Annotated in this window: 35 protein-coding genes and 3 pseudogenes (1 of these 38 running past the window's edge); 14 read left to right on the plus strand and 24 right to left on the minus strand. The window is 71.1% G+C overall.

The genetic code is table 11. The features are described 5' to 3' along the window. From ACIP5W_RS07265 to ACIP5W_RS07280, 4 genes and pseudogenes are all read left to right on the plus strand, one after another. Nucleotides 1-873: pseudogene (locus tag ACIP5W_RS07265) on the plus strand (glucose-6-phosphate isomerase); the annotation flags it as partial. A 1-nt stretch (nucleotide 874) separates the two neighbouring features. Next, nucleotides 875-1,756, plus strand: coding sequence for a phosphogluconate dehydrogenase (NAD(+)-dependent, decarboxylating) (gene gnd / locus ACIP5W_RS07270; RefSeq protein ID WP_401468035.1), 882 nt, complete (start codon nucleotides 875-877; stop codon nucleotides 1,754-1,756). A 90-nt stretch (nucleotides 1,757-1,846) separates the two neighbouring features. After that, nucleotides 1,847-2,104: a hypothetical protein gene (locus tag ACIP5W_RS07275; RefSeq protein WP_401468037.1), complete on the plus strand. Its 258-nt coding sequence runs from the start codon at nucleotides 1,847-1,849 to the stop codon at nucleotides 2,102-2,104. 58 nt (nucleotides 2,105-2,162) lie between these two features. Then, nucleotides 2,163-3,392 (plus strand): serine hydrolase domain-containing protein, encoded by a 1,230-nt coding sequence (locus tag ACIP5W_RS07280; RefSeq protein ID WP_401468040.1) that lies wholly within the window; start codon nucleotides 2,163-2,165, stop codon nucleotides 3,390-3,392. Nucleotides 3,393-3,587: 195 nt separating this feature from the next. On the opposite strand, the gene ribA is transcribed toward ACIP5W_RS07280, so the two are convergent. Next, nucleotides 3,588-4,247 (minus strand): GTP cyclohydrolase II, encoded by a 660-nt coding sequence (gene ribA, locus ACIP5W_RS07285; RefSeq protein ID WP_401468043.1) that lies wholly within the window; start codon nucleotides 4,245-4,247, stop codon nucleotides 3,588-3,590. Between the two features lie 38 nt (nucleotides 4,248-4,285). Here ribA and ACIP5W_RS07290 point away from each other — a divergent pair, with 38 nt between their 5' ends. Further along, entirely contained in the window at nucleotides 4,286-5,074 is a 789-nt protein-coding gene (locus ACIP5W_RS07290; protein WP_401468046.1) for a creatininase family protein, read from the plus strand. Between the two features lie 149 nt (nucleotides 5,075-5,223). On the opposite strand, the pseudogene ACIP5W_RS07295 reads toward ACIP5W_RS07290, so the two are convergent. The 5 genes and pseudogenes from ACIP5W_RS07295 to ACIP5W_RS07315 form a co-directional block, all read right to left on the minus strand. After that, nucleotides 5,224-6,393 (minus strand): annotated as a pseudogene (locus tag ACIP5W_RS07295) (lysylphosphatidylglycerol synthase domain-containing protein); the annotation flags it as partial. Continuing rightward, entirely contained in the window at nucleotides 6,393-7,337 is a 945-nt protein-coding gene (locus ACIP5W_RS07300) for a class I SAM-dependent methyltransferase (protein ID WP_401468955.1), read from the minus strand. The pseudogene ACIP5W_RS07295 and the gene ACIP5W_RS07300, both read right to left, overlap by 1 nt. A gap of 86 nt (nucleotides 7,338-7,423) precedes the next feature. Further along, the gene (locus tag ACIP5W_RS07305) at nucleotides 7,424-8,653 is read right to left on the minus strand and encodes a glycosyltransferase family 4 protein (protein WP_401468049.1); all 1,230 of its coding nucleotides are present in this window, start codon (nucleotides 8,651-8,653) and stop codon (nucleotides 7,424-7,426) included. Next, nucleotides 8,650-9,048, minus strand: a complete 399-nt coding sequence (locus ACIP5W_RS07310; RefSeq protein ID WP_401468051.1) for a 6-pyruvoyl trahydropterin synthase family protein — start codon at nucleotides 9,046-9,048, stop codon at nucleotides 8,650-8,652. Before ACIP5W_RS07310 ends, ACIP5W_RS07305 begins: the two co-directional genes overlap by 4 nt. A 114-nt stretch (nucleotides 9,049-9,162) precedes the next feature. Beyond that, on the minus strand, nucleotides 9,163-10,143 hold the full coding sequence (locus ACIP5W_RS07315) for a zinc-binding alcohol dehydrogenase (protein WP_401468054.1): 981 nt from the start codon (nucleotides 10,141-10,143) through the stop codon (nucleotides 9,163-9,165). A 107-nt stretch (nucleotides 10,144-10,250) separates the two neighbouring features. Between ACIP5W_RS07315 and ACIP5W_RS07320 the strand changes: the two genes are divergently transcribed. Both ACIP5W_RS07320 and ACIP5W_RS07325 read left to right on the plus strand, forming a co-directional pair. Next, complete coding sequence (locus tag ACIP5W_RS07320; RefSeq protein WP_401468057.1) at nucleotides 10,251-11,087, plus strand: CDP-alcohol phosphatidyltransferase family protein; 837 nt, start codon at nucleotides 10,251-10,253, stop codon at nucleotides 11,085-11,087. A gap of 520 nt (nucleotides 11,088-11,607) precedes the next feature. Further along, nucleotides 11,608-18,285: a DUF3320 domain-containing protein gene (locus ACIP5W_RS07325; protein ID WP_401468060.1), complete on the plus strand. Its 6,678-nt coding sequence runs from the start codon at nucleotides 11,608-11,610 to the stop codon at nucleotides 18,283-18,285. Between the two features lie 106 nt (nucleotides 18,286-18,391). On the opposite strand, the gene ACIP5W_RS07330 is transcribed toward ACIP5W_RS07325, so the two are convergent. The 3 genes from ACIP5W_RS07330 to ACIP5W_RS07340 form a co-directional block, all read right to left on the minus strand. Next, on the minus strand, nucleotides 18,392-20,596 hold the full coding sequence (locus ACIP5W_RS07330) for a DEAD/DEAH box helicase (RefSeq protein WP_401468063.1): 2,205 nt from the start codon (nucleotides 20,594-20,596) through the stop codon (nucleotides 18,392-18,394). Beyond that, complete coding sequence (gene brxD, locus ACIP5W_RS07335; RefSeq protein ID WP_401468066.1) at nucleotides 20,596-21,945, minus strand: BREX system ATP-binding protein BrxD; 1,350 nt, start codon at nucleotides 21,943-21,945, stop codon at nucleotides 20,596-20,598. Before brxD ends, ACIP5W_RS07330 begins: the two co-directional genes overlap by 1 nt. Before the next feature lie 77 nt (nucleotides 21,946-22,022). Next, the gene (locus ACIP5W_RS07340; RefSeq protein WP_401468069.1) at nucleotides 22,023-23,036 is read right to left on the minus strand and encodes an EcsC family protein; all 1,014 of its coding nucleotides are present in this window, start codon (nucleotides 23,034-23,036) and stop codon (nucleotides 22,023-22,025) included. 371 nt (nucleotides 23,037-23,407) lie between these two features. Between ACIP5W_RS07340 and ACIP5W_RS07345 the strand changes: the two genes are divergently transcribed. Together ACIP5W_RS07345 and ACIP5W_RS07350 are read left to right on the plus strand one after the other, a co-directional pair. Beyond that, entirely contained in the window at nucleotides 23,408-25,225 is a 1,818-nt protein-coding gene (locus ACIP5W_RS07345; RefSeq protein ID WP_401468072.1) for a DUF262 domain-containing protein, read from the plus strand. Next, nucleotides 25,222-26,265, plus strand: a complete 1,044-nt coding sequence (locus tag ACIP5W_RS07350; RefSeq protein ID WP_401468075.1) for a CBS domain-containing protein — start codon at nucleotides 25,222-25,224, stop codon at nucleotides 26,263-26,265. Before ACIP5W_RS07345 ends, ACIP5W_RS07350 begins: the two co-directional genes overlap by 4 nt. 27 nt (nucleotides 26,266-26,292) lie before the next feature. Here the strand turns inward: ACIP5W_RS07350 and ACIP5W_RS07355 are convergent, their stop codons facing one another. Beyond that, nucleotides 26,293-26,745 (minus strand): ATP-binding protein, encoded by a 453-nt coding sequence (locus tag ACIP5W_RS07355; protein WP_401468078.1) that lies wholly within the window; start codon nucleotides 26,743-26,745, stop codon nucleotides 26,293-26,295. A 176-nt stretch (nucleotides 26,746-26,921) separates the two neighbouring features. Here ACIP5W_RS07355 and ACIP5W_RS07360 point away from each other — a divergent pair. Together ACIP5W_RS07360 and ACIP5W_RS07365 are read left to right on the plus strand one after the other, a co-directional pair. After that, nucleotides 26,922-27,779: pseudogene (locus tag ACIP5W_RS07360) on the plus strand (helix-turn-helix domain-containing protein). After that, complete coding sequence (locus tag ACIP5W_RS07365; RefSeq protein ID WP_401468081.1) at nucleotides 27,776-27,982, plus strand: DUF397 domain-containing protein; 207 nt, start codon at nucleotides 27,776-27,778, stop codon at nucleotides 27,980-27,982. Before ACIP5W_RS07360 ends, ACIP5W_RS07365 begins: the two are co-directional and overlap by 4 nt. 19 nt (nucleotides 27,983-28,001) lie before the next feature. On the opposite strand, the gene pglZ is transcribed toward ACIP5W_RS07365, so the two are convergent. Continuing rightward, nucleotides 28,002-30,935: a BREX-2 system phosphatase PglZ gene (pglZ, locus tag ACIP5W_RS07370; RefSeq protein WP_401468084.1), complete on the minus strand. Its 2,934-nt coding sequence runs from the start codon at nucleotides 30,933-30,935 to the stop codon at nucleotides 28,002-28,004. Further along, nucleotides 30,932-34,828 carry a phage resistance protein gene (locus ACIP5W_RS07375; protein ID WP_401468087.1) on the minus strand — a complete coding sequence of 1,299 codons (3,897 nt, stop codon included), beginning with the start codon at nucleotides 34,826-34,828 and terminating at the stop codon, nucleotides 30,932-30,934. Before ACIP5W_RS07375 ends, pglZ begins: the two co-directional genes overlap by 4 nt. A 97-nt stretch (nucleotides 34,829-34,925) precedes the next feature. Between ACIP5W_RS07375 and ACIP5W_RS07380 the strand changes: the two genes are divergently transcribed. After that, nucleotides 34,926-35,243, plus strand: a complete 318-nt coding sequence (locus ACIP5W_RS07380; protein ID WP_401468090.1) for a hypothetical protein — start codon at nucleotides 34,926-34,928, stop codon at nucleotides 35,241-35,243. Continuing rightward, on the plus strand, nucleotides 35,240-35,638 hold the full coding sequence (locus ACIP5W_RS07385) for a hypothetical protein (protein WP_401468093.1): 399 nt from the start codon (nucleotides 35,240-35,242) through the stop codon (nucleotides 35,636-35,638). Before ACIP5W_RS07380 ends, ACIP5W_RS07385 begins: the two co-directional genes overlap by 4 nt. 96 nt (nucleotides 35,639-35,734) lie before the next feature. On the opposite strand, the gene pglX is transcribed toward ACIP5W_RS07385, so the two are convergent. The 3 genes from pglX to ACIP5W_RS07400 form a co-directional block, all read right to left on the minus strand. After that, a complete protein-coding gene (pglX, locus tag ACIP5W_RS07390; protein WP_401468096.1) occupies nucleotides 35,735-39,325 on the minus strand; it encodes a BREX-2 system adenine-specific DNA-methyltransferase PglX in 3,591 nt (1,196 codons plus the stop codon). Further along, nucleotides 39,322-43,995: a BREX system serine/threonine kinase PglW gene (pglW, locus tag ACIP5W_RS07395; RefSeq protein WP_401468958.1), complete on the minus strand. Its 4,674-nt coding sequence runs from the start codon at nucleotides 43,993-43,995 to the stop codon at nucleotides 39,322-39,324. The genes pglX and pglW overlap by 4 nt, the downstream gene beginning before the upstream one ends. Before the next feature lie 214 nt (nucleotides 43,996-44,209). Next, complete coding sequence (locus ACIP5W_RS07400; protein WP_401468099.1) at nucleotides 44,210-44,797, minus strand: hypothetical protein; 588 nt, start codon at nucleotides 44,795-44,797, stop codon at nucleotides 44,210-44,212. Between the two features lie 552 nt (nucleotides 44,798-45,349). On the opposite strand from ACIP5W_RS07400, the gene ACIP5W_RS07405 reads away from it, so the two are divergent. Beyond that, entirely contained in the window at nucleotides 45,350-45,478 is a 129-nt protein-coding gene (locus ACIP5W_RS07405) for a DUF6408 family protein (RefSeq protein ID WP_401468102.1), read from the plus strand. Nucleotides 45,479-45,531: 53 nt separating this feature from the next. Here the strand turns inward: ACIP5W_RS07405 and ACIP5W_RS07410 are convergent, their stop codons facing one another. The 9 genes from ACIP5W_RS07410 to ACIP5W_RS07450 all read right to left on the minus strand — a co-directional run. Continuing rightward, entirely contained in the window at nucleotides 45,532-47,643 is a 2,112-nt protein-coding gene (locus ACIP5W_RS07410; protein WP_401468961.1) for a DUF2075 domain-containing protein, read from the minus strand. 211 nt (nucleotides 47,644-47,854) lie between these two features. Continuing rightward, nucleotides 47,855-49,741, minus strand: a complete 1,887-nt coding sequence (locus ACIP5W_RS07415) for a DUF2075 domain-containing protein (protein WP_401468104.1) — start codon at nucleotides 49,739-49,741, stop codon at nucleotides 47,855-47,857. Between the two features lie 271 nt (nucleotides 49,742-50,012). Next, entirely contained in the window at nucleotides 50,013-51,236 is a 1,224-nt protein-coding gene (locus tag ACIP5W_RS07420) for an MDR family MFS transporter (protein ID WP_401468107.1), read from the minus strand. Further along, nucleotides 51,233-53,077 carry an ABC transporter permease subunit gene (locus ACIP5W_RS07425; RefSeq protein ID WP_401468110.1) on the minus strand — a complete coding sequence of 615 codons (1,845 nt, stop codon included), beginning with the start codon at nucleotides 53,075-53,077 and terminating at the stop codon, nucleotides 51,233-51,235. Before ACIP5W_RS07425 ends, ACIP5W_RS07420 begins: the two co-directional genes overlap by 4 nt. A gap of 3 nt (nucleotides 53,078-53,080) precedes the next feature. Beyond that, nucleotides 53,081-54,607, minus strand: coding sequence for an ABC transporter substrate-binding protein (locus ACIP5W_RS07430; RefSeq protein ID WP_401468113.1), 1,527 nt, complete (start codon nucleotides 54,605-54,607; stop codon nucleotides 53,081-53,083). 3 nt (nucleotides 54,608-54,610) lie between these two features. Further along, nucleotides 54,611-55,174 carry a GNAT family N-acetyltransferase gene (locus ACIP5W_RS07435; RefSeq protein ID WP_401468116.1) on the minus strand — a complete coding sequence of 188 codons (564 nt, stop codon included), beginning with the start codon at nucleotides 55,172-55,174 and terminating at the stop codon, nucleotides 54,611-54,613. Between the two features lie 121 nt (nucleotides 55,175-55,295). After that, nucleotides 55,296-55,835: a hypothetical protein gene (locus ACIP5W_RS07440; RefSeq protein WP_401468119.1), complete on the minus strand. Its 540-nt coding sequence runs from the start codon at nucleotides 55,833-55,835 to the stop codon at nucleotides 55,296-55,298. Between the two features lie 374 nt (nucleotides 55,836-56,209). Beyond that, entirely contained in the window at nucleotides 56,210-57,127 is a 918-nt protein-coding gene (locus ACIP5W_RS07445; protein ID WP_401468122.1) for a carbohydrate ABC transporter permease, read from the minus strand. Continuing rightward, nucleotides 57,124-57,671: the 3' portion of a carbohydrate ABC transporter permease gene (locus tag ACIP5W_RS07450; RefSeq protein WP_401468964.1), read on the minus strand. Its footprint extends 343 nt past the window's final position; 548 of the gene's 891 nt are visible here — the last part of the coding sequence; the start codon falls outside the window, past its right edge; the stop codon is at nucleotides 57,124-57,126. Before ACIP5W_RS07450 ends, ACIP5W_RS07445 begins: the two co-directional genes overlap by 4 nt.

Consider the following 57,671-nt stretch of genomic DNA (forward strand, 5'->3'; position numbering starts at 1 on the left):
GCGAACATGTTCGCGTTCTGGGACTGGGTGGGGGGCCGTTACTCGTTCGACTCGGCGATCGGCCTGTCGCTGATGATCGCCATCGGTGCGGACCGTTTCCGCGAGATGCTGGACGGTTTCCGTCTGGTCGACGAGCACTTCCGCACCGCTCCGGCCGAGGCCAACGCCCCGCTGCTGCTGGGCCTGCTGGGCATCTGGTACGGCAACTTCCACGATGCGCAGTCGCACGCGGTGCTGCCCTACAGCCACTACCTGTCGAGGTTCACCGCCTATCTGCAGCAGCTCGACATGGAGTCCAACGGCAAGTCGGTGGACCGTGCGGGCCGGCCGGTCGGGTGGCAGACGGGGCCGGTGGTGTGGGGCACGCCGGGCACCAACGGGCAGCACGCCTACTATCAGCTGATCCACCAGGGCACGAAGCTGATCCCGGCGGACTTCATCGGCTTCGCCCGTCCCGTCGGTGAGCTGAGCGGGCACCTCGCGGCGCAGCACGACCTGCTGATGGCGAACTTCTTCGCGCAGACGCAGGCGCTGGCCTTCGGCAGGACCCCCGACGAGGTGCGTGCCGAGGGGGTGCCCGAGCACCTGGTGGCCCACAAGACCTTCGCGGGCAACCATCCCACCACCACCATCCTGGCCCGCGAGCTGACGCCCTCGGTGCTCGGCCAGCTCATCGCCCTGTACGAGCACAAGGTGTTCGTCCAGGGCGCGGTCTGGGACATCGACTCCTTCGACCAGTGGGGCGTGGAACTGGGCAAGGTCCTCGCCAAGCGCGTCGAACCCGCCCTGACCGAGGGCGCCGACGTCCCCGGCCTCGACCCCTCCACGAAGGCCCTCGTGGCCGCCTACCGCGAACTGAAGGAAGTGCACTGACATGCAGCTGGGTCTGATCGGTCTCGGCAAGATGGGCGGCAACATGCGCGAGCGCATCCGCCGCGCCGGCCACACCGTCGTCGGCTACGACCGCAACCCCGACCTGTCCGACGTGAGCGGCCTCGCCGAACTCGTGGAGAGCCTCGAAGCGCCGCGCACGGTCTGGGTGATGGTCCCGGCCGGCGCCCCCACGCAGTCCGTCGTCGACGAGCTGGGCGGCCTCCTGGAGGCCGGCGACACCGTCGTGGACGGCGGCAACTCCCGCTGGACGGACGACGAGAAGCACGCCGCGGAACTGGGCGCCAAGGGCATCGGCTTCGTCGACGCCGGCGTCTCCGGCGGTGTGTGGGGCCTGGAGAACGGCTACGCCCTGATGGTCGGCGGCGAGAAGGAGCACGTCGACCGGCTCCGGCCGGTCTTCGACGCGCTCAAGCCGGAGGGCCCGTACGGCTATGTCCACGCGGGCAAGGTCGGCTCCGGGCACTTCTCGAAGATGGTCCACAACGGCATCGAGTACGCCATGATGCAGGCCTACGCCGAGGGCTGGGAACTGCTGGAGAAGGTCGACTCGGTCACCGACGTCCGCGAGGTGTTCCGCTCCTGGCAGGAGGGCACGGTCATCCGCTCCTGGCTGCTCGACCTGGCGGTCGACGCCCTCGACGAGGACGAGCACCTGGACAAGCTGCGCGGCTACGCACAGGACTCCGGCGAGGGCCGCTGGACCGTGGAGGCCGCCATCGACAACGCGGTGCCGCTCCCGGCCATCACGGCCTCGCTGTTCGCGCGGTTCGCCTCCCGCCAGGAGGACTCGCCGCAGATGAAGATGATCGCCGCCCTGCGCAACCAGTTCGGCGGCCACGCCGTCGAGTCGGCGAAGCAGTAGGCCCGGCCGGGCGGCACTCCCGGAAGAAGGCGGGCCCGGCCGGCGATCCCGGCCGGGCCCGCTCCCCGTGGTGCACCGCTGCCCGACCAGGTGCGGCCGCTCGGCCTCACCCGCGCCTTCCTCACCCCGCACGAGCCCGCCGAACGCCGGCTGCCCGTGCCGGAGCGCGACGACGGCGCGTTCGGCCCGCACGCCCACGAGCAGCCCACCGCCGCCTGCCGCCACGCCGGTGACGACCGGGCAGCCCGGCCGGTGCCTCCCGCCGCCGGTCCGGGCGACGCGGAACAGCCCGTTCACGCCGTCGAAAGGGGTCCCTTCCCGCCGTCCCTGGGCGACGATGAGGTCTGAGGCCGTTCCGTCGGGGTATGCCGGACCGGGCCTTGATCGAACGCACCGGAGGAGAGCGATGGCACAGCTGCGGCAACAGGTCGATCCGAGCGAGGTGGGGCTGGACGGGAAGGCGCTGGACCGCCTCGACCAGCACGTCGCCCACTACGTGGACGAGGGGCGCCTGCCCGGTTTCCTCGTGGCCGTCGCCCGCGGCGGCCGGGTCGCGCACCTCACCACCCGCGGCCACCGCGACATCGCCGCCGGACTCCCCGTCGAGTCCGACACCCTGTGGCGGATCTACTCCATGACCAAGCCGGTCACCTCGGTCGCCGCGCTGATGCTGGTGGAGGAGGGCCGGCTCTCGCTCGACGACCCGGTCGCCGCGCACCTGCCGGCCTTCGCCGACCAGCGCGTGTACGTCCGGGGCTCCGGCGCGGACCTCGAGACCCGCCCGGCCGAGCAGCCGATGCTCGTACGGCACCTGATGACCCACACCGCGGGCCTGACCTTCGCCTTCTACCACTGCCACCCGGTCGACGCCCGGTACCGCGAGGCCGGGCTGGAGTCGGCGGTGCTGCCGGGCTCGGACCTGGCCGGGACCGTCGAGGCGTACGCGCGTCTGCCGCTCCAGTTCGAGCCCGGCACGCAGTGGAACTACTCGGTGGCCACCAACGTCCTGGGCCGGATCGTCGAGGTCGTCTCCGGCCGGCCGCTCGACGAGTTCCTCGCCGAACGGATCTTCCGTCCGCTCGGCATGCCCGACGCCGGTTTCCAGGTCGGCGGCGAACAGGCCGGCCGGCTGGCGGAGTTGTACGGCGACACCGAGGACGGCGGGATCGAGCCGATCCCCGGACTGCCCCTGTCCGGACGGCCCCGGTTCCTGTCCGGGAGCGGCGGCATGGTGGCGACCGCGTACGACCTCCACCGCTTCATGGAGTTGCTGCGCCGCGGCGGCGAACTCGACGGCACACGCCTGCTGGAGCCCGCGACGGTGGACCTGATGACCCGCAACCACCTGCCGGGCGGCGCCGACCTGCGCACGGTCGGCAGCCGCCCCGCCCACGACGAGCCCGGCAACGACGGCGTCGGCTTCGGCCTCGGCGTCTCCGTGGTGATCGACCCGGAGCGCACCCAGGCCCCCTCCGGACTCGGCACCTACGGCTGGAGCGGGGTGGCCACGACGACGTTCTGGGTCGACCCGAGCCGCGACCTCACCGTCCAGTTCCTCACACAGGTACGGCCGAGGAGGTCGCTGAAGCTGTACCCCGACCTCAAGCGGCTGGTCCACGAAGCGGTCAGGGACTGACCGTCGGGCGGTCGTGGCCCCGGTCCCCCGCCCCGCACGCCCCGGTCCCCCGCCTCGCACGCCCCGGCCGGCCCGTCGTGCGGCCGGCCCGTCATGCGCGCCGGCCGTCGCGACCCCTGTCCGTCGCGACGGCCCGCAGCACGTGCTCGTCCGGGAGCGGTGTGCCCACGGTCCGTGCGTTCAGGACCCGTGCGCTCAGGACCAGTGCGCGACCGCGTCCAGGTGGGGCAGGCGGTGGTCCAGCCGCTCGCGCTTGGTGCGCAGGTACGTGATGTTGTTCTCGCACGGCTCGATCAGCAGCGGCACCTCCTCGGCGACCTGGATGCCGTTGCCGACCAGCGCCTCCCGCTTGCGCGGGTTGTTCGACATCAGGCGGACGGAGCGCACGCCCAGGTCGCGCAGGATGTCGGCGGCCACCTTGTAGTCCCGCGCGTCCACCGGGAAGCCCAGCGCCACGTTCGCCTCGACGGTGTCCAGGCCCTCCGCCTGGAGCGCCATCGCCCGCAGCTTGCCCAGCAGTCCGATGCCCCGGCCCTCGTGCCCGCGCAGGTAGACGACGATGCCCCGGCCCTCGGCGACGACGGCCCGCAGCGCCGACTCGAGCTGGTCGCCGCACTCGCAGTGCTGGGAGCCGAACGCGTCACCGGTGAGGCATTCCGAGTGCAGCCGGGTCAGCACGTTCTCGGTGCCGGGATCGCCGTACACCAGGGCCACCTGCTCGTCGCCGCGGTCGTGGTCGAGGTAACCGATCGCCTGGAATTTGCCGTACACGGTGGGCAGCGGTGCATTCACCACGCGTTCCACACCGGTGCGCTGGGGGGACTTCTTGCCGAGCACGCCAAATTTGTCTGTCATGATCTGGTTCCTAAGCAGAGACGAAAGGCCGGGAAAAGATGAGTGGTTCGGGAATGCGGACGGCGGAGGCGTACGGACTCGTGCCGGCGGACACCACCGAGGACGTGCGGTCGCGCGGCGCGGACGTACCGGTCCAGGTGGCGGTGCTGCCCGTCGGAAGCTTCGAACAGCACGGACCGTACCTGCCGTTGGCCACCGACACGCTCGTCGCGTGCGCGATAGCCGGGGAGGTGGCCGCCGCGTATCCGGTGCACCTCCTCCCTCCGGTGACCATCGCCTGCTCGCACGAGCACGCGGACTGGCCGGGAACCGTCAGCATCTCCGCCGTCACCCTTCACGCGGTGGTACAGGACATCGCGGCCTCACTGCGCCGCTCGGGCGTCGAGGCCCTGGTGCTCGTCAACGGACACGGCGGGAACTACGTCCTGGGCAACGTCGTCCAGGAGTCCTCCGCCCGCGGCGAGCGGATGGCGCTCTTCCCGGCCCCGGAGGACTGGGAGGCGGCCCGGACGGCGGCCGGGGTGTCGACGTCGCTGCTCACCGACATGCACGCCGGGGAGATCGAGACCTCGATCCTGCTGCACACCCGTCCCGAACTCGTCCGGCCCGGTTACGAGTCCGCCGATTTCACCGCGGACGACCGCCGCCATCTGCTCACGCTGGGAATGTCCGCCTATACCGATTCGGGCGTCATCGGCCGTCCCTCCCTGGGGTCCGCGGAAAAGGGGAAGGAACTCCTGTCGAGCCTGACGGATTCCTTCGGAACGTATTTCTCGATACTGACGTCCGGGACCACCGCGGAGGTTTCCGGGGACGGTCCCGCGTAACGCGCGGCGCCGGGCTCCGCCTCCGGTACGACGGCGCCGGACACCGGACGCCGGTCCTCGCCCCGCAGGTCCTCGCCCCGCCGGGCCTCGTCCCGCGGCCCCCTGCACCAGCGGGCGACGAGGACGGCGAGGCCCGGCAGCGCGGCCGCGAAGCTGAGCACCCCGTACACGACGGCGACGGCCAGCCCGGTGCCCGCGCCGAGTCCGGCGGCGCCGAACGCCCAGGCGGTGACGCCCTCGCGGGGGCCCCAGCCGCCGACGTTGAGCGGCACGCCCATCGCGAGCAGCGCGAGGACCGCCAGCGGCAGCAGTGTGAGGACCGGGGCGGCGGAGCCGGCCGCGCGGGCGGCCACGACGAAGGTCGCCAGGTGCCCGGCCAGGACGACCGCCGACGACAGGGCGACGCCCGGTCCGTTGCGCCGGGACAGCAGTCCCTCGCGCGCCTCGGCGAGCGCCCTGTGCATCCGTCCGCCCCGGCGGGCCGCGGAGGAGTTCATCCGCACGGCGAGGACGACGGCGAGCGCGCCGACCGCGCCGAGGCCGGCCAGCGGCGCGAAGTGCCGTACGTCCGCCGTGACGGGGGACGGCAGGATCAGCAGGATCGTCACTCCGGCGAGGGCCAGCACGAGTTGGCCCGCCGTGCGCTCCAGGACGACGGCCCGCACGCCGCGTCCGACGTCGCCGGTGCTCTGCCCGTGGCGCACGGCACGGTGCACGTCGCCGAGGATGCCGCCGGGCAGGGCCGCGTTGAGGAACAGCGAGCGGTAGTAGTCGGCGACGGCGGGCCCGAGCGGAAGCCGGATCCGCAGGCCGCGGGCCACCAGCGCCCAACGCCAGGCGCTGAACACGGTGGTGACGGCGCCGATGCCGAGCCCGAGGAGCAGGGTGGCGGCGTCGATGCGCCGCAGCCCGTCCACGACGGGGCCGGTGCCCATCCGCCACAGCAGGACGCCGAGGATCAGGACCCCGGCGAGGGTGCCGCCGTGGGTGCGCAGCGCCGCGAACCGGGAACGCGCGCCCGGCCGCGGGGCCGGCTCGGTCACGACCGCGCCGGTACGGTCCTCGGAGACGGCGGGGCCGGCCGGTGCCGGGGACGTCACCGTCGCCGTACCGGCCGCGGGAACGTGCACGGCCGCCGTACGGGACGGGGGCACGTGCACGGCCGCCGTACCGGCCGGGGGCACGTCCGCGGTGGCCGTGCGGGACGCGAGCAGGTGCACGGCCGCCCGCGCGACGTCGTCGCGGCGGGGCCGTCGTACGGTCGTCCGCTCGCACCGCGCCGGCACCGGGACGCGCGCGCCCGCCGTCTCCGCGCTCATCAGACGCCGCCCGTGGGCCGGGCCAGGGCGAGGAGGTCGCTGTGGTGGACGGTGACGTGGAGCTCACCGGCCGCGCAGGCCGCCAGCCGGGCCGCGAGGTAGGTCTCGGCGCGGGCCGCGAGGCCGGGGCGCTCCTCGACGGCGGCGCCGACCCAGCCGCGCAGCCACTGGGCGGTGAGCGCGGCCTCGTCGGGGCCGAGCCGCCAGGCGCTGGGATGCACCTTCACGGTCGCGCCGTGGTCGGCGAACGCCTCGCAGGCCGCGGTGACCGCGTCGGGGCCGAGGAGGCCGCCGCGCCGCTGGTGGTCGTTGAACGCGACGGTGATCTCCTCGTCCATCGGGTCGGGGGCGGTCAGTTCGACGCGGCCGGCCACGGAGAGGGTCAGCAGGGCGGGGCAGCCGGCGCCCGCGCAGGCCGCGGCGAGGGTGTCGATCTCCTCACGGGTGAGGACGTCCAGCAGGGCCGACGCGGTCACCAGCGAGGCGCCGACCAGGGCGTCCGGGGTCAGCCGGGCGACGTCGCCGCGACGGGTCTCGACGGTGACCCGGCTGCCGTCGGCGGCGGCCCGCGGGGAGCCGACGGCCGCGAAGTGCAGCAGGTAGGGGTCGCGGTCGTGCAGGATCCAGTGCTGGGGGCCGTCCAGTCGGGGGGCGAGCCAGCGGCCCATCGAGCCGGTGCCGCAGCCCAGGTCGTGCACGACGAGTCCGCCGGTGCGGCCGGGCAGGTTGGCCAGCCGGATCCGCAGCGGGTCCAGCAGGTCGGCCGCCCGCGCGGCGGCGTCGGCGGGCTCGCGCAGCCGCAGCCACTCGGGGGCGTAGCGGGGCGGCTCCTGCACCGTGCCGTCCTCGATACCGTCCCCTTCCCGCAGCCGCACGGTCGGCCGTTCGCCGGGGCGGGTCACCGGGCCGGCGCCCGCGATGACGCCGGATATCTGCGTTTCCATGTCCGAGGACACCTCCCGAGGTGCGGGCCGGGCCGGGGTCCGCTCGCTCCGCCGTGCCGGGTCGGCCGGGGTCGCCGTGGTCTTGCTCATGCCGCCCTCCGGGGTTCGCCGGGCAGCCGGCCGAGGACGCCGGCGAGGCGCTGGGCGGTGCTCGCCCAGCCGCCCAGAGCCGCCCGCCGGCCCCGTGCCGCCGCCTTCAGCCGGCGCCGCACGTCCGCCTCGCCGAACCAGCCGCGCAGTTCGGCGGCGAGGGCGGCCGGGTCCTCCGGCGGCACGAGGATGCCGGGGACGCCGCCGTCGGGGGCGCGGCCGACCGCCTCGGGCACACCGCCCACGTCGGTGGCGAGGACGGGGATGCCGCGGGCGAGGGCCTCGGTGACCGCCATGCCGTAGGTCTCGGCGTAGGAGGTGAGGACCATCAGGTCGGCGGTGGCGTACGCGGCGTCGAGCTGGGCGCCCGCCTTGGGGCCCGCCAGCTCCAGCCGGTCCTGGAGGCCGTACCTGCGGATGAGACCGCGCAGGTGGGCGACGTACTCCGGGTCCTGGCCCAGGCCGCCCACGCAGGAGCAGGTCCACGGCAGGTCGGTCACCGAGGCCAGCGCCTCGATCAGCCGGTGCTGGCCCTTGCGGGGGGTCACCGCGGCCACGCACAGCAGGCGGGAGACGCCGTCGGTGCCGGAGGCAAGGGGGGCGATGTCGGCGCCCGGTGCGGCGTCGTGCACCTTGTCCGGGGCGAGGCCGTGGTGCGAGACGAGACGGCGGACCGCCCAGTCGCTGGTGGCGATCACCGCGGGGACGGCGCGCAGCACCGCCCTTTCCCTGGCGTCGAGTTCGGCGGCGAGCACCGGGTCGAGACCGGTCTCGTCACCGAGCGGCAGGTGCACCAGGACGGCGAGCCGCAGCCGTTCCGCCTCCGGTACGACGATCTCCGGGACGCCGCAGGCCACCAGCCCGTCCAGCAGGACGACCGTGCCGTCGGGCAACGCCCTCAGGGTGCGGGCCAGTTCGGCGCGGGCGGCGGCACCCGGGCGGGGCCACTCACCGGCGACCCGGTGCTGGTGGACCTGCCAGCCGAAGCCGGGGAGGTCCAGGCAGACGCGGCGGTCGTAGGCGTTGCCGCCGCTGGGGTTCGCCGGGTCGTCGACACCGCCCGGCATGACGAAGTGCACGGAGCGCAGGGACATGGGGATGATCCCCCCGGTCTTCGGGGCCGCGGGGGCCTCGGTCTTCGGGGCTCCGGGGAGCCCCGTCTTCGGGGCCGCCGGCTGCGCGGGCAGATAGGCGAGCGGGGCCTTCTCCATCGTCACGTCGGTCACAGCGCACGCTCGTAACTCGCCCAGGCGACGTGCGACTCGTGCAGGGTGACGGAGAGGCCGGCGATGCCCCGGGCGCCCTCGCCGAGCGCGCCCTTGTGGATCCGCTCGGCGAGCCGGTCGGCGATGACCTTGGCGAGGAACTCGGTGGAGGTGTTGACTCCGGCGAAGTCGGGCTCGTTGTCGAGGTTCCTGTAGTTCAGCTCGCTGACGACGGCGCCCAGTTCCTGGGTCGCCAGGCCGATGTCGACGACGATGTTGTCGTCGTCCAGCTGCTCGCGGCGGAAGGTGGCGTCCACGAGGAACGTCGCTCCGTGCAGGCGCTGAGCGGGTCCGAAGACCTCGCCGCGGAAGCTGTGGGCGATCATGATGTGATCGCGGACCGTGACACTGAACAACGGACGACCCTCCAGGTGCGGCGCGTCTGATCCCCCGGCCATCGACCGCCGGGGTGCCGTGTAGTACGGCTCCCGGCTTCCCCTTGTTCAGCCGGTTCCGACTCTTTTCTCAGGTCAGGCGCTCTTGTCGTAGCGGACGCGGTGACACAGGGCCGCGATCGCCCCGCTCGTGAGCCGGGGCATCACCTCCGGCAACTCGTCGAAGGCGCTCTCCCCGGTGACGAGGGCGTCGAGCGCGGGATCGGCGAGGAGTTCCAGGGCGAGGGCCAGCCGGTCGGCGTAGCTACGGTTCGCGCGGCGGGGGGAGACGGTGCCGACCTGGCTGCTGCGGATCACCAGCCGCCGGGAGTGGAAGGCCTCGCCCAGCGGCAGGGACACCTTGCGGTCGCCGTACCAGCTCAGTTCGAGGACGGTGCCCTCGGCCCTCAGCAGTTCCAGGGACCGGGCGAGCCCCTGCTCGGTGGCGCTGGCGTGGACGACCAGGTCGCAGCCGTCCAGCGCCTCCTCGGGCGAGGCGAAGCCGACGCCCAGTGCCTCGGCGGTCCGCGCCCGTGCCGGATCGGCGTCCACCAACTGCACGCGCACGCCCGGGAAGCGGCTGAGCAACGCGGCCACCGAGCAGCCGACCATGCCCCCGCCGACCACCGCGATCCGGTCGCCGACCAGCGGCGCCGCGTCCCACAGCGCGTTCACGGCCGTCTCGACCGTGCCGGCCAGGACGGCCCGTCCGGCGGGCACCGAGTCCGGTACGACGGTGACCGCGCTCGCCGGGACGACGAAGCGGGTCTGGTGCGGGAAGAGGGAGAAGACGGTACGCCCGGCCAGTTCCCGGGGCCCCTCCTCCACCACCCCCACGTTGAGGTAGCCGTACTTCACGGGCGCCGGGAAGTCGCCCTCCTGGAACGGGGCCCGCATCACCGCGTGCTGGCTCTCGGGGACCCCGCCGCGGAAGACGAGGGTCTCCGTGCCGCGGCTGATCCCGGAGTACAGCGAACGGACGACGACCTCGTCCTGCGCCGGGTCCGGCAGGGTCACGTCACGGATCTCGCCATGGCCCGGCGAACCGGTCCAGAACGCGCGTGCGGTGCGGTTCATCGGCGTCCTCCTGAACGTTCGGGAACTTGTTCACGTACCGAGGTGTGCACAGGCCGCGCACAGTACGCGGCCTTGATCGACTCTGTCACCTGGCCGGAGGATGTGCGGTGGCCCTGAACAACACTTACGACGCAAGGCTGGTCCAGCAGGAGACCGCTGTGGGAGCGGGCGTACAGATCCTGGTACTGGCCCTGCTCGGCGCGGCGATCGGCATGGGCCCTGCGGGCTGGGTGACCGGCCTCGTCTTCGCCGTGGCCACCTGGGCGGTGCTCTCACGGGCGCTGCACCGGTCGGGTCTGCGCACGTTCGGCCCGGCGAACCGGGTCACCCTCGGCCGGGCCACCCTGGTCGGCGGGGTGACGGCCCTGGTGGCGGACTCCTTCGTGAGCGCGCCGCCGGTGTCCCTGCTGGTCGGCCTGACGGCCGTGGCCCTGCTGCTGGACGGCGTGGACGGCAAGGTGGCCCGGCGCACGGGCACCTCGACGGCCCTGGGCGCACGCTTCGACATGGAGGTCGACGCGTTCCTGATCCTGGTGCTCAGCGTGTACGTCTCCATGGAGCTGGGCCCCTGGGTCCTCCTGATCGGCGGCATGCGCTACGCCTTCGTCGCCGCGGCCCGCGTGGCCCCCTGGCTCAACGCCGCGCTGCCCCCGTCCTTCGCCCGCAAGACGGTCGCCGCGCTGCAGGGCATCTGCCTGCTGGTCGCCGGCGCGGACCTGCTCCCGTACGCCGGCAACTTCGCGGTGGCGGCGCTGGCCCTGGCCCTGCTGGTGTGGTCCTTCGGGCGGGACGTGCTGTGGCTGTGGCGGGAGTCGCGGGTGGGCGTGGCGAGGGCGGCGGCAGCCAAGACGGTGACGCGGACGGTCGCGGAGGCGACGGGGACGAGGCTGGAGCTGGGACCGGACCTGGAACTGGCCCTGGAACTGGGGCTGGCCGGACGGTAGTCCCGGGGTACGACGTCGAGGGGCCCGGTCCGCTGAGCGGATACGGGCCCTCGGCGCGTGCGGGGGCATTCGGCAGGGGTGGAGGGAGGGGAGGGCGGCGGGCGCCAGGCAACTCATTGCTCAACCACACCGTCGGCCGCGAGTTCGACGTCCCCTCGTCCATCGCCCGCTGTCCGGCGGTCAGGGCGCCTCCGCAGCGCGGGTGCCGGCCCGGCAGGTCGGTGATGCCCGTACGGGCCGCCCCGACGCAGCCGAAGCGGAAGTGGAAGACACACAGGCAGCCGGTCTCAGGTGGATGACGGGCACCTGGGGAGGCGCGAACACCGGGTGCACTTCTGATTTCCGTGGCGTGACCATAGAATCCGTCCGTCCGTGGGGGGCGAGTGCGACAAGGCGAACATGTCGCACGGAGGGGATCATTCGGAGAACGCCGGGCCTGCCCGCGTCACCGTGCCCCGGGAAGACGTCTGTCCTTCTCCCCTGTCGGGTTCGAGTTGTGCGACGTGAGAGCAGGGACAGTGTGACGATCATTCCGGGTGCATTCGGGGGCGGCAGCGACCTGGAACGTCTCAAGACGATCCTGGCAGGCTGGCGAACGTCGCTCGTGGACCTCAGCGGCCGCAACCGGCTGCTGAACTTCAGGCACCGCGCCTCGACGCTGGAACTGTCGGCGCCCTCGCCGCCGGAGCTGGTCAAACTGCTGGAGAAGCGCGCGCTGCGCTTCGCGCCGCTCCCGGACGAAGTGTCCCCGGAGGGCGAGGAGCAGGAGTGCCCTCCTCCCGACGAGGACGACGTCGTCACGCAGAAGACCACGGCCCCCGCCCTGCAGAAGGCGCTTCGGTCCCTCCGCTCCAAGGCGTCCCAGGTGTTCAACGACTACGGCCTGTGGACCCTCCACCTGGGTGTCGGCATGTTGCACTGGCGTGAGGACGGAGCCACCACCAGCAGCCAGGCTCCTCTGATCCTCTTCCCGGTGGAAATCGTACGGACGCCCACCGGGCAGGTGCTCCTCCAGGCCAACGAGGACGAGGATCCGCGACTGAATCCCGCGCTGCCCATCAAGCTGGAGCAGTTCGGCATCGACTGGGCGTCCGTCGCGGAGACCGATTGCCGTGACGTGACCGCGGTGATTGAGGCCGTACGTAACGCCGTGTCCGGCAAGTCGCTGTGGGAGGTGGAGGAGCGGGCCGTCATGGCGCTCTTCGCCTCCCACAAGGAGGCCATGTACCGGGACCTGCTCGAGAACGAGGACCGGCTCCTCGCGAGCGACCTCGTGCGTGCGGTGGCGATCGGACCCGGAAGCGCCCTCGCCTCCGACCGTTTCGACTTCGAGGAGGTGCCGGCAGAGCGAGTCGACGAGCTGGCCCCTCCGGAGGACACTCCGCTGGTCCTGGACGCGGACACCTCGCAGCGGCAGGCCGTCGCGGCTGCCGTGGCGGGACGGTCGTTCGTGCTCGACGGCCCTCCGGGTACCGGCAAGAGCCAGACCATCACCAACATCATCGCAGGGCTGATGCACGCCGGCCGCAGTGTGCTGTTCGTCAGTGAGAAGGCTGCGGCGCTGGACGTCGTGCTGCAGCGGCTCAAGTCGGTGGGCCTGGATTCCTACGCCTTCGCCCTGCACAGCCGCAACACCAGCCGCAAGGCCGTGGCGCAGGAGTTGGGCCGCGCGCTCTCCGAACAGCCCCAGGCGACCGGGCTCCCCGACCAGGAAAAGGCCCAGGCACGCCTCGACCGCGTGGCGCTGTCCGCTTACGCCGACGCCATGAACGAGGTACGCCAGCCCTTGGGCCGCACCCTGCACGATGTCATCGGCCAGGTGGGTCGTCTCGACGATGCCCCGGTCGCCTATCTCTCCGCTCCCAGTGACGGTTCGCCCCGGCGGTTCGACGCCTCCTCCTTGTCCGCAGCCGACCTGGCCGACGTGCTCAAGGCCGCCGACGCCGTCGGTGACTCCTGGCAGGCGGTGGCCGACCCGGGCTTTCCGTGGCGGGGACTGCGCACGGACCGGCCCCACCCCGGCCCCGCGCTGGAAGAGGCGCGCACGGCCCTGAACGGGCTCTTGTCCGCTCTCGACGGCTATGGAGCGCTCGCCCCGGAGGACGCGCAGTTCACGACGTCGGAACAGATCGACCGTCTTGTCCAGCTGCTCCGCCTCCTGGACGAACGACTGCCCGTGCCCGAATGGTGGCTCACCGAAGCCGACATGGCGCACGTCGTGACCGATCCGGTCGAGTCCTTCCTCGACGCGCTGCGCCACGTGCGGCGTGCCCAGCAGACCGCACAGGATCTGGTGGGTGACCGCTGGCAGGAGATGTCCCCGCGTCTTCGCCCCGAGCCGCCGACGGCAGAGCAGGCTCTGGTCTCCCTCGAGCCGCGGGGTCTGGATCTGACCGGACTGACCGAGCGGCAGGCGGAAGACCTCAGCAGGGACCTCGGGAAGGCCGCCGACCTGCTGGGAAGCGCCACCTCCTCGGCACGCGAACTCGCCCGGTCCCTGGGCGTCGACGAACCGCGCTCGCTGGCCGAGGCGACGAGCCTGTGTGATCTGGCGGACCTGTCCGGCGTCCCGCACCGCCCGCTGGAGGCGTGGCTCACTCCGGAGGGTTTCGCCGCCGCCCAGCAGGCGGCCCTCGATCTTGTGGCGACCGCGTTGAGGGAGTTCGAGGCCCGCCGTGACCACACGATCGCGGCACGGACCACGGCACGGGAGCAAGCGGGTCCGGGCTGGGCGGACATGCCCTCCCACCTGCCCCGAGAACCGGAGGCGGCGGAGGCCGCGCTCGGTTTTCTGGAGCCGTCCGGCGCCGATCTCACGGTCATCGGCCGGGACGAGGCCGACTCGCTCGCCTCCCACTGGGGCGCCCTCGCCGACATGCTGGAGGGAACCGCGAAGTGCGCGGTGAGCGTGGCGGATCTGCTGGGTTGCGAACCATCCGACACTGCTTCCTCGACGCGGTCCGTGACCGATCTGGCCGCACTGGCCGACCACGTCCACCGGGCTCCGGCCGCCTGGTTCGATCCGGCCGTGCTGCCCAAGGTGCGCCGGACCGTGGACGCGCTGCACCGCCTCATGGACGTCCTCGACCTGGCCCGTCGGGAAGCGCAGGGGGTGTTCGGTTCCGACACGCCCTGCACCGAGGGGCTGACCGACGCGGTGCGCCGCCTCTCGGAGAACGGCCGACGCTTCGGGGCGGGTTTGTCCTCCCAGGTTCGGGCCGACCGGAGACTTGTCGGCGGAGTCAGCACCGAGGGGTCCTGGAACAGCAGGCTGCAGGCGGAAATGGGCAAGGCAGCGGCCTGGCAGCAGGCGCACGGGGCTGTACGTGCCGCGGTGGCCGAACACGCTGAGCTGCTCGCCGCATACGCAGGTGACGAGCTGCCCGATCTGGACGCGCTGGACGGCGCGCTGCGCCAGGCCGAGGACGCCCACCGGCTCGCCTCCGACGTGGTGGCCGACCCTGTCCGCCGCACCCGTCTGGTCACGCAGCTGGCCCACGGGTCCACTCCCGACCCCGCCCTGTCCGAGTGGGGCAAGCGACTGAAGGACGACCTGAGCACGTGGAGCTCGGCGCTACGGGAACCGCGGCTGCGTGAGCACGGCACGGACCTGGCCCCTTTCGGACCGGCGGCGGCCGCCGAGTGGCTGCGCGCCCATGTGCCGGCGCTGGAGGACGCCGTACGGCTCATCGACACGGTCCAGTCCGTCGGCCGCCGGGAGTTCCCCGGGGCAACGGGCCATACCCTCGCCTCGGCGCGCGCGGCGGTCACCGCGGCGCACACGGCGCAGCGGGAGGATGCGGTGTTCACCGCCCGGGAGGCCCACGACCGGGAACTGCTGTGCACCTGGTACGCGAGTCTGGACACCCGTCTCGACGACCGCCCGGACACCGAGGGCGACACGGCGGTGGAGGACGACCTGCTGCACAGGGCAGTGCGGCTGTCGTCCAGCGGCAATGGATCCGGGGCGGAGTCCTCCGCTTTCGGGACTGCTGAACTCCTGGGCAAGTACGCGCCGGACGGCCGTCCCCGCACCGCCCCGCTGGCCGCGGCGCTCGCCGCCGCCGCCGACGCCCACCGGCTGGCCGGGTCGGTCCTGGCGGATCCTGTCCGGCGCAGCGCTCCCGTCCGTGCCCTCTGCGCCGAGCGACCCGCCCTTCCTGGACTGCTGGAGACGGCCGCCCGCCTGCGGGCGGAGTGCACCGAATGGAAGGCCTTCACGCACTCCCCCGCCCTGACCACAGCCGCCCCCGGTCTGCGGGCCCGTTCCCTCCCCGAGGGAACGGCCTGGCTACGCGCCCACCTCGATCCCCTCGACGAAGCCGCTTCCCTGATCCACTCGGTGGCGCGTGCCACGGGTTCCCAGGACGGGGGTGCGGACTGGCTGTCCCTCGGCGGTGCCCGCTCCTCCGTGGCGGCCGTGGTGGCGGCCCGTGCGGCCGAGGAGGACTTCCTGAGCGCCGAGGCGGAGCACCGTCGTCTGCTCGGTGATCTGTACGAGGGGGTGCGTACCTCCCGGGAGACCGTCCACCGTGCCCTGGACTGGGCCCTCGGCGTCAGACGCACCGCTTCCGTCACCGGATCGGCTGCCTCTCTGGGACCCGAGGCCGCACGCCTGCTGCTGCACACGGCGCCCGACTCGTCGGTGGAGCGCCGCAACCGCGACTGGCTGGAGCGGGCGGAGGTCCTCATCGACCACTTCACACCGGTCCGGGCCGCGGAGATCCGTACCGAGCTGGAGGCGGGGTTCCCGTCGGCACGGACGCTCCTCGGCCGCATGTCTGACGATCCTTACGGCCCCGATGCCTGGCTCCGCTCCGCCGAGGCCCACGAGGTGCTGAGCCGTTACGGCCTGGAGGACCTGCCGGCACAGCTCGCGGACCGTGAGGTGCCGGCCTCCCTGTTCCCCGTGGCCGTGGAGCGCACCGTGCTGCGTGCCTGGGTGGAGCACCAGCTGGCGTCCGACAGCCGTCTCGCGGTGGTACGGGCCACCGACCGCGACCAGGTGGTGGAGCGCTACCGCCGACTGGACCGCGGCCTGGTGCAGGCCGCCCACGCGACGGTGATCGAGTCCTGCAACGCACGACGCCCCCGCCGGGCGACGACGGGCCAGGCAGCGATCTTGAGTCGTCAGGCGAAGCTGCAGCGACGGCACATGCCGGTGCGGCGGCTCCTGGACGAGACCAGGGACGTCGTACAGCGGCTCAAGCCGTGCTTCATGATGAGCCCTCTGACGGTCAGCCAGTACCTGCCGTCCGATTTCCACTTCGACGTGGTGATCTTCGACGAAGCGTCCCAGGTCCTTCCGCAGGACGCCGTGAACGCCGTCTACCGCGGTGACGCCCTGATCGTTGCGGGTGACCCGCGGCAGCTCCCGCCCACGTCGTTCTTCAGCGCCGGCGGCGACTCGGAGGAGGACGACGAGTGGGACGAGGAGGTGCCCGACTCGTTCGAGTCCATTCTGGACGCCTGCAAGGCCAGCGGTGTGCTGCGCGAGCTGTCACTGCGCTGGCACTACCGCAGCCGCCACGAGAACCTGATCGCCTTCAGCAACCACGAGTTCTACGACAACTCCATGGTCGTTTTCCCGGGCGCGGTCACCGACAGCCACGACGTGGGCGTCGCGTTCCACAAGGCCGACGGCGTGTACGACCGCAGCAGCAAGCGCGACAACGTGCGCGAGGCCGAGCTGGTGGCCGGGCGGGTCATCCACCACTTCTCGACGCGGCCGCACCTGACCCTGGGCGTCGTCACACTCTCCAAGGCGCAGGCGGACGCCGTCGAGGACGCCGTCGCCGAGGCCCGCAAGTCCCGGCCCGACCTCGACGGTTACTTCACGGAGGACCGTCTGGGCGGATTCTTCGTGAAGAACCTGGAGACGGTACAGGGCGACGAGCGCGACGTGATCATCCTGTCGGTCGGGTACGGCCCCGACTCACAGGGCAAGCTGCGTTCCTCCTTCGGCCCGATCAACCGTGAGGGCGGCTGGCGGCGACTGAACGTGGCCGTGACCCGGGCGCGGCACCGGGTGGAGGTCGTGGCGTCCTTCCACGGCACCGACCTGCCGGACAGCGCGAACAAGAGCGTCCAGCACCTCAAGCGCTACCTGGAGTACGCGGAGCGGGGTCCCGCGATCCTGGCCACGACCGCGCCCGACGCGGACGCCGCGCCGGAGAGCCCGTTCGAGGAGGACGTGCTCGACACACTGCGCGGCTGGGGCTACGACGTGCAGCCCCAGGTGGGTGTGGCGGGCTTCCGGATCGACATGGCAGTACGGCACCCCGAAGCCCCCGGCTCCTATGCGCTCGGCATCGAGTGCGACGGCGCGATGTACCACTCCTCCCGCGCGGCCCGCGACCGCGACCGGCTGCGGGAGGAGATCCTGCGGGGCCTGGGCTGGAACCTGCACCGGATCTGGGGCACGGACTGGTATCGCAACCGCAGGGACGCGCAGCGACGGTTGCGCGAGGCGGTCGAGGCAGCCTGCGCCGTCGACCCTCATGCACCGGTCGTGGAGCCGGTCACGGCCACGGTGCCCGAGCCGGTGACGCCGGGCGTGGCGATCGTCCCCGTCGAGGAATCAGACCGTTCCACGTGGAGCCGGCCGTACCGCGCCATGCGTCGCGAGGAGTTGTATGAATTGCGGCGTGTCCTGGGCATGCAGGCAGGGCTCGGCAGCATCGATCTCCGCGAGCCCGAGGCGCTCGGCCTGGTGGCGGAAGTTACTCGTCACATCATTTCGGTCGAGGGCCCCGTCGAGGAAGAAGTACTGATCGGCAGAGTGCGGGAAGCCTGGGACCTGGACCGAGCCGGGCAGATCGTGCAGGCCAGTGTGCGCAAGGCACTGACGCGACTGGGCAACAAGAAACTCGCGGTGAGAGTGGGAACCGCGTGGGACCTGCCGGACCGCGAGGTGACGACGGCCCGTACGCCGAGCGAGGACTTCGACCGCAAGAAGGTCTCGCACGTTCCCCCGGCCGAGCGGCAGCTGGCCCTGCTGGGGGTGCTGTCCGAGTCACCCGGGCTGCGCCGTGAGGAACTCGCCAGGGAGACGGCCCGGTTTTTCGGGTGGCTGCGACTGGGGGCGGACATCAGGGCTGCCTTCGGCAAGGACATCGAGGCACTGCTCGGCAGGAATGCGGTTGAAGAAGGACCGTCGGGACTGGTGCCGACGGAAGGACTTGGCCGAGGTCACTGATCAGCGAGGGATGTCCGGCCGGACCTTTTGGCCGGACGTCTCCCTCCGAGGGGGGGCCGGTGGACCATCCCCTCGGTAGGGCATCATCCGGCGCACGGAAGCTCGGTCAACGACCGTGATGGAACCGTGCTGGTTCATGCAGAACCACACCGGCGCCCTCGAAGTCGGCGAGCCGGGCCGCGACCGTGGCAACGGCGAGGCGTTCCGGGAGGGCGGCGGAGAACTTCAGGCCGCGTACGGCGCGGTGGTCCACGTCGGGGAGGACCAGGCTCTCGCCGACGCTCTCGCGGGCCGCGCGCCACTCGGCCGGGGTGAGGTCTTCGCGCAGGCGCAGCCAGCAGTCGGTGGGACGCTGCAGGGGGTCCGTGACCGACTGCAGCGTTGCCCCGAGGGTGGCGTTGGCGCGGTAGCCGGCCCAGGTCCACCAGCGCACGTCGTTGCCGACGCGCGTGATGAGTGTGCCGCCCGGGTGCACCGTGTCGGGGGCGTCGCTCTCGCGCTGTTCGGCCAGGGACGCCTCGGCGCGGCGGGTGAGCGACACGGGTGGGTCCGCACCGAGCAGTACCTCGCGCATCGCACGGGTGAGGGCGTGGGACAGTCCGGCGATGCCGCCGTTCATCCACTTGGCGATGCCGCCGCCGTCTGCGGGTTCGACGAAGACCCGTTTGCGCAGCCAGTCGATGTAGGTGACCTGCCAGCTGCGTCCGCCGAGCAGAAGGCGTCGGGGCCCGGGGCGTTCCTCGGTGAGCACGCTCGGGTCGGTGCGGCCGATCTCCGTGCGTCCGGACAGCACGGTGAACTGGGGCGGCGCGGTGAAGGACGCGGTGAGTTCGATGAAGTGCCGCCTGCCGAAGCGGCGTTCGGCCTCGGGTCCGACGAACAGCATGCCGCCGTCGTCATCGAGGAAGCCCTCCTCTGTGAGGTGGCGCAGGATGGGGGCGGCGGACCGGTCGAAGGGAACGAGTCCGTTCCACTGCCGGTCCCACGACCGGTCGCCGAGCTTGTGCTGTTGCAGGGTGACGGCGAGGAGTTGCTGGGCGACGAGATGGCGCGGCTCGGGCGGCGGGAGGACCGGTTCGACCCAGCCGCGCGACCACAGCAGCAGCAGTCCGGCCGCCTGCAGCAGGGTGTCCTTGCGGGTGGTGAGGAACAGGCAGTTGCGTACGGTGCCGGAGCGCCGGCCGGTGCGGCCGATGCGTTGCAGGAACGAGGCGACGGAGGCCGGTGAGTCGATCTGGACGACACGGTCCAGGTCACCGACGTCGATGCCGAGTTCGAGGGTGGAGGTGGAGACGATGACGCAGTCGCGGGCCTCGGCGAAGGCCTGCTCGGAGCGGGTGCGTTCGTCGACGGAGAGGGAGGCGTGGGACAGGAAGACGGTCACCTCGCGCGCCCGGAGCGCGGCGCCCAGTTGTTCGACCTGGGCGCGCGAGTCGCAGAAGACGAGCCGTTTCTCTCCCCGGTGCAGGGCCGCGATGAGTTTGGCGGCGTTGTCCAGGGAGCCCACGTAGTCCAGCTCCACCTCGCCCGCCGGCCTGGGGAGTGGGCTGGCCGGGGCCTTGCCGTCGTGTCCTGCAGGGCCGGGGGCGGGCGGCAGCTGCACTCCGGGGGCGACGACCTGTCCGGTACGGTTTCCGGCGCCCGCGCCCTGCAACCAGTGCAGCAACTGCTCGGGGTTGCCGACGGTCGCCGAGAGTCCGATCCGCTGGATGGGGCGGCCGGTGACCCTCTCCAGTCGTTCGAGTACGGCCAGGAGGTGCCAGCCCCGGTCGTCGCCCGCGAAGGCGTGCACCTCGTCGACGACGACGGCCCGTACGCCGCCCAGCAGCCGGGCGTGGTCGGTCTTGACGCCGATCAGCATCGCCTCGAGCGACTCGGGCGTGGTGAGGAGGATGTCCGGCGCCTCGGTGCGGATGCGCTGCCGCTGGGACTCCTTGGTGTCGCCGTGCCAGAGCGCGGCACGGCGGCCCAGCCACTGGGCGTACGTGTCGACGCGGCCGACAAGGTTGTTGAGAAGCGCCTTGAGCGGGCACAGGTACAGCACCGAGGTGCCGGCCCACTTCTGCTCGGTCATGGCCGACAGCAGTGGGAAGCAGGCCGCCTCGGTCTTGCCGCCCGCCGTCGGCGCCAGCAGTACGGCGTCCTCGCCGCCCATGAGCGGCGTGATCGCCGCCCGTTGGAGGGGACGCAGGTCGGGCCAGCCGAGGGTGTTGACGATGTGGTGCAGGACGACGGGGTCGAGCCGGTCCAGCACGTCGGCCGGGCCGTCGCCGTTCGCGGTGTCACCGACCGGGTTGCCGTCCTGCGCCATCACAGCTCCAGGTCGAAGTCGTCGGCCGAGGCGGGACCGCCGGAGACGGAGGCGGCCAGGTTCCTCTCGACGTCGGTGAGTTCGCTGCTCGCGACGGTCAGCCGGTAGTGCTGCCGGGGATCGAAGTCGTCGAACTGGTCCACCCGGTCCAGGACGTCACCGACGAGCTTCTTCAGGAACAGCCGGGGTACCACCCCGACCTTCCCGCCCAGTGCACCGCCGACGGCCCGCGCGAGGTCGGCGACGTAGGCGTCGTCGACGACCGTCTTCACGCGCTCGGGGGCCTCGGCGGCGTCCGCGTACAGGTCGCGGATGGTGATGCCGAGGCCGACCAGGGATTCCTGGCTGAAGCCGGGCAGCCGGATCTGCACGGCGCGGGGGTTGTCGAAGCGCGGGTCGGTGGTGAAGTCGGTGGCGAGCCGCTGGGCGAGCGGGGCGAGGCGCTGCACGCCCTGCTGACCGTCGTAGAAGGCCGGCGTGCCGGTGATCACCAGGTACAGGCCGGGGAAGCGCCCCGAGTGGACCTCGTCGATGAGCTGCCGCAGCGCGTTGAGCGCCTTGTCGCGGGCGTCGGAGCGGACTCGCTGCAGGGTCTCCACCTCGTCGAGGACGACGACGAGACCGGTGTGCCCGGAGTCGCGGAGCACGGTGAGCAGGCCCTGCAGGAAGCCGAGCGCGCCGAAGTGGTCGAGGTCGCCGCGCACCCCTGCGGACCGGCGTGCGGCGGCGGCCACGTGCGGCTGGCCGCCCAGCCAGGCGAGCACGGCCGCGGCGGTGGCTTCGTCTCCTGCGGCGAGCGCCGTCCGGTAGCCGCGCAGCGCGGTGGCGAAGGACGGCGCGTGCCGGGACACCTCGGCGAGCCGGGCGACGAGGAGCTTCTCCACCTCTCCCGGCAGTTCCTCCTCGGTCGCGCCGGCCGCGAGGGCGTCCTCCTCCAGCGCGTAGAACCAGGCGTCCACGACAGGCCGCAGCGCGCTGGGCGGGAAGCTGGGCGTGGTGAGCCGTTCGGTGAGCCGCCGGTAGACGGTCTCCAGCTTGTGCAGCGGGGTCTCGTTCTCGGAGATCTGGATCTCGGCCACGGCGAAGTTGCGCCGCTTGGCCCGCTCTCCCAGCCACCGGGTGAAGAAGGTCTTGCCGGACCCGTACTCACCGCGCACCGCCTTGAACACGGAGCCGCCGGAGGCGACCGCGTCCAGTTCCGCGTCGAGTGCCGTCTCGAACCGGTCCAGCCCGGTGGCGAGCAGGTCCAGCCCGCTCTCGGGTACGGCGCCACGGCGCAGGGCGTCGACGACGGTACGGCGGCGGGCGGCGCTGACCTGTACGGGGCGCTTTGATCCGGTGGTGCTCACGGAGACCAGTGTTTCATCTCTGCGCGTACCAGGACCTTCACGAAGGTGCATGATGTCCGGTTCGTAGCCGTATAAGGTCACGTGGCGTCGGTCGGGAATTCGTCGTCCCGGTCGGTCGCCAGTGCAGCCGGTAGCGGCAGCCCGTACTTGTCGCACAGGAATCGGGTCTGGCAGTACCGCTGGGCGTCGGCGGCCACCCTGCCGAGGATCGCGGAGTTCATGCCGGCACCGATGAGGACGCCCACGAACGGCACGACCTTGGCGACGTTCTTGACAGGCACTCTGGAGCCGGCCGGGCCCAGCTGTTTCATCAACTTCTCAAGGGCGGCGAGGAGACGGTGGTCGTTGCGGAGCTTCTGTGACCAGTTCACGCGCCCCTTGACCGCGTTCGCCGCCCGTGCGGTCTCGTGCAACGGCTTGGCTTTGGCCGCCTGCGCCATGAAGGACCGCTGCACCAGGCGTTGGATGAAGTCCTGCTCCTCGGGGTCCTTGGCGTCGTAGCCGTAGGAGTACGCGATGCGCGTCGCTATCGACGTGCTCAGGACCTGGACGACCAGGATGTCCGCCGTCATCGCGGCGGGGATACCGGCGACGGGGACCATGGCCAGCAGGCCCATGGCGCCGCCTTCGAACGCGCCGGTGGTTCGCCACTTGAGGGTGTTGCGGGTCAGCAGCCGGTCGCAGACCTTCAGGTCCTGCTGTCGCAGTTCGGTGAAACTGTCGATGTCGAAGCCTCGCTTGCGGGCGAGTTCCTCGACGCTCTTCGGGTCGTTGAGGTCCATGGCCCAGTCGTTGACCAGCTCGAGCAACGCTGCCGCGCCTGCGAGCGCCGGTCGCATGGCCGTGTCGGCGACCGCCTCACCCGCGCGGCGGATCGGGTCCGTGACCGCCTCCGGCACAGCGGCCGTCACCCGTCTCGCGGCGTTTCCCGCGACCTCCCCCGTGCGGCCGAGGGCGGTGCTCGCCCAGTTCGGCAGGCCACGGCGATTGTTCCGGCGCTGCCAGCGCTCATTGAGCATGTCCCATATCTGCTTCTCGTACGCGCTCATCGGGGGTGCAGCGTCGACGAGTGGGGCGGCGTAAGCGCTCATCGAGGTTCTCCATTTCGACTGTGATCACCGGGCCACGATGTCCTGCCGACCGACACGTGGGTGAAGCCTCAGTGCGGGGGGCGATGTCCGAAGTCGACCGCACCGGCCACTTCAGGGGTATGCCGGTCACCACACACTGATCCGCATGATCTAGGAGCTCGGACGCATCGCGCAGTAAAACGGCCACATACGCCGGGAGTATGGCCACTCGGGCGAGGAGGCAAAGCGGGGTGAGCCGGCTGGCGCTGCCCGCGACCGCCGGCTCACCGGTGCTCGCGGTGATCCCGTTCTCCGGTGAACAAGTTGACGGTCACCGCAGAGCGCTGCTGGAATCACTCTCCGTACGCGCGGCAGGGTGAGAAGAGAGAAACATGGCGGCACTGGACAATCTGAAGCTCAGGGACGTACTCGCGGACGTCGCCTCGGGGGCGTTACAACTGCCCGACTTCCAGCGGAACTGGAAGTGGGACGACGACCGGATCAGGGCGATCATCGCGACGGTGACGCTGGACTACCCGCTCGGTGTGGTGATGACGCTGCAGACCGGCGGTGCCACCCGCTTCCGTTCCCGTACGCTCACCGGGGCCCGCCCCGAGGGCGATCCGAAGGCGGACCTCCTGCTGCTGGACGGGCAGCAGCGCCTCACTTCGCTCTTCCAGTCGCTGTGGCTGGACGCCCCGGTGGAGACGTCGGACTCCCGCGGCAAGCCCATCGAGCGCTGGTACTACGTCGACATCGAGAAGGCCGTCGGGCCGTCCGCCGACCGCGACGAGGCGATCCTGTCCGTCCCGGCGGACAAGGTGCTGCGCACCGACTTCAACCGCACGGTGGTCCTGGACCTGAGGACCGAGGAGGCCGAGTGCGCGGCGGGTCTCTTCCCGCTGCACCTCGTCTTCGACGCCCAGCGAGTCAACCAGTGGAAGAAGGGCTACATCAAGGCGGACGAGGAGCGGAACTGGGACCGCTGGGGCCAGTTCGACGACCTGGTCCTCCAGCAGGTCCGCGCCTTCCAGGTCCCGATGATCCGGCTGGCCGCCTCCACCTCCATGGACGCCGTCTGCGCGGTGTTCGAGCGCGTCAACACCGGCGGCGTGCCCCTGAACGTCTTCGAACTGCTCACCGCCACCTACGCCGGCGACCCGGAGTACGTGGAACGCACCGGCGACTACTACCAGCTTCCCGAGGTGTGGCGGGAGATCAAGCAGGCGCTGGCGTCGAAGTACCCGGTCTTCGGCCGACTGGAGAGCGGCCTGGAGAACGGCCTGAGCAGCATCGACTTCCTGCAGGCCATCGCCCTGGTACGCACCTGGGAGCGCAAGGAGGCGGGTGTCGGGGCCGCGGTGTCCTGCAAGCGGCGCGACCTGCTGGACCTCCCGCTGGCCGACTTCGTCCGCCTGGCGCCCGAACTGGCCGAGGCGTTCGCCTGGGTGGGCGATTTCCTGGAACGCCAGTGCATCGTCCGGCCCAACGACCTTCCGTACAAGACGCAGCTCGTCCCGCTCGCGGCCGTCCGCGCGATCCTCGGCGACGAGACGGAGGGCCTGGGCCCGGAGGAGAAGATCGAGCAGTGGTACTGGTGCGGGGTGCTGGGTGAGATGTACGGCGGCTCGACCGAGACGCGCTTCACCCGGGACGTCGAACAGCTCGTCGGCTGGATCCGGCAGGAGGACCACACACCCGACACGGTCGCGGACGCCTTCTTCTTCACCGAACGGCTCGATACCCTCACCACCCGCAACAGCGCCGCCTACAAGGGGATCTACGCCCTGCTGATCAAGCAGGGCGCGGTCGACTGGCACTACACGGACGCCCCGCTCAGCCCGGGCCGGCTCGACGAGTACAGCGTGGACGTCCGGCAGATCTTCCCCAAGGCGTGGTTCCGCCGGGGCAACAGCCAGGGTCTGCCGACGAGCTCGATCGTGAACAAGACCCCGCTGTCCTACCGTGCCACGATGGACATGATGGGGGCGCCGTCGTCCTACCTCTCCACCCTGATCGCCGCCTCCGACATGCGCCCCGAGTGGTTCGACGACGTGGTGGCCACCCACCTGATCGATCCGGAGACGCTGCGCGAGAGCGACTACAAGCGTTTCTACACCGACCGCTCCCGGCAGTTGCAGGACCTGGTGCAGTCCGCCATGGGCAAGCGCACCATGCTCCGTGACCTGTCGGAGGGCGACGTCCGATGACCACCAGGCCGAGCGAGAAGGACCTCGCAGCGCTCAAGGGCAGCACCGTGCCCGTGCAGGAGATCCTCGACCTGTTCCAGGTACGGGTCCGCGACCACCGCACGGTGCACCTGATCTCGCAGGCGCTGGCGGACTCGGGACTGACGACGCTGCCGGACTTCGCGGTCTGCGGACTGCGCAGCAGTGTCGACGTGGTCCCCATCGCCTCCATCCCCGCACAGGCGGGCCCTGTCGAGAGCGACGCCGGGGAGGAGGCGGACGAGGCCCTCCCCTCGCTTCCCCAGCGGCTGCTGCTCGGTGACATCCCGTCGGCCAGGCGGGGCGTGCGCGGCGTCACCCTCGGCAACTCCCTGGCACACGCCACCTTCCTGATGCGTACCGAGAGTTTCTCCCAGGTGCCGGTGACCACCGGCATGGCGCAGATCCACGGCGTGGTCACCTGGGGTTCGGTGGCCAGGATGTACGAGGCGGGCAAGGCCGCCACGCTGGAGAACGCCATGGAGAAGGACTCCCTGCCGGTCGCGGACGCGCGCCAGGAGCTCTTCGCGGCCCTCCCGGTGGTCAAGGAGCACGGCTACCTGCTCGTGCGCGGCGACGACGGATGCCTGTCGGGCATCGTCACCGCCGCGGACGTCACGGAGCGCTTCGAGGGGGCGGCGCGGCCCTTCTTCATCGTCGGGGAGATCGAGTCCCTGCTGCGTCGCTGTCTGGGCGCGGCCCTGGACGAGGAGTCCGTGAAAGCGGTCCAGACGAACAAGAAGCCCGAACAGCGCACCGGCCAGGTGTCGGACCTGATGTTCGGCGACTACCTGAGGCTCCTGGACGGCGACCAGACGAAGCAGTCGCTCGCCGACCGCGCCGATCTCAACTGGGAGGCCCTGAAATGGCCGAACATGCCCCGGGAGCAGTTCATCGGCCGTCTGAAGCGGGTGAAGGACATCCGTAACCGGATCGCCCACTTCGACGAGAAGCCGCTCCCGGCGAAGACGGTCGAGGAGTTGACCGCGTTCGCCGGGCTGCTGCGGGCGTTCGTCTCCTGATCGCGCGGTGCCCGCCGGACCGTCCGGTCACGAGGGATGCGTGATCTCCGCCCACACGGTCTTCGTGTGGGCGTCTCGCATGTGGCAGCCCCATGTGTCGGCGTACGCGGCGACGAGGAGCAGGCCCCGGCCCGTCTCCGCCTCCAACGCGTCGGGGCCGGTGGGCCTGACCGCCGTCTTCGGGAAGCGTTCCGGGCGGGTGTCCGCGACCTCGATACGGACTCCGTCCGGGTGTCGTGCCAGCGACAGCAGGAAGTCCCGGCCGGGCAGCCGGCCATGTGTGATCGCGTTCGCCGCCAGTTCCGCCGTGACGGCCACGGCGGCGTGCGAGGCCTCCGAGTCGTACGGGATCCCCCAGGCGGCGAGCCGCTCGGCGGTGAGGCGGCGGGCGAGTCGGGCACCGCGTCTGGTGCTGCTCAGGCGGACGGTGAACTGTTCGGTACGGGCGGAGGGTTCGGGGGCGGTGTCGGCCAGTCTCATGCGGTGACCGTCTCGTCACGGTAGGTGCCTCTGCCAGGTCGGAGGGTGGTAGTTGATCACGGGTACGGCTCCGGTACGGGTTTGTACGGCCGTTGTACGGGTCCACCCCGCGCATCGGTTGAACCGAGCCGTCGTTGAGCAGGTCGCACCAGGACTGTGGCAGATCAGGGGGCGACATGGGCAGGGCAGCGGAGCGCACGTGCCGGACCACGGGCGGACGCAAGCCGGAGAAGGAACGGCCGGCCGTGTGGAGCGTCTACGGCAAGCTGCTGCGCCTGTTCCGCGAACGGGCGGGGCTGACGCAGCAGGGGCTCGCGGACGCGATCGGGTACTCGGTGGAGCAGGTGGCTTCGGTGGAGCAGGGGCGGCGGCCTGCGAAGGTCTCCTTCACCGAGGCTGCGGAACGGGTGTTGGAAGCGGGTGGCGCTCTCCGAGTTCTCCAGGAGGACGTGGACCGGGCAAAGCTCCCCCTGTTCTTCTAGGACTTCGCGTTGCTGGAGTCCGAGGCGGTCAGCCGCTTCTCCTACGATCCCCTGCTGATTCCCGGCTTGCTTCAGACCCAGCAGTATGCGGAAGCCCTGCTTGAAGCACATTTCCCGCCGCTGGACGAAGAGACCATCGAGCAGCGAGTAGCAGCCCGGTTGTCCCGACAGGCGCTGCTGACGCGGAAGAACCCTCCCATCGTCTTCGTGTTCGTCGTGGAAGAAGCTGCGGTACGACGCATGGTGCGCAGCGTCGACGTGATGCGCGGACAGTTGGAGCACCTGTTGCAGTGCTCGGCCATGCGCAACGTCGAACTGCAGATCATGCCCACCGCTCGGGGCGCCCACAGCGGGTTGAACGGCGGGATGGTCCTGCTGGAGTCCGCCGACCGCAAGCAGTACGTCTATGTCGAGACACAGGACATTGTCAGCGTCAGGTCGGACCGCCACGAGGTGAGCGAGTTCTGGATGCGATATGGAATGCTGCGGACGCAGGCCCTCAGCACCGAGGAGTCCTCACGCCTTATCGAGCGCATGGTAGGGGAGCTATGAGCACTGATCCGCACACCAACCAGTTCGGTGAACTCGCTTGGTTCAAGAGCAGCTACAGCGGAACGAGTGGCGGCGACTGCGTAGAGGTCGCCGCCACCCCCGCCGCCGTCCACGTCCGGGACTCCAAGAAGCCCCAGGCTGCGTCACTCACCTTCTCCACGGAGCAGTGGGCCGCGTTCGCCGCCTACGCCGGGCAGGCGTAGGCGGCGAACCGCCTCACCTCTACCCCAGCTCGAACTGGTCCCTCAGCAGGGCCGTGTGCAGCCGGAGCGTGCGGCCGTCGGGGAGGGTCTCCAGGACCTGGACCCCGTCGTAGTTGAGGAGCTGCCGCAGGACGGCCGCGAAGCCGTCGCCCCGTGTCGGCGGCAGGCCGACGCGCTGGGCGAGGGCCGTGACCGGGAGGGTGCCCGCGTCGACGAGGGTCGCGAGCGCCTTCCTGATCTGCTCCTGCGGCGGCTTGCGCGCCAGGAGTCCGAGCTGGGCCAGGTAGGTCTCCGAGGCGAGGAGGCCGTTGACCAAGGTCTCGTCCGGGGAGACCAGGGTGGGGGTGACGAGCGTGTCGTCGCCGCCCGCGGTGACGGCCACGTCGAAGAGGGCGTCGTGGGTCTTGGCGAGTTCGGCTTGTTCCTTCTTCGGCTTGGCAGCCGTCCTCTTCGCCGGGACAGCGGCCGGGGCCACCACCGGACGGGCAGCGACGGGGTCGGCGGTCCGCGTGCCGGTGGACCACCAGTCCGGCCGCTGCTCCCCCAACTCGCGCCATCCCTGGGGTGGTTCCGCGCCGAAGGGCAGGAACGCGAGCACCGGGATGGTGAACTCGGCGAGTGACGCGCCGCCGTGGTAGCCGGCCTTGAGCGAGGTGTAGCGGGAGTCTGCGTCCCACAGGGCGACGATGGTGGCGCCGGGCTCGGGCCAGACGACCCGGGGACCGGACAGCGTGATCTCCTGCTCGGCGAGCGGGCCGCCGCCGGGCAGGCGGTGCCGGGCGGACGGCGGTTCCGCCGCCTCCACCCTCACCCCGTGCCGGTCGACGACGTGCCCGTGGTCGCTGGTGAGGACGACCGCCATGCCCTCGAAGGCGGCCGCCCGCAACAGGTCGCGCAACCCGGCGACATGGTCGACGTGCCAGGCGCCGTCGCCGAGCTTCTGCTCCTTGGCGAGGCGGTCGTCGATGGTGTTGAGGACGACCGCGACGTGCGTCCTGCCGTCCGTGAGCGCTTCCGTGAGGGCGGGACCGAAGGTGTCCCCGGCCTGCTCGGCCCGCAGGTCGTCCTTGTGGAAGACGGCGGCCGGAGCACCGCCCCACAGCTTGTGCGCGGGGAACAGCCGCTTCTCGTCGGCCTGGGTGCCCTTCGTCAGCCGTCCCGCGAACAGGGAGGTGCGGGAGACGGCGGTCAGGGTGGGCAGTGCGGCGGCCATGGCGCGACGCTGCGGCCCGCCGTGGGGCAGCGGGTCGAACTCGGCCCAGGTGCGGCGCAGTTCCTCACCGAGTTCGTTGCCGATGGCGGCGCTCATGCCGTCCAGGACGAGGAGCAGCACGCGCCGTCCCTCACCGTGGGTGACGACGGGCTTCACGACCTGGTCGAGGAAGGTCTCCACGGTCAGCATCGAGCCGGGCTGGGTGCCGGATTCGGTCCAGACGGCGAGTGCGCGGGCGAAGGAGGCGTCGATCGCGCGGCGCCGTTCACGGACCCGCCTACCGAGGGCGTCGTACGCGGCCTTCAGCACCGGGTCGGGGTCGCCGCCAGCCTCGATGTGTTCGAGGGCCAGGTCGACCCAGCCGGTCTCGGCGACGTGCCGCTCTATGGCGGCGGCCACGGTGGGTGACTCGGCGGGCGGTTCGGCGGCCAGCCAGCGGGCGAGCCGCTGTCCCATCCGGGCCCGTTCGATGCGGGCGGACTCCTCCGGGTCACCGGCGAGTTCGTGCTCGGCCAGGTGCCGTACGGCGTCCGCGACCGCGCCTGTGTCCGTGCCTGCGGCAGCGGCGAGGGCGTGCCCCACGGCAGTGAACCGGAACTCCAGGCCGCCCTTCATCACCGGGCTGGACTCGACGGCCCTCTCGGCGCCGAACTGCCGGGCCAGGGCCGCCGCCCGGTCGAGGACGATGCCGGCCAGGCGGCGGGCCTCGCGCGCCCGGTCCGGGTCCGTCGTGCCGGCGGGCCGGTGACCGGTGGCGAGCAGGGCGACGACGTACTTCTCCGCGGCCCGGCCGAAGACGGACACCAGGGTGTCGAGCCGGTCGCCGGTGGCCGGGGGCTGCTCGCCGAAGTAGCGTTCGGCCCGACCGCGGGCCTGGTACGTCTCGGGGGCGGGCTCGGCGTGCTCCCACAGGGCCGCGCACACCAGACCGAAGGCGACCGCGTCGGCCCCGCGTTCGGCGTCGACGAGGGCGAGCAGGGCGCGCCCGGCGAGTCCGGCCTGGTCGTCCTCACCGAGGAAGGCGGCAAGTCCGGTCCGTTCGGGGCCGCGCAGCCCGAGGAGCCGCTCGGGGCCGCCCGCGCGCGTGGACCAGTCCAGCAGGGCCTGCGCGTCGAGCCGTTCGTCACCGGGCCGCTGCGCGGGGGCGACGGCGGTGTCGGTGTCGTAGCGGCCGAGGCGCAGGCGGCGCTGGGCGAGGGCGGTGAGGGCGTACTGCCGGGAGAGCCAGCCGCCGGAGACGGCGGGCCAGCCGCCGGGCGGGGTGGCGTCGAGCAGGGCCTCGGCGGCCCAGTTGGCGTCCTTCAGGCGCGGGTCGATCTGCCGGGCGCCGAAGGCCTCCCGCACCACGTCCCAGCTGTCGACGGTGTCGATGGCCTTCTTGTGGACGCGGGCGAGGATCGCGGGGTCGAGTTCGTGCTGTTCGCGGTCGGTGAGGACGACGAGGACGGCGGGGCCGGGGTTACGGCCCGCGAGGTGGTCGAGGACCAGCTCGTGGACGGCGAGCGGGGACAGCGCCGCTGCAACGCGCGCGGTGCGGCCCTCGGCCCAGGCGGGCTCGGCGGGGCCGTCCCACCGGGGCGCGGAGCGCAGCAGGACGGCCCGGCGCCGGTTCTCGCCCCCCGGCCGGAGGGAGGCGGCGAGCTGCGGCTGGGAGGAGAGGTACTGGGTGACGGTCGCGGTGTTCAGCCGGACCGCGCCCGGTACGGCGGCGGGGTCGGAGGCGGGAGCGGTGGTGGTCATCGGTCGACGACCCGCCAGGTGATCTCGATGGTGGCTCCCGGGTTCTTCTTCGCCAGTTCGGACAGTTCCGATTCCAGGGCCTTGGTCGCCTGTCCGACGGTGGTGGTGCGGTGGCCGCTGGACCGCCCTGCCCCGCCGCTGCCCTGGGTGGTGCCGGTCTGCTGGGTGAAGGGGATGCGCGGGTCGCTCGTCGGCGTGTTCAGGGACAGGTCGTCGGCCGTGTCGGCCGGGGCGGTGGCCGTCGCGGGGGCGACGGGGGCGGGCGGCGGGGTGGCCGCCGCCTGGTTGCGCTTGATCAGGGCCAGGATCTCCCGCTCGGTGCGCTTCAGCGCCTCGCGCAGGTCGGCGGTGCGCTGGTCGCGGCGGGCCACGTTGCGCAGCGAGTCCAGCAGGGCCGCACCCTCCGCGCCGAGCCCGGTGGCGAGTTCCAGGGTGTGCCAGGACGCCTCGGTCACGGCGCGGGCGACACTGCCGGCCTGCTTGACGGAGGTGCCGTACCGGTCGGCGCTGACCTCGCCCAGGTCGAAGGCGGCGAGGGCCTCCACGGTCTTCTTGGCCCCGGCTCCGCCCTGCGCACCGCCGCCGGTGAGCGTCTCCAGGAACTGGAGGGAGCGCCGGGCGAGGGCGAGGCGGCCGGTGTCGTCGGTCTCGTCGAGGCCGAGGAAGGCGGCGTGCTCCTCCAGCCGCCGGACGAGTTCGGCGGCGTCCTCCTTGAGGGAGCGGGCGGACTCGACGATCTGGCGGGCGAACTGGTTGACCATGCGCCCGCGGCGCAGGGTGGGCGCCTTCTGCCCGAAGACCGTCTCGTAGCGCTGCCGTGCGGTGGTCCAGTCGTCCTCGCTCGGCAGGGGCTGGCTGCGCAGGGCGTCGTGGTCCTTGATCGCGGAGAGTTCCGGCGCGGGGTCCAGGACGGTGCCGCCGCGCACCCACACCCGGTCGTCCATCTCGGCGAACGAGGCGACGACGAGCCGGGTGAGGAAGTCGGGCAGGCCGCGCGGCTCGGGCTGGTCGGTCCAGTCGGTGAGCCTGATCAGCGTGTGGTCGCCGGTGGCGCCCTGCGCGCTGGCGAGCTGCCGGAAGTGGTCGGCCCAGTAGCGGGACAGCTCGAAGTAGGCCTCCTTCTGCTGTCCGAGGCGCAGCGGCCCGGCGACGCGCTGCATCAGCTTGCGGTCGCCCGCCGGGACCTCGACGCGTCCGTCGCGGGCCTCGGCGGCGGCCCGCACGTGGGTGAACACCTTGCGCGCGTCGACGGGCTTGACGGCGGTGCCGGTCGCGTCGGGGTCCAGGTTCGGGTGGGCCGGGTACTGGTGGGCGAGCAGCTTGCCCGCCACGTGCCGGATGCCGTCGTGCAGGGACTGCCCGAAGGACAGGGTGAGGTCGTCCACGTCGGGCAGCGCCACCAGGTGGTCGTCGAAGTCGATCACCACGTCGGCGGCCTGCTTCTGCGCGAGTCCGTACGCCTGCTTGAACGCACCCTTGACCTGCTTGAGCAGGGCGTCCCGCTGGGTCTCCAGGAGGCCCTTGGCGCGGCTGCGGTTGTCGGCGTTGAGGTGGCCGGCGTACTGGGTGTCGAAGCGGTGCTCGTCGGCGAGGGCCTTGTCGATGACGACGAGCCGCCGGAAGTCGGCGAGGCGCTGCGCGGACAGGTGCGCGGGCAGCCAGGCGATGGAGCGGGAACGCTCGCCCTGCTGGCGTTCCCGCAGCCGCTGCATGCGGTTGGCGTCCTCGACGGGCCCCCACTCGCCCTCGTCGAAGGGGAGGTCTATGGCGATCCGCCAGCGGCCGTCCTGCTGCGGCATCAGGTCGTGGTCGGGCAGCTCGTCCTCGTCGGCGACGTTGCCGAAGACGACCTCGGCGGTGCGCGCGGTGCCGCGCCAGGTGAAGTTCAGCTCGTCGGCGAACTGGCCGTGCTCGACCCCGAGTTCCTCCGACAGCAGCCGCCGGGCGAGGGCGACGCGGTTGCCGGGATTGTCGTTGACCTGGGCGTTGGCGATGACGGAGTCGACGTCGACGCCGGACAGTTCCAGCCGGACACCGGGGTTGGTGTCGGTGCCGGTCTCCTTGATCTCGGGGAACCGGGCCGCCCATTCGGCGACCTTGTTCTTGATGATGCCGACCTCGCTGCCCGGGATCGGCGCCATGACCGACCCGTGGTTGAGCGCGCCGAGCCGGCGGATCGTCAGCTCGGACAGGGCGGGCACGCTGGGCGCGAGCGCGGACAGCAGGAGCGTGCACACGAGCCGGTTGTCGCCGACGAACAGGCGGCAGCGGTTGGCCAGTTGCGGATCGGCGGCGAGGGTGTCGGGCCGGTGCAGGTACTGCTCGACGTCGTCCTCGGTGATGTCGTACGAGCTGAGCAGGTATGGCCGGAGCTTCGTCTTGTACAGCTTGTCGGCGGCCTCGAAGACCACCTTGAGGCTGTCGGTGAACGGCTTGTCGCCGCCCTCCGCGATCACCGGGTACAGGTCGCCGACCGGGATGAGCTGGCCGAGCCGGATCTCGTCGCGGTGGTCGGCGAGGAGCTGGCCCATCAGCTTCAGACCGGTGCGGGAGCGCTGCAGCGCGGACGAGATGTGGACGAGGGTGTCCATGAAGGCGGGCGAGAAGGGGTACGTCAGCCGGAACGACTCCGCGTCCGCGCCGGTCGTCCCCTTGTCGGAGCCGAGGAGCGTGTCCCACACCTGGGTGCCGACCCGCTTGGTCTGCTCGAAGGCCGCGTCGACGAGGCGTTCCGCCTCGGCGTTCTTCGGCTTGAGGAGACGGGCGTGGGCGATCTGCGGGAGGTTGCGGTCCTCAAGGGTGATCTTGTCGAAGCGGCCGGAGGCCAGGTTGAGGGTGTCCTGGATGGACGACTCGGCCGCCCCGGACACCTCCTCGCCGACCAGTTCGCGCAGGTCGCGCTGGCGGGCGATGAACGACACGATCGGGATGGCACGGCGGGCGTCGCCGCCCTCCACGAAGTTCGTGATCTTGCTGGCCTCACGGGCGACGAACTTCTGGTCGTGGATGAGGGTGGCGAGCCACAGGATCAGCTCGTCCATGAAGAGGATCAGCCCGTGGTAGCCGAGCGACTTGGCGTGCTCGGCGATGACGGAGAGACCGGCGTCGAGGGAGATGAACCCGTGCTCGTCCTCGGCGGCGTTCTTGGCGAAGCCGGGGAGGAGGTTGGCGCTGGCGTCACTGACCAGCTTGGCCCGCAGCTCGATCGGGGTGGAGGGGTTGCGCAGGTCGAGCGGGACGGCGGCCTCGTGGTTCTCCGCCGCGGCGAGGGCGGCGTCCAGGAGGGCGGGGGTCCAGGCGAAGCCCTCCCCCCACTCGTCCTCCTCGTCATCGGTGACACCGAGCCCGCGGATGACGGCCTCGTCGCCCATGTTGGCGCGCATGGCGCGGATGTCCGCGAAGAGGGAGTCGGTGCGGTAGACCTGCGGGGTCGGCGCCTCGGGGCGCAGCTTCTTGACGTGGCTGACGTAGCCGCCGAGCACGCGCTGTTCGAGGGCCTTGGCGCCGAGCATGTGGTACGGCACGAGCAGGAACTTCTTGCCGTCCGTGCCCAGCCACTCGTGCTTGGTCAGCACCGGGTCGAACTCGGTGCGGGCGCGGGCGGCCGGGTCACCGCTGAGCAGTGCGTACAGCACGGCCATGAAGTGCGACTTACCGGAACCGAAGGAGCCGTGGAGGTACGCGGCCTTGGAGCGGTGTCCGTCGAGGGAGGCCTTGATGAGGTCCAGCGCCTCGTCGAAGTTCTCCAGCAGTCGCTCCGTGACGACGTAGTCCTTGAGCGCGTGTTCGGCGCCCTCGGGCGTCGTCGCCTCGGCGAGGGACAGCACGAAGTCCGAGGTGGAGATGGACTCCTTGATGTCGATGACATCGCGGAGGAGCGGCTGCTGGGCCATGAGGTGTCTCGCTCTCCTTCAGGTGGAGGTTTTCTGCGGCGCACTCGATCGTGTGAAGCCGCGCTGTTCAGGGTGGCTGCCTCCGCGGGGCGTCGGTATGGCAACCAAGAAGTACACCGTGACGCTCCCCGAAGAGCTGGCCGAGGCCATCCGCGCCGAGGTCGGCCCCGGCGGATTCAGCCGCTACGTCACGCACGCCATAGAGCGCCAGCGGGAGCAGGACCGTCTCGGAGAAGCGGTCGAGTGGTGGGAAAAGGAGTACGGCGAGGTCACCGAGGCCGAGCTGGCCGAGGCGGAGGCCGAGCGTCGGGAGATCGAGCGCCGGCACGCCGAGCTGGCCCGGGCCCGCCGGGTGGCCGCCGGTGAGCCGGTCGAGCCGGCGCCCGAGCAGTCCGGGCGGCAGGAAGCGGCGTGAAGAAGGATGCCGTCTACCTCCTGGACTGCGAGGGGCTGTCGCGGTGGGTGCGCGGAGAAAGACGCATGGGTGTCCGGATCAAGGACGCCCACCGGTTCGGTGTCCGTGTGATGACCACATCGATGACCCTGATCGAGGCGTACGACGTGCGAACGTACGTCCCGGCATGGCACTGGGCGCTTTCCCGTGTTCACGTCGAGCCCGTGACCGAGGAGATCGCCAACGAGGCGATCGACCTGCTCAAGGAGGCCGGTCTCCACGGCCACAAGTACGCCATCGACGCGGCCCTGGCCACCGTCGCGCTGCGACAGCCGGGGCCTGTCACCGTCTTCACCTCCGACGAGGACGACCTGCGCAAGCTGTGCGGTGACCGTGTGGTGGTCATGGGCCTGTGACGGCCGCCGCGACCACTGTGGGCTGAGCATGTGCTGTCCTCCTCGTCGGCTGTCCGGTGGCGGGTGGGACGGGGTGGGGGGATGGGCGGGCGTGGGCTACTTGTTCGCGGCCGCCCGGCGTCCCCGGGTGGCGGCCGGGGGACGCCAGGCGCGCAGGTCGTCGTCGGTGAGACCGTGCTCGCCCTGCAACTGCTGGCGGTAACCGGCGAAGAAGTCCGCCGGTGAGCCGCTGTAGACCATGTCGAACTCGTTGTGCCACTGGTACAGCCACGGCTGCAGCTCCAGCAGGCCGGCGAGGAACGGTGTGATCTCCTCGGAGGTCAGCGCGGTGTTGGTGAAGTACGTCGCCAGGGCCTGAGCCTGCTCGCGGTGGTCCCAGCCGGCCCAGCCGTACAGCTCGGGGGTGGCGGCGTTGGTCTGCCCGTAGGAGATGAACCGCTCCTTCGGCACGTCCAACTTGCCGCGCGCCTTCCAGTAGGAGGGGCGCAGGAAGTCGGCCGAGGTGTACTTCGGCGGCACGGGGATGGAGTCCCGGATCTTCCGCTTGGCCGGCTCGTCGGGCGCGGCGTCCTCCTTGCGCTGAAGGTCCCACACCTCCTCCCAGTCGGAGCGCTTCTTCAGCCCGGCGGGCTTGTAGCGCAGGGCGGAGAGGAACGGGACGTGCTCATCGGTGATCAGCTCGGCGACGACCTTGGGGAGGTCCTTCCGGGGCGCGTAGAGCTTGGCCACGGAGACGAAGTCCTCGTCGCGGGAGAGGGCGTCGGTGAGGCGGGAGAGGGTGAGGATGACCGGCTGACCGTTCTCGTCGAACCAGTGGTCGCGGTTCTCCATACGGTCGAGCAGCCAGGAGCGGAGGGCCTTGTCCTGGAGGGCGTCCCAGCCTTCGGTGGCCCAGCGGCGCTTGTACTCGGGGCGCTCGACCATGCCGATGGCCCGGTTCGACTCGATGGCGTCGATGCGCTTTTGAACAATCTCGCGGTAGGCGGCGGGCCAGTGAGAGGGAATTTCAGTGACAGGGCTGAAGTTATGATTATGATGCCGGAACCATGAGGTATCGACTTCACCGCTTTGCTGCTTACGGGCAAGAACAATCGCAAAAGCCCGCTCAGCGGGAGTGATTATGGGAACTTCTCCTACGGGGGCCACGATCTCACAATCAGTAAGACCATAGAGAGCGTAGATTTGCCAATCCAATTCCTCTTGAAGAGCGACCATCTCCCCCCGAATGGACTCCCAGCTTTTACGGGCTTCACGAAGGCTCTGCGCCGCCGGAACTCCCGAGGCTGCGACTGCTCCAGGATTACAGACCGAGAGGCGTTGCGCCAAGCCCTGCATCGCCTGGGCGAGAGCAGCAGGGAATGCGGTAGGCAGCGGAATACGCTCAATGTTTGCACCGTTAAATTGATAACGATTCTCCCACGGCTCGTCAGCACCCGCCTGCTCGGCGCCCGGACGCCCTTTATTGTGACACGTCATCTTGAGCCAGAGAGCTACAGTAGAGCTGTTGAGCACCCCGAGCAGTTCGACGTACTGCCCCTCAGTCGCATCCGGGCCAAGCTTGACCACAGGAGCCGTCTGCTTGAATACCCTTCCTCCTCGATCCAATACGAAGTGATTGTGCGTAGCCACCTCAGCAAATGAAAGCGACAAGTTAGTTCGATAAGCCGATGGAGTGAACTGCATATAGTCCCACCATTGCAGGCCCGCATCACTCATATCCCCTTGAAAGGTGCGGCGCGCCTGCAGAATCCGCCGCAGCGGCCACAGTTCCCTCGCCAAGCCGCCGTGCCCCAATTCATTCGCATAGGGAAACCAGATAGCCTCCTCCGGAATGGCATTCCAGTCTCGAACAATCTCCCCCGCCATCAGGGGACGCAATCCTACTGAATTGGCGGCGGTTCTGTAAGTAGTTCGCAGGGGGCGAACGTAAGCTTCATCGGCGCCAGCGCGGATCGCACGACCAATAGGTGGCTCGATTGCGGAACGCAAAGGAAAATTACTAGCCCTTTCGAGCTGCTCAACCATTTCCAGGCCGCCATCCGCAAGAATCCAAGGCTGCCTAGCGAAGTAGCGCTCGCGGTCCAAGTCGTCCACCGAGACCCACGGACTCACGGTGCCCGGCTTGTCGATCTGGTCGATAATCGCCTTCCAGACGAGACCCTCTTCACTAATCTTCGGCACAGCAGGCTCTGCCTGCACGCTTCGCACTGTACGAATCGAGGCAGAACGCAGAGTTCCCTCGCAGCGTTTACCCACGAGAATGATCGTGGGTGTTCCGTGTCCAGGAATATAGGCGCCCGACGTGTCAATTACTTCCGTCAGTTCAACCTGATCCCGGAAATAGCTCTCAATAAGCTTGGTGCCGAACTCACGCTTCATGAACGAGTTCGAGGTGATCTGTCCAACCATGCCATACCCGCGGCCGCCAGAATCGCCATTCCTGGCCAATTCAAAGAACCGCTGCGCAAACGGGACCGAGAGTGCGTAAGTGCCACCGCAAGCGTCGTAAAGATCCCGATACAATTCGTTCAGCTTCTTGTCTTTAACGGTAATGTAAGGCGGGTTACCGACCACAAGGTGATACCGTCCCGGCTGCAAGATACCCGGATGCTCGTCGTGCAGGTCTTCCGTGGCATATGAGAAGGTGGCCAGCTCATCGTCTCCATCGATCCCGCCGAACAGTCCCAACTGCTGGTCCTTGATCAATGAGTCACCCACCGCCAAATGCATCGGCCAGTCTTGTTTCACCGCCTCAGAGAGTGTCCGCATTCCACCAGCAGCCATAGCCGCCACCAGCAACCGGAACCGAGCGATAGCCACCGCGAACGGATTGATATCCACCCCGTGCACCGAGTCCAGCGCTTCCCGCACCCGCTCATGCACATCCCGCCCCGGATGCCCCTCCGCCCACAGCCGCACCAGCCGCCGGAACGCCCCCAGCACAAAGTGCCCCGACCCGCACGTAGGGTCGATCATCTTCAGGCCCTCGTAGCCGAACTCCCGTACCGCCGGGTTCATCGTCCGGTCGAGGATGAACTCCTCCACAAACTCCGGTGTCTGGAGCAGCGCGTACGTCTTCCGCGCGGCCTCGCTCAGGTCCTGGTACAGGTCACCGAGGAACCGTGTGTCCCAGCCCTCCGTGCCGTCCTCGTTCAGCGGGTCCGTGAAGTCATGGACGAGAACGCCCGCCTCGTCCCTCCCCCGCCAGAACTCGACCAGGTCCCGCGCACCGTCGTGCGACAGCGGGATCTGGTACAGCGGGTTGTGCCGCTTGTCGAACAGCAGCCGGCCCGCCTGGCCCGCGCCCAGTTCGTCGAACGCCTTCTCCAGCCAACCGCGGTAGGTCGGGTCGTCCTCCGCCTCCACGTACGCGTCGTACCGCGCCTGAGCCAGCTCCCGCCGGTCCCCGTCCGCGCCCGTCAGGTACGGCTCTGGGATCAACCGGTTGTCCTCGCAGAACCGCACGAAGACAGTCCCCAGCACCCACGCCACCGCGACCTGCGTGACCCGCTCGTCGAGCCACGAGTTCCACGTCGCCGCCGTACGCCCCAGCTTGCGCGCCTGGTCGTACTCGGCGCGCAGCCGCGCCCCGACGTCGCCCAGGGCCTTCACCTGCTTGCCGAGGTCGGTCTCGACCGCCTTGACCTGCTGCTTCAGGTCGTCCAACAGAGCCTTGCGGTCGATCACTTCGCGTCTCCCTCGACACTACGCACCACTACCTTGCCGGACCCCCGGTGGACGTTGTCCACCCACGTGTCCGGAAGCTGAATCCACTCCCCCAGGCCGGCCTGGTACGGCACGGCCACCTGCCCGAGCCTCGGCTCACGCGCCGGGTCGCTCTGGGGGACGAGCAACCACAGTCCACGGCCGCCCCGCCGGGCCGCCGAGGCGAGCCGGTGCAGGACGCCCATCGCGTCGTACCGGGCGAACACCCCGGCCTCCGTCAGCAGCACCGGACCGGTCCCGGACCCGGACCCGGCGCCGAGCAGTTCCTCGATACGCGGCGCGACCGCACCCCACGCCGTCTGCGCGTAGTCGGCGAACCGCAGCGCGCCCGTCGAGCCCGGCTTGGCGACGTCCGCCTTGAGCAGCGTCTCCCACGTCGGCTTGGTGCCCGACGTGACCTGGGCGTGCAGGGCCTCGATGAACAGCTCGGTCACCGAGACGGCCTCGGCGCCCAGCCGTTCGGCGCCGAGTTCCCGTATCGCGTCGCGCACGAGCCGCTGGCTCACGGTCAGCACCCGGTAGCCGTCCCGTCGCGCGGACGCGACCAGTCGCTCCTCCGCGCGCACGGCGCTCGCGAGCAGCGGGTCGTCGGCGTACCGCGTCACCGCGCCCGTGCGCGTGGACTGCCGCCAGGCACCCGTCGTGAGGTAGCTGGACGCGTCGTCCACCCGCGTCGGCAGGTAGCGGAGCGTCTTGGTGTCCTCGCGCGTGCCGAGCGACAGCTCGAAGCCGGCCTCGCGCAGCGCCTTGGTCAGCGGGCCGGCGGTCGGCAGGTCGTGGGTCAGGCCGCCGCGGCCGTCGGGCACCGCCAGCTCGGGGAAGCGGGCCCGCAGCCGCTCGTGGACCTCCTCGCCGGTCAGGCCCGGCTGCGTCGCCTCCGGCTTGCCCGGGATCCAGCGCACCAGACCGGCCTGCGTGAGCCGCAGTGCCCGTACCAGCGACAGGTCGCGCGGGTAGATCTCCAGGCGCGGGGTCGCCGCCGCGTTCACGGACGCCGCGGCGGCCAGTTCGACCATGCGGCGCTCGTCCCAGTCGACGGTGCCGGGCGGCATCTGCACCGCGCCCAGCTCCGCGAGGACGGTCGCTGCCGTCGGCAGGGTCTCCAGCCCAGCGAGCCGGTCCGCCGCGCGGCCGAGCTTCGTCGCGTAGTCGAGCAGTCCCGGCGCCGTTGGAGTGTCCGGACCATCGTCCTCGCGGACGTCCAGGGCCAGCAGGCCCGCCCCCAGCGACTCCTCCGTCGCCTTGCGGTTGGGCTGGTGCTGGAACTCGGCCTCGTCCGGGGCGAGTTGCTCGACCTCGACGACGGCCCGTACCGCCGCCAGCGCCAGCGCCCGGCGCTGCTCGCGCCCGGCGAGCTGGCTGCCGCGCCGGACGGCGAGGGCGTCCGCGATCTCCACCGCCGACGCGACCCGGCCCATGCCCGCGAGCAGGTCGAGGATCTCCGAGCGCAGAGCCTGGACCGCACGGTCGGCCTTCCAGCGCTTGCGCTCCTCCTTGAGCATCTGCGGGATGCGGCCCGCGCTCAGGTTCAGCGCCGCGGCGACGTCCTTCTGCTTCGGCCAGACGCCGATCTCCGGCAGCAGGCCGTGCTCGTCGGGCAGGCGCAGCAGCAGCCGGACCATCTCTGCCTTGTTGCGGTTGGAGCCGTTGTTGTTGATGACCGGGACGAAGATCGTGGCGAGGGCGTCGAGGCTGATGGAGCGCAGGGCGCGCGGCGACAGACCGCCGGCCGCGTCGCTCGTCGCCAGGGTGTCCGCGAGGGCGGACTCGGCGGCGGAGAGCTGGTCCAGTTCCTCCCGGGCCTCGGCCCGGCCCTCCGGTGTGAGCGGCGAGGCGGGCGTCTCGCGCAGCTTCTCGCCCCACTCGCGCTGGCGCTTCTGCACCTCGTTGCGGGTCTTGGCGCCCAGGCCGGGGGCGTTGACGAGCTTGCGGCGGCTGTAGTCCAGGAGCCCGCCGACGGTGGTGATGCCGAGGCCGTAGAGGAAGGACTGGGCGGCGCCGGTGAGACCGGAGACGCTCAGCGGGGTGTCGAGGGCGACCTCGGCGGCCAGGCGGTCGCGCTGCTGCTCGGCGGTCTCCGGCTCGGCGTCCGCGATGACACCGCGCCGCACGGCCTCCCCGTCGGCCCCCGCCTCGGAGGTCGTCGCCGTGTGGCGCGTGCGATGGCTGGACGGGACGGCCTGCGAGGCGTCGAGGAAGATCTTGCGCCAGGCGTCCCGCATGGGCTTCAGCTCGGGGAACCGCTTGCCCGCGTCGCGGTGCAGTGCCTTCTGGAAGAAGGCGACGAGCCCGTCCCGCACGGCCGGGTCGAACGCCTCGGCGGCGATCGTCGGGTACGGCCACTCCTTCGGGTCCGTCATCCGGGGCAGGACGCTGCCGTCGCCCCACTTGGGCAGCTCGCGGCTGGCCATCTGGTGCAGGGTGACGGCGACGGCGTACCGCTCGGCGTGGGAGTCGTAGGAGCCGCGGGTGATGACGTCGACGAACGGGTCGAGGTAGCCCTCGGTGCCCGCGTCGGTGCTCCTGGCCGGGTAGCCGGCGAGCGAGAAGTCGATCAGGACCAGTTCGCGGGTGCGGTTGGGGCGGACGCGGATGGCGATGTTGTCCGGCTTGATGTCGCGGTGCCAGACGCCCTCGCCCTCCAGGAAGTCGACGGCGCCGAAGAGGTAGTCGCCGTACGCCTCCAGCTGGTCGACGGGGAGCCGGCCCTCGTCGCGGAGCTGGCGGGCCACCGTCTCCTCGCGGCGGCGCGGGGCCTTCCGCTCGCCCGCCGCGTCCGCGCCGTCGTCGCGCTCGTCACCGACGTACTCCAGCGCGAGGACGGTACGGCCCGCGATGCTCAGCGGCTCCGGTTCGACGAGGCGGATGATGCCCGAGTGGGGGCGCAGGCGGCCCATCACGTCGGCCTCGCGGATGAGGATGTCGCCGCGGTTGTCGGACAGGGCGACCTTCAGCACGGCCAGCGGGCGCGTCCTGCGGGCCTCCGCCTCCAGGTCGCGGACGAGGAAGGCGCGGCTGGTGGAACCGGTGCCGAGGCGGCGGCGGACCTCCCAGCGGCCGGCGAGCACGTCGCCGGGGACGGCGTCCAGCGGGTCCTTCTCCGGGGCGTCGGCCGCCTCGGCGGCGGTCTCGGCGGCCGGGGCGGTGAGGGAGTCCTCGACGACCTCCAGCATCTCCAGGAAGTCGTCGACGCTGTGCAGGCGCTGGTCCGGGTTGTAGGCGGTGGCGGCCTGCACCAGCTCGTCGACGTCCTCGGACAGGCCGTCCACCAGGGAGCTGGGGCGCAGGCCCTCCCCCGCCTCCAGGCGGGCGCGCAGTTCGGCCTGGCTGGCGGCCGGGGCCTTGCCGGTGGCCAGGAGGTAGGTGAGGACGCCGAGGCCGTAGACGTCGAGGGAGACGGGGTCGGGGCGCAGTGCGGTCAGCTCGGGGGCGAGGTAGGGGTCCTCGTCGTCGGCGAGGTGCATCGCGGACAGGGCGGTCGGCGCGAGCCGTGTCGCGCCCTGCCCCTGCGAGGAGTCGCCGGTGCGCTGGGTGGCGATCTGCCAGTCGGAGATCTTCAGCCGGGGGCTGAGCCAGGCGGCCTCCTCACCGACAGCCTTGCCGGGGCCGCCGTCGGGGCGGGGCAGGACGTGGATGGAGCGGGCGGCCAGGGCACGGTGGTGGATGCGGCGGGCGTGCGCGGAACGCATCGTCTCGGCGAGCTGGCGGACCAGGGCCATCCGTCCGAGGATGTCGAGCTTCTCCCCGTACTGGACCAGGTATTCGTCCAGCTTCATGGTGCGGTCGTCGTGGTCGAAGACGAGGGCGGGGCCGGCCGGGTGGCCGGTCGGGAAGTACTGCCGGTAGGAGACGACGCCGGGGTGCCGGAAGCGCTGCAGGACGGCCGCCTCGCGGCGGGCGGCGTTCTCGACGGACTGGCGCAGGGAGGCGTCCGAGCCGCGCTCGCTGAGGTAGACGCGGACGCGGGCGCGCTCGGGCAGCTCGGTGTGGGCCGCCTTGTAGTCGGCCCAGGTCTGGCCGGAGTCGAAGGGCGTGCGCTCCAGCTCGTAGGGGCCGACCTTGTACTGGGCCTCGCTGCGGCGGATGCCGATGCGCTCCAGCGCGGCCTTGATCTCGCGGGAGTCGATCGCGGTGATGCGGCGCCGTTCGTCCCGCGGGGTCTGCTTGAGCATGTCGACCAGCTCGGCGACGGTGTGGACGCCGTTCCGGTCGTGGGCGGGCAGGCGTACGCGCAGGGCGTCGTCGGTGAAGCAGACGGCCTCGCCGACCCACACCCGGCGGGCGCCGTGGCCCTGGCCGAGCAGGCTCGCCAGCTCCTTGGCCTTCTTGTTGACCAGGTGCAGGGGGTTGCCGTGGGTGCGCCGGCGGCCGCCGGGGGTGGTCTGCACCCAGGTGCCGTTCTCGGAGGTGACCGAGCCGTGCCAGTCCTTCAGCTCGATCATGTGGACGCCGCCGGGCGCGACGACCAGCAGGTCGACCTCGCGGACGTGCCCGGTGTTCGCGGTGAACGTGAAGTTCGACCAGGCCCGCCAGGGGTCGGAGTCCGGCAGCTTCTCCCGGATCGCCTCCAGGCCGCGGTGTTCGTGATCGAACTCGGACTCGGTGACCGTGACCCACCGGCCTTCCCGCATGCCTGTCCCCACTCGTTCCGTTCCTCTCAGGCCCGCCGTTCCCCGGGGTCGGGCCTGCCGCTGATCCTAATGGTTGCCTGGTACATGGGAAGAGTCCGTGAAGGACGGGACTATAGGACATTCGACCCACACGAAAGAAACGGCCCGTTCCGTCTCACGTCGACGCGGGCGACAGGAGCCTCCTGGTCAACGACCTGTACGGGCAAACCGTCCGTCACGTCGCGCTGTAGGCGAGTTCGGCCAAGGCGAGCGCCTGCTTCAGGGTCTTCTCGTCGCGGATCTGGATGCTCACCCTGTACCGGCGATGGCCGGTGGTGAGCCGATAGGCGTCCGGTGCGAGCTCCGCGATCTCGTCGCTGTGCTGCAGACGGAAGTTGATCAGGCCCGTGGACGCGAAGGCATAGGCGAAGCCGCCGTACTGGCTGCCCTTGCGGCGGAGGCGGAGGTAGCCGGAATAGTCGAGGGGATCGCCCTCCTGCCACGTCTTGCGCTTGATGCCGTGCGCTCCGACGCTCTCCCAGGAGCCGGCTTCCGCCATGAAGTCGATGAACTGCTGCGCGGCGGGGTTGAAGGCGAGCTGCGCCTTCACCGTCTCCTGCCCCTCGTCCGCGACCCCCGGGACGTCACCCTCGACGCGCCATCCGAAGTCCGCGAAGTCGTCGCTGTCGGGGTCGGCGACCACCCGGGGCGTGCGGCGTACGGTGTCGGCCGTGCCCGGCTGCTGCTGGAGGAGTTCGCGGACCACCTCGGACGCGTCGAGTTCCTGCGGCGTGCCCTCGAAGCAGAAGTAGGTGAGCTTCACGGGTCCCCTCCCGTTATACGAACCGTGTCCGAGCGGACACACTACGCCCGACGACGAGCGCAACGACACCGCTGCCGGTACGCGTGGATGCGGGTGGTGACCGACTGCCCTCCGTGAAGAAGCTGTTCTGCCCCCTGAAGCCGCACTGAGAAGCAGCTCTGCGCGCGGCGGGATCCCGGCCGCCGGAAGTGGTACGTGGATGCCGCCGAGGTCAGCCGCGAGCAAGCCGCACGCCGACCGCCGCCGTCCTGACGTCCGTTGGGGTGCCGCACGCACGGCTGGATCGAGCGTGCAAGCCGTTCGTCGACGGCAGACGTGTCACCGGCACCCACGGACACGGTCGCTCACTCAGGAAACTTCGCAACTGTGTGTGCAGTAAGGTGACTTGTGCTGCGCATCCTCCCGGAGGGGTACGAGCGCGGAGTTCATGCGCCGCTCGGCGGCATGTGAGCAGTGGTGGTGAATCGCCGTGCGCGTGCGCGCGGTGTGTGAGCGGATGCCCGGTGGGCCGTCCCCCCACCATTCCTGCTCACCGCCGAGGAGTGGTCACGTATGGACCCTGTCGAGTACCAGTCTGCGCGTTTCGCCCGGTTCCGTAAGGTTCTGGCGGACGTCGCCGTCAATGTCGTCGCCAACCTGTTGGTGACCGGCATGATGTCGGCAGCGCACCTGCTCTTCTGAGGCAGGCGAGTGGCGGGCTCCGGGGGCCCGCCACTCCACCTCGCGCGGACGGCTCAGAACAACATCATCTCGTTCTTCAGCTTGGCCTTGCTCTGTGCCCGCCGGGCCCTGCGGCTCCGCGCGGCCCCACTGTGCCGCGTGATCCTCAGCTCGGGCGGGATGGTCGACTGAGTGGGCCGGAGACCGTGCACATGGGTCTCTCCGACCAGTTTCCTGAGGTGCCGCCGGGTCTCCTCGTCGGTGGAGTAGAGCACGGTTGCCCGGCTCGCCCTGGTCAGCAGGACGTGATAGGCGTGGCGGACACAGCGGGCGAACTCGTCGTCGTCGAGCGTGCTCGTCCGTACCTTCGGGTCGAACGATCCCGGTTTCGCCACCCGCATCACGCCTGCTTGCGGGTCCTTGCGCTGCTTTCCCCGCCGGAAGACCCAGCGGTCGGTACGCCAGACCATGTCATCGCCCATGATCACCCCGCACCAGTCCCACTCGAGCCCCTGCGCCGTGTAGACACAGCCGATCTGCCCGATGCCCGCATCGTGTACGGGCCATATCCTCGACGGTGGCTCGCCGTTGGCGCAGAAGGACTCGCTGGACGCGTTCCACGGACGGTGCCAGGCACCGATGCGTACGTCCTTCTCGAGGTTCTTGTCCTCGTCCGGCTTGCTCCAGGGCCAGCAGTACCCGGCCACCATCCGGGCGGTCGCGCCGGCCTCGAACTCGGTGCGGACGATGTGCTCCATCTCGTCGGGGGTGCCGACGACCTCGATGTGCATGAGTCCGTCCGGCACCCACTCGTGCGCCTGCTGCGTCGACACACCGAGCAATGCTCGAACCCAGCGGACGTAGGCGTCACTGCCACCACACCTGTACTGCTCCACCAGACGGTAGTGGCGAAAGGCCGCATGGTGGCGTCGTGCGGCGTCCTCGATGAGTTCCGCCGTACCCACCTCGTACGGGCGCACGGTCTGGCCCGCGTCGAGGAAGAAGACGGTCAGACGCGATGCGTCGAGCAGTTCGTCCACCTGTGGCTTGGTGCCCTGCTTCTCGGCGGGGAGGCGCCAGTTGGTGGACCTGTCCCGCAGCCGGTGCGCCTCGTCGCAGATCAACACGTCCAGCGGCGGCTTCGGCGTCTGCACGAAACTGCTGAAGTACGCGAAGCGCTCCCGGAACTCGGCCGCGGTGTACCCGACGTTCTCCTTGATCGCGGCGTTGAAGGCCCGCGATCCGCTCGCGTACTTCACCGTCCGGCCCGCGGCTTCGAGATCGGCCCGTAATTGAAGGCCGATAGCGCTTTTCCCGGTGCCGGCTCCCCCGGTGATCAGGAAGACGGCACGTTGGGGACGGAGGACGAGTGCCTCTCGGTCCGGACGGTCAAGAATCAGGTCCGAGGCCTCGAGCACGTCGTCCGCGACCTTCCTCTGCCGTCCCCGCAAGGTGAAGACCGTGTCCTCTCCGGACGAGTTGACCATGGCATCGAGAAGCGGCGTGTTCCGGAGGTTCATCCGGTGCAGGATGTACTCGGCCGCCGAATAGTCGTCCTCGGCTGTGAAATGGCTCTGAAGGTCGAGCAGAAGCCTGGCCCGGGTGTCGCTCGTGTACGTATGGGCGTAGGGGCCCGTGGGTGCGTCGACGCCGAGCAGTGGTCGGACGGATTCGTCCGTGGCGTTGTGGAGGTACGCGAAGCCGCCGCACTCGAACTGCAACCCGTTCAGCGGACCTGCAGGCCCGGTGAACAGCGCGTGGTACTCACTGAGTTGAAGGGCGGGGTGTTTGACCGGGTCATCGATCCCCGCCACGTACACGAGATCAGCGGTGGCGGCCTCGACCCTCGTCACCGATGACCACTGCTTCAACTCGACGAGCTGCACGGAAAGGGTGCCTTCCGTGGGATGTCTTCCCACCAGCACCACGTCGATCTGCTTGTCTTCTCCAGGCCCTTCGGATTCGTCCACGGTCGGCGAGCATTCGACGATCATCTCGACGTTGCCGCGCCCGGCTGCCACCAGGTCCTCTGCCAGTGAGACAAGGCTCTTGGCCCAGGCTGAGCGCTCTCCTTCGGAGGACTCGCCTCGCCGGAAGTGCACCCAGCGGGCAGCCAGGTGCGGCACCAGACGACGGCGTGCGTTCAGGGCGAGCAAGTCCCTTGCCGACAAACGCAGCAGGAGCATGGACACGAGGAGGTTCCCCCAGGGCACGAGTGACTCGTGCGGGTGGGGGCGTGTCCATGCAGGAAGCCCGTCGGGCCGCGACCGGTATCGGTGATCTTAGGCGGGCTCCGAACCGTCCCGGGAACGATGATCGCCTTTCGGCCTGCCTACGGGAAGAGCATGGCCGAGTGACGGCAAACGCGATTGTCTTGCCGTGCGTTCGGAGGAGTCGTCACACCAGAGCCGACTTCCGCTCCGCGTCTCCCGCGAGTTCGCGTAGCTTCGCCCGTGTCTCCAGGTCCGTCGCATACACCACCGTGCCGACCATGCCGCGGGTCAGCAGCACTTTGTAGGTGTTGCGAATCAGGCGGTCGACGTCGTCGTCCGGGGTGGACCTCTTGAAGACCGGGTCCTTGGAGGCCGCACGGTCCGTGATCCAGCGGTCGCCGCGCCAGAGCAGATCCGGGCCGATGATCACGCCGGACCAGTCGTACTCGAATCCTTGCGCGGTGTAGACGCAGCCGACCTGGCCGAAACCGGCCGGGTCGGTGGCCCACAGGGCGGACGGCGGCGCGCCGGACACGGAGCGCTCGCCACGCAGGTTCCAGGGGCGAGCCCAGTCGCCGATGACGACGTCGGCCGGAAGCGGATCGCCCGGCCTGGGTTCGGGGGACCACGGCCAGCAGTAACCGGCGGACATACGAGCGCCGTAGCCCTGTTCCCGGCGGGCCTGAAGAAACGCCTCCATCTCCTCGGGGCTGTCGGCGACCAGCAGGTGCATGCGGTCGTCGGGTTCCCAGACCACCGGGCCGCCGGACTGCAGGCCGAGGAGGCGAACCACCCAACGCAGGTAGGCATCACTGCCGCCGCAGCGGAACTGGCTCTCCAGGGGCACGACGTGGCAGTCGAGACCCTGGGCCGCCGCGGCCGCCTTGACGTCTTCCACCGTGCCCATCTCGCCGGGGCGCACCACCTGGTGCTCGTCGAGGAGGAAGACGGGGACGCGGGCGACGTCGATGAGTTCGTCGATCTGTCGTCTGCCGGTGCGGTGGGCGGCCGGGGTGTACCGGTTGGCGGAGGTCTCGCGGATGCGGTGGGCCTCGTCGCAGATGAGGACGTCGAGGGAGTTCTGCTCGGCCGTCATGAAACTGTTGAAGTACTTGAAGAGGTCCTGGACCTCGCGCTTGCGCGTGCCGGCGACCTTGCGCATCGTCTTGGTGAACGACTGCGATCCGGTGGCGTGCAGGGCCGGGACGCCCTGCCGGTACAGCTCGCCGAGCAGGGAGAGCGCGATGACGCTCTTGCCGGTGCCGGGTCCGCCGGTGACGACCAGGACCTCCTTGTGGTTGGACCGCTTGGCCTTGCGTACGGCGTTGAGCACCATGCGGTACGCGACCTGCTGCTCGTCCAGGAGCACGAACTGCTCTCGCTCGCGCACCTCCTGGGCAGCGACCGACATCAGTTGTTTCGACGGCACGGTCCTGCCCGCCTGGAGTTCGTCGGCCGCGCGGGCGCCGGACACCTTGTCGCTGAGCTTGGCGCGGAGGTGGTCGATGAACTCGCCGCGCCGCTCGCCGGTGAACATCTGGCCGCTGTCGTCGACTTCGATCGCCCGTAGACCACCTACGCCGAACTCCGTGGCGTTGTGCAGGTAGGCCACGCCGCTGACCCGGTCCGGGTGCTCGGCCACCGCGCCGTTGAAGTTGACGAGGTACTCGCAGTAGCGGCGCACCTGCTCGATGGGGTTGAGGACCGGGTGCACGTAGGCGTCGACCCGGCACAGTGCCGGGTCGTCCTCGTCCGGCTCGGCCTGGCTCCACTGCTTCAGCTCGACGACGAGGTACGACGGTTCGCCCGTGACGGGGTGCACTCCGGCAAGCACCGCGTCGGCGCGCTTGCTGTTCAGCGGGAGGGCGTACTCCAGCATGACCTCGACCTCACCGAGGCCCGCGTCGTTGAGCGCGGCGGCCAGAGCGGGGATGCTTCGCTCCCAGGAGCGGGCCTCCGCGGCACTCGGGCGGTGACCGTGCATGTGGACGAACTGCTCGGTGAGGTGGAGGTAGAGCGAACTGTCGAGGGCTCGCGCGGCAATCGTTTTCGCGGACTCGCGGAACAGCAAGGACTTCCCCCAGGCAGCACGAAATGACTCGTGCGGGTGGGGGCATGTCCTTCGAGACTCCACCGGAGTGGAGCGGAAGCCCGTCGGGCCGCGATGACGATGGAACAGAGATTACCCGGCGGTGCCGACAGTGACGCTGGTCGCTACCGGCCGAAGCCGAGGATCAGTACGAGTGATCACCAGCAACGAGCGGGTGGCCGTCGGTGTCACCGAATGGACAGGAGATACGGGAGCGGAGCCCTTGAACAGGCCGGGCAGTCACCGCGCGCCCCTACCCCCGCCGCGGCAGCAGCAGCACCGCCCCCGCCGGCACAGCCGCCAGCACGGCCCACGGCACCGCCGCCGGCAGGCCCCCGTCGAGCAGGGCGCCCGCCCCCGCGCTGCCGGCCAGCACGATCGCCCCGGAGACGGACGACAACGCGCCGGTGTACAGGCCGAGCCGCCCCTCCTCCGCGAGGTCGGGGACCCAGGCCCGCGCGGCGGGCGCCACCAGCATCTGGCCGAGGGTGAGGAGGACGACGAACCCCGTGGCGGGCAGCAGCCCCGTCGTCCCCGTCGCCCCGTGGGGCGCCGCCAGGGCGACGGTGCCGAACCCGGCGGAGATCAGCGCCAGTCCGGCCGCCATGGACCGGCGCAGCGTGAGCCGTTCCCCCGCCCACCGGGTGACCGGCAGCTGCGCGGTCACCACCAGCAGGGACGACAGCGCGAACATCCAGGCCAGCGGTGTCTGGGAGCCGGTGGCGCGTTCCACCTCGGCGGGCAGGGCGAGGTAGAGCTGGTTGTAGGCGAGGAGGTAGGCGCCGTACGCGGCGCACAGGGCGAGGAAACGCCGGTTGCGCAGCAACGGCCGGACACCGCCGCGCACCCGGACGCGGGCGCGTCCGGGTATGTGCTGGGGCAGCAGCCGGGCGTGGCCCGCGAGGACCAGGACGAAGACGCCGGCTCCGGCCAGGCACACCGCGCGGAAGTCGACCGCCAGCAGCAGCGCGCCGAGCAGGGGTCCGACGAACGCACCGGCCTGCCCGGCGACGGTGAACAGTGCCAGGACGTGCGTCCGGGGGCCCTGGCCCGCCTCCTCCCGGAGCACGGCCTGCCTGGCCACCTCGGACTCGACGGCGGGCGAGAACAGCGCGGCGGCGAACCCGATGAGGAGCACCGCCCCGACGACCGCCCAGGCCCGCTCGGCGTACCCGAGCCATCCGAATCCGGCGATGCGCAGTGCGCAGCCGGCGAGCACCACGGGCCTGGTGCCGTACCGGTCGGCGAGCACACCGCCCACCACGAACAGCCCCTGCTGGCTGAACGTCCGCAGCCCGAGCACGAACCCGACCGTCCCGCCCGCCATCCCGACCGCCCCGCCGAGGTGTTCGGCAAGGAAGGGCAGGACGGCGAAGAAGCCGACGTTGAAGGCGAGTTGCGTGAGGACGAGCAGCCGCAGGAGCGGCGAGAGCCGGGCCCGTTCCCGCGCACCACGCACGATCGTCGGCGCGATCACGTGACACCCACCGACTGGTCCGGCGCGACGGCCGGAACGTCGACGCGAGCCCGAGCCGTGGCAGCCGTACGGCGCCGGGTCCCCCGCGTCCCGCTGCCGGCCGCCGTCACCGCGAGCGCGCCCAGCAGGGCGAGGACGGCGGCGGGGGCGAGGACGGCCCAGGGGGCGCGTTCGGCGTAGGGCTGGTTCTCGGCGAGGAGCAGGCCCCACTCGGGGGACGGCGGCTGGGCGCCGAGGCCGAGGAAGCCGAGGGAGGCCAGCGCGAGGGCGATGCCGGGCAGCCGCAGGAGGGCGTGGCGGGTGACGGACGGCAGGACGGCCGGCAGGAGTTCGCTTCTCAGCAGGTACGTGCGGCCGGCGCCCAGCGCGCGGGTGGCGGTCAGGTGGAGGGTGGCGCGTTCCTGCCGCAGCAGCGCGGAGGTGTGCGCGGCCAGGGGCGCCCAGGCCACGACGGCGACGGCGAGGGCGGGCGTGCCGGCGCCGCCGCCCTGCACGGCGGTGACGAGGAGCGCGGCGAGGACGGGCGGGACGGCGTTGACGGTGTCGACGAGCGGCCCGGACAGCGCGGGCAGGCAGCCGAGCAGGACGCCGGCGAGCCAGGCGAGCGCGCTGACGGCGAGGGCGAGCAGCAGGGTGTCGAGGGCCCCGTGGGCGACCCGCGCGAGGACGTCCCGGCCGAGGGCGTCGGTGCCGAAGGGGTGGGCGAGGGAGGGTGCCCGGAGGCGGGCGGCGGTGTCGAGGGCGAGGGGGTCGCGGGGCAGGCCGAGCATGATGACACCGGAAAGCAGGAGACCGTATGCGACAGGCAGGATTCTGCGGACGGTCGGCTGCTGTGGCGGTGGCGGCCGGTGGAGGCTCTGGAGGGCGCCGTCGCGCAGCGCGGGGCCGGTGAGCCGCCGGGCGGTGAGGCGTACGGCGGCCGTGGTGACGGCGGCGAGGGCGACGAGCAGGAGGGTGCCGGCCTGGAGGACGGGCAGGTCCTGGGCGATGGCGGCCCGGAGGGTGGTACGGCCGAGGCCGGGTATGTCGAAGATCTGTTCCACGGCGACCGAGCCGCCGGTGAGGCCGACGACGAACAGCCCGAGGTTCGGCAGCAGGCCGGGCACGCAGCGGCGCAGCGCCTGGCGGGCCACGGCGCGGCCGGGCAGTCCGCGGGCGGCGGCGGCCAGGGCCCAGGGTTCGGCGAAGGCGCCGGGGAGTTGGTCGTCGAGGAGGCGTCCGAGGACCGCGCCCGCGGGCAGGCCGAGGGCGAGCGCGGGCAGCACCGTCCACTGGGGGCCGTACCAGCCGAGGGCGGGCAGCCAGCCCCACTGCACGCCGACGACGGTGGCGAGCACGGACGCGGTGAGGAACTCGGGCAGCGCGGCGAGCACCGCCGAACCCGAGCCGCCGGCCGGCCGTCCGGCGAGGCGGCGACGTGCACCGAGGCGGAGGGTGCGGGCGCACACGGCGGCGGCCGTGACGAGGGCGACGAGCAGGGCCACCGCCATCAGCAGCAGGGAGACGCCGAGCGCCTCGAGCACCTCGGGCGCGACCGCGGAGCCGGAGATCCACGAGTTTCCGGCGTCCCCGCGCGGCAGTCCGGCGAGCCACCGGCCGAGCAGGCGCAGGGGGCCGTCGTCGAGGCCGAGTTGCGCCCGGATGTCGGCGAGCACCTCGGGGGTGGGGTCACGGTCGGCGGACCGGGTCCTGAGCACCGTGAGCGCCGGGTCGGTGCGCGAGAGCCAGGGCAGCAGCCCGATCCCGCACACCAGCAGCGCGGCCAGTGCGGCGCGCCACAGCAGCGCGCCCGGCCTGCTCCGCCTGCTTCCCCCACTCCCCCTGCTCCCCCTGCTGTTCATGGATCAGCGCCGCGTCCCGGTGCCGACGAGGGTGCGCTCGTAGGGGTCGAGGAGTACGCCGCTCACCCGGGGGCCGACGCCGGTGATGACGCGCTGGTGGACCAGGGGGACGACGGCGTCGGTGCGCAGGATCGCGGCTTCGGCGGCCATGACGGCGTCCTGGCGTTCGGCGGTGTCGGCGGCGCCCTCGGCCTTCGCCACCGCCGCGTCGACGGCCTTGTCGCAGAGCCGGGCGAGGTTGTATCCGCCGCCGCAGGTGTGATCACCGGCGAGGACGGCGACGGGGTCGCCGGTGTCGACGAGGGTGTTGCGGGCGAGCACGAAGGCGTCGAACTTGCCGGCGAGGGCGGCGCTCTCCAGCCGCGAGTACTCGCCCACCGTCAGCTTCACCGTGAACCCGGCCTTCTCCAGCTGCTGCTTCAGCACCTGTGCGACTTCGGGCAGTTCGGGCCGGTTGTCGTAGGTGGCGAGGGTGATGGAGGTACCGGCGGGCTTGCCGGGACGGGTGGCCCCGGTGGGGGGTACGCGCTTGCTCGCGGCCCAGGTGACGGCGGGGCCGTAGATGCCGGTGCCGGCGTCGGCGTGGCCTTCGTAGACGTTCTTCGCGAGGACGGAGGTGTCGACGGCCGCGCGTGCGGCGGCGCGCAGCGACGTGTCCTCGAAGGCGCCGGACCGGGCGTTGAGGAGGAGGCTCGTGGTGCGGGTGGTGGCGGTCTCGCGGCGGGTGTCGGTGTCGAGGCCGGCGGCCTGGGCGACGGGGATCGCCTCGGCGACGTCGATCTGGCCGGTGCGCAGGGCATTGGCGCGGGCGGTGCCGTCGGCGATGAAGCGGGCGTCGATACCGGAGGCCTGGGCGCGGCCGCCCCAGTAGTCGTCGAAGCGGTCGAGCCGGGCGCTGGTGCCGCCCTCGACGTCGGTGAGTTCGAAGGGGCCGGTGGCGGTGCCGGCCGGGTCGGCCGCGCCCTCGGCGTCGTACGCCTTCGGGGAGAGGATCGCCAGGCTGGGGCTGGACAGGCGCAGCGGGAGGACGGGGTCGGGTGCTTTCGTGGTGACGCGGACGGCGCCCGCGCCCGCGACCTCGGTATCGGCCTCGGCGGTGAGGGTCACGCCGGAGAGGGCGGCCGGGGCGGGCCTGGCCTTGACGGCGTGGGCGAGGGAGGCGGCGACGGCGGCCGGGGTGACGTCGGTGCCGTCCTGGAAGGCGGCCTCGCGCAGGGTGAACAGCCAGGTGCGGTCGTTCTCGCGCCGCCAGGACGCGGCGAGCGCGGGGGCGGCGGCCCCGTTGGCGTCGAGAGCGGTGAGCCCTTCGGTGACGCCGAGCCGGCTGAGGATCGTGGCGTCGGCGCCGTAGGGGGAGAGGTTCTCGGCGGGCGGGAAGGCGAGGGCGACGCGCAGCCGGGAGCCGTCCTTCGCGTCGGCGGTGCCGCCGCCCCCGCCACCGCCGGAGGCGAAGCATCCGGCGAGCAGGGGGGACAGCAGCGGGGGGAGCAGGAGGGCGGCGAGAAGCCGCGGACGGCTGGGGAAGCGCATGGGTTACCGGCCTGTGAGGTGGGGGGTGCGGACGTGCGCGTGCAGGGGAATGTCGAAGTGCACGATGCCCTGGCCGCCGTGGGCGTCCTGACGCTCGTCGTGCACGACGTTGCCGAGTGACCGCCAGAAGGCTTCGGCGCCTTCGACGGACGGGTCCGTGTGCAGGTAGACGGCCCGGTACCCGCCGTCGGCGGCGGCGAAGGCGAGCAGTTCGGCGACCAGTTGCCGGGCGAGGCCGCGACGCCGGTGTCCGGGGCGGACGTAGACGCGGCGCAGTTGGGCGGTCGTGCCCGAGGGGTAGCGCTCGGCGACGTGGCGGGGGTTCGGCGGGTGCAGGGGCCCGCGGGAATCGAGCGCGCCGGTGCCGACGACGTGTCCCTCGCCGTCGACGGCGACCAGCAGCGTGTGCCGGGCGGGCACCAGGTAGGCGGCGGCCGGGTCGACGATGTCCCCGTGCCAGCGGGGCACGTAGCCGGTGCCGAAGTCGCGGTAGACGGTGTCGAGCATGACGGCTCGGGCACCGTCGAGGTCGTCGGGGCCCGCGGGCCTCACGCAGTACTCATGCACTTGCACATCATATGCATTAAGCCGAGCGCCTTGATCCGTAAGGGCACCCAGAGCACCCGAGGCGCACCCCCGGCCCGTCCGCCCGCCCCGCCCGCCCCGTCCGGCTCGTTCGCCTTCCCGGCTACTCCACTCCGGTCGCGTCGACGAGTCGGACGAGGTCTCTGCGTCCGTATCCGAGCAGGCGGGCGCGGTGAACGGCCGTCAGCACCAGGTGCGCGACGATCGTGCCGGGGTGCCCGTCCCGGTCGTCACCGAGCCACTCCTGCGGTTTCTCCACGCCCAGGCTGTTCATCACCAGCCCGTGCGCGCGGCGGATCTCCGCGACGGTCCCCGCGACCGCGTCCAGGAGCGTGCGCCCCGGACGCTCGCACTCCAGGGTGAAGCAGCCCCGGTCGGCCGGCACGCACCCCTGGGGCGGACGCGCCCGCAGGTCCGCGTACCGCTCGTCCGCGAAACCGGCGGCCTCGAACTCCTCGTGCACCAGGGAGAACCGGTGGAAGCCGGGCGGAACCGGAGGCGGAGGCGGCGTGTACTCCCACCCGGCGTCCTCGTACAACCGCCGCTTGACCTCTTCCGCGTCGACATGGGTCACGGTGAGACCCGACCCCTCGTTCCGACCGGTGGTCGTACCGTCCGGGTTGCGGTGGAAGACCAGACTCATGTGTGCTCCCGTTCGTCAGCCGTCAGTGACGGATGCGCCGCACGCGATGAACGCGACGAACGCGCCCGAGATGTCCTCGTCGCTGGATCAAACGGGCCGACGCCCCGAAGCGTCCCCGCGCCGGAAAGCATCACCCGAACGTGTGGCCGGAGCGTGAGGATGCCGGTGGCTTCTCCGAGTGGGTCCGGCTCACGGACCGACGGTGTCCTTCGCCAGGGGCGAGTCGCTTCTTCGCCCGCCCCGTCTCGTCGGAGATCAGGACTCCGCCGCCGTAGCAGAGTGCGCGGCTCCCGAGGCTCGTGCACGACATCGGGGTGCGTGGTGAGTCACGAACCATCAGGAAACGACCTCCGGGAACAGGTCTCCCGGGGCCTTCATCCCTTGGTGGCTCCGGCCGCGATGCCGCGGATCATGGAACTCTGCAGACAGAAGTAGACGGTGAGGCTGGGGACCAGGGCGATGAGCGCTCCGGCCAGCAGCGCTCCGGGCCCGACGACGGGGTCAGTGCGCATGACGGAGAGGGCGACGGTCAGCGTGTAGTCGCCGGGGTCGTTGGCGACGATCAGCGGGAGGAGGTACTGGTCCCAGATCATGAGAAAGCCGAAGATGCCCACGACGCCGAGCGCGGGGCGGCACAGGGGGAGCACGATCTGCCACAGCATCCGCACTTCACCCACGCCGTCGAGACGGGCGGCTTCCTCTATCTCGGTGGGAATCTCCCGCATGAACTCCGTCATGACGAGGATGGAGAATCCCCAGATGCCGACCGGCAGCATGACACCGAGCAGGGTGCCCTTGAGGCTGACGTGCAGCAGGGGCAGGTCGCCGATCACCAGGGAGAGAGGGACGGCGATGACCTCCTCGGGAAGCATCATGGTGAGCAGGAACAGAGACATCACCAGGGCCTGGCCCCGGAAGCGGCGCCGGGCCAGCGCGTAGGCGGCGAACACCGAGACGGTCATCTGGAGCAGGAGCCCTCCTCCGGCGATGACCAGGGAGTTGAGGAAGTAGCCCCAGATGTTGTGGCTGCCCGCGATCTCGAAGTTCTGGAGGGTGGCGTGGCCGGGGAACAGCGACAGTGACGTGGTGCGCGCGTCGGCGTCGAAGGCTCCGCTCAGGATCGTGACGAACGGTGCGGCGAACACGAACAGGGCGAGGGCGCACAGGATGACGCGCAGGACCAGCGCGGGGCCGAGCCGCGGGCTCCAGCCGAGTGCGGTGTCGAAACGACCGTGGTCGGCGGGGGCCCGGACGGGGCGGGTGTGCCGGACGGTGGCGTGGGAGAGGCTCATCGATCGGCCTTTCGGCGCAGGAGGTTGAGACCGAGGGTCAGCAGCAGGGTCACCGAGAGGAGCAGCACGGAGGCGGCCGAGGCGACACCGAGGTCGTTGCGTTCGAAGCCGAGGGAGAACACGCGTGTCATCCATACCTCGGTGGATCCGGCGGGGCCGCCGCCGGTGAGGACGTACACCTCGGTGAAGGTCCGCAGGCTGCGGACGGCCGCGAGGGTCAGGACGATGGTCATGGCGGGCCGGAGCGCCGGCAGGGTGATGTGCCGGAGCCGCTGCAACGTCGACGCTCCGTCGATGGCGGCCGCCTCGTACAGGGCCCGGTCGACTCCCGCCAGGCCGGCGAGGAGGATGACCATGTTGTAGGGGGCGCCCATCCAGGTGCCGACGGCCATGACCGACCACAGTGCGCTGTCGGGGCTGTCGAGAAAGGGCAGCGGGCCGATCCCGAATATGCCGAGGACGCTGTTGACGAAGCCGTCGGCGGTCGGTGAGTACAGCAGGCGCCAGATCTCGCCGACGACTGCGGTGGCGGTGACGACGGGCA

Origin of the sequence: Streptomyces sp. NPDC088766 (assembly GCF_044750845.1) — a bacterium.
GTDB lineage: Bacteria > Actinomycetota > Actinomycetes > Streptomycetales > Streptomycetaceae > Streptomyces.

Bases quoted from the DNA above. Each gene is read 5' to 3' on its own strand.
- gnd (WP_401468035.1), top strand. From the start codon at position 875: ATGCAGCTGGGTCTGATCGGTCTCGGCAAGATGGGCGGCAACATGCGC.
- ACIP5W_RS07280 (WP_401468040.1), top strand. From the start codon at position 2,163: ATGGCACAGCTGCGGCAACAGGTCGATCCGAGCGAGGTGGGGCTGGAC.
- ribA (WP_401468043.1), bottom strand. From the start codon at position 4,247: ATGACAGACAAATTTGGCGTGCTCGGCAAGAAGTCCCCCCAGCGCACC.
- ACIP5W_RS07290 (WP_401468046.1), top strand. From the start codon at position 4,286: ATGAGTGGTTCGGGAATGCGGACGGCGGAGGCGTACGGACTCGTGCCG.
- ACIP5W_RS07300 (WP_401468955.1), bottom strand. From the start codon at position 7,337: ATGGAAACGCAGATATCCGGCGTCATCGCGGGCGCCGGCCCGGTGACC.
- ACIP5W_RS07315 (WP_401468054.1), bottom strand. From the start codon at position 10,143: ATGAACCGCACCGCACGCGCGTTCTGGACCGGTTCGCCGGGCCATGGC.
- ACIP5W_RS07330 (WP_401468063.1), bottom strand. From the start codon at position 20,596: ATGGCGCAGGACGGCAACCCGGTCGGTGACACCGCGAACGGCGACGGC.
- ACIP5W_RS07340 (WP_401468069.1), bottom strand. From the start codon at position 23,036: ATGAGCGCTTACGCCGCCCCACTCGTCGACGCTGCACCCCCGATGAGC.
- ACIP5W_RS07345 (WP_401468072.1), top strand. From the start codon at position 23,408: ATGGCGGCACTGGACAATCTGAAGCTCAGGGACGTACTCGCGGACGTC.
- ACIP5W_RS07350 (WP_401468075.1), top strand. From the start codon at position 25,222: ATGACCACCAGGCCGAGCGAGAAGGACCTCGCAGCGCTCAAGGGCAGC.
- ACIP5W_RS07355 (WP_401468078.1), bottom strand. From the start codon at position 26,745: ATGAGACTGGCCGACACCGCCCCCGAACCCTCCGCCCGTACCGAACAG.
- ACIP5W_RS07365 (WP_401468081.1), top strand. From the start codon at position 27,776: ATGAGCACTGATCCGCACACCAACCAGTTCGGTGAACTCGCTTGGTTC.
- pglZ (WP_401468084.1), bottom strand. From the start codon at position 30,935: ATGACCACCACCGCTCCCGCCTCCGACCCCGCCGCCGTACCGGGCGCG.
- ACIP5W_RS07375 (WP_401468087.1), bottom strand. From the start codon at position 34,828: ATGGCCCAGCAGCCGCTCCTCCGCGATGTCATCGACATCAAGGAGTCC.
- ACIP5W_RS07380 (WP_401468090.1), top strand. From the start codon at position 34,926: ATGGCAACCAAGAAGTACACCGTGACGCTCCCCGAAGAGCTGGCCGAG.
- pglW (WP_401468958.1), bottom strand. From the start codon at position 43,995: ATGCGGGAAGGCCGGTGGGTCACGGTCACCGAGTCCGAGTTCGATCAC.
- ACIP5W_RS07405 (WP_401468102.1), top strand. From the start codon at position 45,350: ATGGACCCTGTCGAGTACCAGTCTGCGCGTTTCGCCCGGTTCCGTAAG.
- ACIP5W_RS07410 (WP_401468961.1), bottom strand. From the start codon at position 47,643: ATGCTCCTGCTGCGTTTGTCGGCAAGGGACTTGCTCGCCCTGAACGCA.
- ACIP5W_RS07425 (WP_401468110.1), bottom strand. From the start codon at position 53,077: ATGAACAGCAGGGGGAGCAGGGGGAGTGGGGGAAGCAGGCGGAGCAGG.
- ACIP5W_RS07430 (WP_401468113.1), bottom strand. From the start codon at position 54,607: ATGCGCTTCCCCAGCCGTCCGCGGCTTCTCGCCGCCCTCCTGCTCCCC.
- ACIP5W_RS07440 (WP_401468119.1), bottom strand. From the start codon at position 55,835: ATGAGTCTGGTCTTCCACCGCAACCCGGACGGTACGACCACCGGTCGG.
- ACIP5W_RS07445 (WP_401468122.1), bottom strand. From the start codon at position 57,127: ATGAGCCTCTCCCACGCCACCGTCCGGCACACCCGCCCCGTCCGGGCC.